This is a genomic window from Streptomyces sp. NPDC039609 (assembly GCF_055596705.1).
The window spans coordinates 281,310-327,030 of sequence record NZ_JBVIUJ010000010.1 but is presented as its reverse complement, the minus strand read 5'-3'; the positions used below and the strand labels follow the sequence as shown (position 1 = coordinate 327,030).

General features: G+C 72.2%; 43 protein-coding genes and 1 pseudogene (1 of these 44 running past the window's edge). 29 read left to right on the top strand and 15 right to left on the bottom strand.

Translation table 11 applies throughout. The features are described from left to right. Nucleotides 1-2,550 (top strand): DNA polymerase III subunit alpha (gene dnaE, locus ACZ561_RS29165; protein ID WP_471000367.1); only part of this gene is annotated, 2,550 nt, incomplete at its 5' end. Between the two features lie 96 nt (nt 2,551-2,646). Here dnaE and ACZ561_RS29160 read toward each other — a convergent pair. Continuing rightward, nucleotides 2,647-2,820, bottom strand: a complete 174-nt coding sequence (locus ACZ561_RS29160; protein WP_376443835.1) for a hypothetical protein — start codon at nt 2,818-2,820, stop codon at nt 2,647-2,649. A gap of 215 nt (nt 2,821-3,035) precedes the next feature. On the opposite strand from ACZ561_RS29160, the gene ACZ561_RS29155 reads away from it, so the two are divergent. The 4 genes from ACZ561_RS29155 to ACZ561_RS29140 are packed head-to-tail and all read left to right on the top strand — an operon-like array spanning nt 3,036 to nt 6,839. After that, nucleotides 3,036-4,310 (top strand): NYN domain-containing protein, encoded by a 1,275-nt coding sequence (locus ACZ561_RS29155; protein WP_471000364.1) that lies wholly within the window; start codon nt 3,036-3,038, stop codon nt 4,308-4,310. Between the two features lie 28 nt (nt 4,311-4,338). Next, complete coding sequence (locus ACZ561_RS29150) at nt 4,339-5,328, top strand: ABC transporter ATP-binding protein (RefSeq protein ID WP_471000361.1); 990 nt, start codon at nt 4,339-4,341, stop codon at nt 5,326-5,328. Nucleotides 5,329-5,341: 13 nt separating this feature from the next. Then, the gene (locus ACZ561_RS29145) at nt 5,342-6,160 is read left to right on the top strand and encodes an ABC transporter permease (protein WP_471000358.1); all 819 of its coding nucleotides are present in this window, start codon (nt 5,342-5,344) and stop codon (nt 6,158-6,160) included. 34 nt (nt 6,161-6,194) lie between these two features. After that, the gene (locus ACZ561_RS29140; RefSeq protein ID WP_471000355.1) at nt 6,195-6,839 is read left to right on the top strand and encodes a DUF2567 domain-containing protein; all 645 of its coding nucleotides are present in this window, start codon (nt 6,195-6,197) and stop codon (nt 6,837-6,839) included. A gap of 354 nt (nt 6,840-7,193) precedes the next feature. Here ACZ561_RS29140 and ybaK read toward each other — a convergent pair whose 3' ends face one another. From ybaK to ACZ561_RS29120, 4 genes are all read right to left on the bottom strand, one after another. Continuing rightward, a complete protein-coding gene (gene ybaK / locus ACZ561_RS29135; protein ID WP_471000352.1) occupies nt 7,194-7,691 on the bottom strand; it encodes a Cys-tRNA(Pro) deacylase in 498 nt (165 codons plus the stop codon). Nucleotides 7,692-7,704: 13 nt separating this feature from the next. Beyond that, nucleotides 7,705-8,442, bottom strand: coding sequence for an LON peptidase substrate-binding domain-containing protein (locus ACZ561_RS29130; protein WP_329121642.1), 738 nt, complete (start codon nt 8,440-8,442; stop codon nt 7,705-7,707). A 5-nt stretch (nt 8,443-8,447) separates the two neighbouring features. Next, entirely contained in the window at nt 8,448-9,485 is a 1,038-nt protein-coding gene (locus tag ACZ561_RS29125; protein WP_471000349.1) for a hypothetical protein, read from the bottom strand. 138 nt (nt 9,486-9,623) lie between these two features. Next, nucleotides 9,624-11,225, bottom strand: a complete 1,602-nt coding sequence (locus tag ACZ561_RS29120; RefSeq protein WP_471000346.1) for an oxidoreductase — start codon at nt 11,223-11,225, stop codon at nt 9,624-9,626. Between the two features lie 174 nt (nt 11,226-11,399). On the opposite strand from ACZ561_RS29120, the gene hisD reads away from it, so the two are divergent. From hisD to ACZ561_RS29070, 10 genes and pseudogenes are all read left to right on the top strand, one after another. Beyond that, nucleotides 11,400-12,743 carry a histidinol dehydrogenase gene (gene hisD / locus ACZ561_RS29115; RefSeq protein WP_471000343.1) on the top strand — a complete coding sequence of 448 codons (1,344 nt, stop codon included), beginning with the start codon at nt 11,400-11,402 and terminating at the stop codon, nt 12,741-12,743. Further along, complete coding sequence (locus ACZ561_RS29110) at nt 12,740-13,870, top strand: histidinol-phosphate transaminase (protein WP_471000340.1); 1,131 nt, start codon at nt 12,740-12,742, stop codon at nt 13,868-13,870. The genes hisD and ACZ561_RS29110 overlap by 4 nt, the downstream gene beginning before the upstream one ends. Further along, nucleotides 13,867-14,460: an imidazoleglycerol-phosphate dehydratase HisB gene (hisB, locus tag ACZ561_RS29105; RefSeq protein ID WP_158986436.1), complete on the top strand. Its 594-nt coding sequence runs from the start codon at nt 13,867-13,869 to the stop codon at nt 14,458-14,460. The genes ACZ561_RS29110 and hisB overlap by 4 nt, the downstream gene beginning before the upstream one ends. 4 nt (nt 14,461-14,464) lie before the next feature. Then, on the top strand, nt 14,465-14,632 hold the full coding sequence (locus ACZ561_RS29100; protein ID WP_260228758.1) for a hypothetical protein: 168 nt from the start codon (nt 14,465-14,467) through the stop codon (nt 14,630-14,632). Nucleotides 14,633-14,637: 5 nt separating this feature from the next. Next, nucleotides 14,638-15,288, top strand: coding sequence for an imidazole glycerol phosphate synthase subunit HisH (gene hisH, locus ACZ561_RS29095; RefSeq protein ID WP_471000336.1), 651 nt, complete (start codon nt 14,638-14,640; stop codon nt 15,286-15,288). A 2-nt stretch (nt 15,289-15,290) separates the two neighbouring features. Continuing rightward, a complete protein-coding gene (priA, locus tag ACZ561_RS29090) occupies nt 15,291-16,022 on the top strand; it encodes a bifunctional 1-(5-phosphoribosyl)-5-((5-phosphoribosylamino)methylideneamino)imidazole-4-carboxamide isomerase/phosphoribosylanthranilate isomerase PriA (protein WP_471000333.1) in 732 nt (243 codons plus the stop codon). Next, nucleotides 16,019-16,417 carry a RidA family protein gene (locus tag ACZ561_RS29085; protein WP_376443798.1) on the top strand — a complete coding sequence of 133 codons (399 nt, stop codon included), beginning with the start codon at nt 16,019-16,021 and terminating at the stop codon, nt 16,415-16,417. Before priA ends, ACZ561_RS29085 begins: the two co-directional genes overlap by 4 nt. After that, a complete protein-coding gene (gene hisF, locus ACZ561_RS29080; RefSeq protein ID WP_376443795.1) occupies nt 16,414-17,169 on the top strand; it encodes an imidazole glycerol phosphate synthase subunit HisF in 756 nt (251 codons plus the stop codon). Before ACZ561_RS29085 ends, hisF begins: the two co-directional genes overlap by 4 nt. A 111-nt stretch (nt 17,170-17,280) precedes the next feature. After that, nucleotides 17,281-17,868 carry an ArsR/SmtB family transcription factor gene (locus ACZ561_RS29075; protein WP_471000329.1) on the top strand — a complete coding sequence of 196 codons (588 nt, stop codon included), beginning with the start codon at nt 17,281-17,283 and terminating at the stop codon, nt 17,866-17,868. Next, a pseudogene (locus ACZ561_RS29070) lies at nt 17,865-18,768 on the top strand (MFS transporter). The gene ACZ561_RS29075 and the pseudogene ACZ561_RS29070 overlap by 4 nt, the downstream one beginning before the upstream one ends. A gap of 42 nt (nt 18,769-18,810) precedes the next feature. On the opposite strand, the gene ACZ561_RS29065 reads toward ACZ561_RS29070, so the two are convergent. Then, complete coding sequence (locus ACZ561_RS29065; protein ID WP_471000326.1) at nt 18,811-19,446, bottom strand: TIGR03085 family metal-binding protein; 636 nt, start codon at nt 19,444-19,446, stop codon at nt 18,811-18,813. 83 nt (nt 19,447-19,529) lie between these two features. On the opposite strand from ACZ561_RS29065, the gene hisI reads away from it, so the two are divergent. The 11 genes from hisI (at nt 19,530) to lgt (ending at nt 28,790) form a co-directional block, all read left to right on the top strand. After that, entirely contained in the window at nt 19,530-19,880 is a 351-nt protein-coding gene (gene hisI, locus ACZ561_RS29060) for a phosphoribosyl-AMP cyclohydrolase (RefSeq protein ID WP_329121673.1), read from the top strand. An 11-nt stretch (nt 19,881-19,891) separates the two neighbouring features. Next, entirely contained in the window at nt 19,892-21,382 is a 1,491-nt protein-coding gene (locus ACZ561_RS29055) for an anthranilate synthase component I (RefSeq protein ID WP_376446642.1), read from the top strand. Between the two features lie 14 nt (nt 21,383-21,396). After that, nucleotides 21,397-22,062 carry a TIGR02234 family membrane protein gene (locus ACZ561_RS29050; protein ID WP_471000321.1) on the top strand — a complete coding sequence of 222 codons (666 nt, stop codon included), beginning with the start codon at nt 21,397-21,399 and terminating at the stop codon, nt 22,060-22,062. Between the two features lie 174 nt (nt 22,063-22,236). After that, entirely contained in the window at nt 22,237-22,485 is a 249-nt protein-coding gene (locus ACZ561_RS29045; protein WP_471000318.1) for an HGxxPAAW family protein, read from the top strand. A gap of 200 nt (nt 22,486-22,685) precedes the next feature. Continuing rightward, nucleotides 22,686-23,138, top strand: a complete 453-nt coding sequence (locus tag ACZ561_RS29040; protein WP_471000413.1) for a DUF2752 domain-containing protein — start codon at nt 22,686-22,688, stop codon at nt 23,136-23,138. 142 nt (nt 23,139-23,280) lie between these two features. Next, entirely contained in the window at nt 23,281-24,090 is an 810-nt protein-coding gene (gene trpC, locus ACZ561_RS29035) for an indole-3-glycerol phosphate synthase TrpC (RefSeq protein WP_376446451.1), read from the top strand. 109 nt (nt 24,091-24,199) lie between these two features. After that, complete coding sequence (gene trpM / locus ACZ561_RS29030) at nt 24,200-24,403, top strand: tryptophan biosynthesis modulator TrpM (RefSeq protein ID WP_329125725.1); 204 nt, start codon at nt 24,200-24,202, stop codon at nt 24,401-24,403. Between the two features lie 336 nt (nt 24,404-24,739). Continuing rightward, a complete protein-coding gene (trpB, locus tag ACZ561_RS29025; RefSeq protein ID WP_471000316.1) occupies nt 24,740-26,035 on the top strand; it encodes a tryptophan synthase subunit beta in 1,296 nt (431 codons plus the stop codon). Then, nucleotides 26,032-26,847 carry a tryptophan synthase subunit alpha gene (trpA, locus tag ACZ561_RS29020; RefSeq protein WP_471000313.1) on the top strand — a complete coding sequence of 272 codons (816 nt, stop codon included), beginning with the start codon at nt 26,032-26,034 and terminating at the stop codon, nt 26,845-26,847. The genes trpB and trpA overlap by 4 nt, the downstream gene beginning before the upstream one ends. A gap of 64 nt (nt 26,848-26,911) precedes the next feature. Continuing rightward, entirely contained in the window at nt 26,912-27,730 is an 819-nt protein-coding gene (locus ACZ561_RS29015; RefSeq protein WP_471000310.1) for a DsbA family protein, read from the top strand. A 97-nt stretch (nt 27,731-27,827) separates the two neighbouring features. Next, nucleotides 27,828-28,790, top strand: a complete 963-nt coding sequence (gene lgt, locus ACZ561_RS29010) for a prolipoprotein diacylglyceryl transferase (protein ID WP_471000307.1) — start codon at nt 27,828-27,830, stop codon at nt 28,788-28,790. An 81-nt stretch (nt 28,791-28,871) separates the two neighbouring features. Here the strand turns inward: lgt and ACZ561_RS29005 are convergent, their stop codons facing one another. The 7 genes from ACZ561_RS29005 to ACZ561_RS28975 are packed head-to-tail and all read right to left on the bottom strand — an operon-like array spanning nt 28,872 to nt 36,763. After that, nucleotides 28,872-29,675, bottom strand: a complete 804-nt coding sequence (locus ACZ561_RS29005) for an HpcH/HpaI aldolase/citrate lyase family protein (protein ID WP_376441824.1) — start codon at nt 29,673-29,675, stop codon at nt 28,872-28,874. After that, the gene (locus ACZ561_RS29000) at nt 29,672-30,874 is read right to left on the bottom strand and encodes a CaiB/BaiF CoA transferase family protein (protein ID WP_471000303.1); all 1,203 of its coding nucleotides are present in this window, start codon (nt 30,872-30,874) and stop codon (nt 29,672-29,674) included. The genes ACZ561_RS29005 and ACZ561_RS29000 overlap by 4 nt, the downstream gene beginning before the upstream one ends. Continuing rightward, nucleotides 30,871-31,791, bottom strand: a complete 921-nt coding sequence (gene rbsK, locus ACZ561_RS28995) for a ribokinase (RefSeq protein WP_471000300.1) — start codon at nt 31,789-31,791, stop codon at nt 30,871-30,873. The genes ACZ561_RS29000 and rbsK overlap by 4 nt, the downstream gene beginning before the upstream one ends. After that, the gene (locus tag ACZ561_RS28990; RefSeq protein WP_471000297.1) at nt 31,788-33,167 is read right to left on the bottom strand and encodes an ADP-ribosylglycohydrolase family protein; all 1,380 of its coding nucleotides are present in this window, start codon (nt 33,165-33,167) and stop codon (nt 31,788-31,790) included. Before ACZ561_RS28990 ends, rbsK begins: the two co-directional genes overlap by 4 nt. Beyond that, nucleotides 33,164-34,315, bottom strand: coding sequence for an ADP-ribosylglycohydrolase family protein (locus ACZ561_RS28985; protein ID WP_471000294.1), 1,152 nt, complete (start codon nt 34,313-34,315; stop codon nt 33,164-33,166). Before ACZ561_RS28985 ends, ACZ561_RS28990 begins: the two co-directional genes overlap by 4 nt. Beyond that, nucleotides 34,296-35,756 carry an ADP-ribosylglycohydrolase family protein gene (locus ACZ561_RS28980; protein WP_471000291.1) on the bottom strand — a complete coding sequence of 487 codons (1,461 nt, stop codon included), beginning with the start codon at nt 35,754-35,756 and terminating at the stop codon, nt 34,296-34,298. Before ACZ561_RS28980 ends, ACZ561_RS28985 begins: the two co-directional genes overlap by 20 nt. Further along, nucleotides 35,753-36,763 carry an ADP-ribosylglycohydrolase family protein gene (locus ACZ561_RS28975; RefSeq protein WP_471000288.1) on the bottom strand — a complete coding sequence of 337 codons (1,011 nt, stop codon included), beginning with the start codon at nt 36,761-36,763 and terminating at the stop codon, nt 35,753-35,755. Before ACZ561_RS28975 ends, ACZ561_RS28980 begins: the two co-directional genes overlap by 4 nt. Before the next feature lie 228 nt (nt 36,764-36,991). On the opposite strand from ACZ561_RS28975, the gene ACZ561_RS28970 reads away from it, so the two are divergent. From ACZ561_RS28970 to ACZ561_RS28960, 3 genes are all read left to right on the top strand, one after another. After that, a complete protein-coding gene (locus ACZ561_RS28970; protein ID WP_471000285.1) occupies nt 36,992-37,720 on the top strand; it encodes a VIT1/CCC1 transporter family protein in 729 nt (242 codons plus the stop codon). 604 nt (nt 37,721-38,324) lie between these two features. Beyond that, complete coding sequence (gene gltB, locus ACZ561_RS28965; protein ID WP_471000282.1) at nt 38,325-42,884, top strand: glutamate synthase large subunit; 4,560 nt, start codon at nt 38,325-38,327, stop codon at nt 42,882-42,884. Beyond that, the gene (locus ACZ561_RS28960; RefSeq protein WP_471000279.1) at nt 42,877-44,337 is read left to right on the top strand and encodes a glutamate synthase subunit beta; all 1,461 of its coding nucleotides are present in this window, start codon (nt 42,877-42,879) and stop codon (nt 44,335-44,337) included. Before gltB ends, ACZ561_RS28960 begins: the two co-directional genes overlap by 8 nt. A 397-nt stretch (nt 44,338-44,734) precedes the next feature. Here ACZ561_RS28960 and ACZ561_RS28955 read toward each other — a convergent pair whose 3' ends face one another. Both ACZ561_RS28955 and ACZ561_RS28950 read right to left on the bottom strand, forming a co-directional pair. Continuing rightward, nucleotides 44,735-45,511, bottom strand: a complete 777-nt coding sequence (locus ACZ561_RS28955) for a hypothetical protein (protein WP_471000276.1) — start codon at nt 45,509-45,511, stop codon at nt 44,735-44,737. Continuing rightward, nucleotides 45,511-45,721, bottom strand: the 3' portion of a protein-coding gene (locus ACZ561_RS28950; RefSeq protein ID WP_471000273.1) for a hypothetical protein. The gene runs 194 nt beyond the window's last position; the window shows 211 of its 405 coding nt (coding positions 195-405); its start codon lies beyond the right edge, outside the window; its stop codon occupies nt 45,511-45,513. Before ACZ561_RS28950 ends, ACZ561_RS28955 begins: the two co-directional genes overlap by 1 nt.

Here is a 45,721-nt window from a genome sequence, read left to right as displayed (position 1 = left end):
GGAGGCATCCCGGACGACCGGCTGAAGCAGGCCGAGTACGAGATGGACACCATCATCTCGATGGGCTTCCCCGGCTACTTCCTCGTCGTCGCCGAGTTCATCATGTGGGCCAAGAAGCAGGGCATCGCCGTCGGCCCCGGCCGAGGCTCCGCGGCCGGTTCGATCGTCGCGTACGCCATGGGCATCACCGACCTCGACCCGATCCCGCACGGACTGATCTTCGAGCGCTTCCTCAACCCCGAGCGCATCTCGATGCCCGATGTCGACATCGACTTCGACGAGCGTCGGCGCGTCGAGGTGATCCGGTACGTGACCGAGAAGTACGGCGCCGACAAGGTCGCCATGATCGGCACCTACGGCAAGATCAAGGCGAAGAACGCGATCAAGGACTCGGCCCGCGTCCTCGGCTACCCGTACGCCATGGGTGACCGGCTCACCAAGGCGATGCCCGCCGACGTCCTCGGCAAGGGCATCGACCTCAACGGCATCACCGACCCCTCGCACCCGCGCTACAGCGAGGCCGGCGAGATCCGGGCGATGTACGAGAACGAGCCGGACGTGAAGAAGGTCATCGACACCGCCAAGGGTGTGGAGGGCCTCGTCCGGCAGATGGGTGTGCACGCGGCCGGCGTGATCATGTCCAGCGAGCCCATCGTCGACCACGCGCCGATCTGGGTGCGGCACACCGACGGTGTGACCATCACGCAGTGGGACTACCCCCAGTGCGAGTCGCTCGGCCTGCTGAAGATGGACTTCCTCGGCCTGCGAAACCTGACCATCATGGACGACGCCGTCAAGATGGTGAAGGCCAACAAGGGCATCGACCTCGACCTGCTGGCCCTGCCGCTGGACGACCCGAAGACCTTCGAACTGCTCCAGCGCGGTGACACCCTCGGTGTCTTCCAGTTCGACGGCGGACCCATGCGTTCGCTGCTGCGGCTGATGAAGCCCGACAACTTCGAAGACATCTCCGCCGTGTCCGCCCTGTACCGGCCGGGCCCGATGGGCATGAACTCGCACACGAACTACGCCCTGCGCAAGAACGCGCAGCAGGAGATCACCCCGATCCACCCCGAGCTGGAGAAGCCGCTCGAAGAGGTGCTCGCGGTCACCTACGGCCTGATCGTCTACCAGGAGCAGGTACAGAAGGCCGCCCAGATCATCGCCGGGTACTCCCTCGGCGAGGCCGACATCCTCCGCCGCGTGATGGGCAAGAAGAAGCCCGAGGAGCTGGCGAAGAACTTCACCATCTTCCAGGCCGGTGCCCGGAAGAACGACTACAGCGACGAGGCCATCCAGGCCCTGTGGGACGTCCTGGTCCCCTTCGCCGGCTACGCCTTCAACAAGGCGCACTCCGCCGCGTACGGCCTGGTGTCCTACTGGACCGCGTACCTCAAGGCCAACTACCCGGCCGAGTACATGGCCGGTCTGCTGACCTCGGTCAAGGACGACAAGGACAAGTCCGCGGTCTATCTCAACGAGTGCCGCCGCATGGGCATCAAGGTCCTGCCGCCCAACGTCAACGAGTCCGAGTCGAACTTCGCCGCGCAGGGCGACGACGTGATCCTCTTCGGCCTCTCCGCGGTCCGCAACGTCGGCACCAACGTCGTCGAGTCGATCATCAAGTCCCGCAAGGCGAAGGGGAAGTACTCCACCTTCCCCGACTTCCTCGACAAGGTCGAGGCGGTCGTCTGCAACAAGCGGACCATCGAATCGCTGATCAAGGCCGGCGCCTTCGACGAGATGGGCCACACCCGTAAGGGCCTGGTCGCCCACCACGAGCCGATGATCGACAACGTGGTGGCGGTCAAGCGCAAGGAGGCCGAGGGACAGTTCGACCTCTTCGGCGGCATGGGAGACGAGGCGACCGACGAGCCCGGCTTCGGCCTGGACGTGGAGTTCTCCGACGTCGAGTGGGAGAAGTCCTACCTGCTCGCCCAGGAGCGCGAGATGCTCGGCCTCTACGTCTCCGACCACCCGCTCTTCGGAATCGAGCACGTCCTCTCCGACAAGACGGACGCCGCGATCTCCCAGCTCACGGGAGGCGAGCACTCCGACGGCGCGGTCGTCACCATCGGCGGCATCATCTCCGGCCTCCAGCGCAAGATGACCAAGCAGGGCAACGCCTGGGCCATCGCCACCGTCGAGGACCTCGCCGGCTCCATCGAGTGCATGTTCTTCCCTGCCACGTACCAGCTGGTCTCCACCCAGCTCGTCGAGGACACGGTCGTCTTCGTGAAGGGCCGTCTCGACAAGCGCGAGGACGTGCCCCGGCTGGTCGCCATGGAGCTGATGGTCCCGGACCTGTCGAACGCCGGGACCAACGCGCCCGTCGTCCTGACCATCCCGACCGTCAAGGTCACCCCGCCGATGATCAGCCGGCTCGGCGAGATCCTGGGGCACCACAAGGGCAACACCGAGGTACGGATCAAGCTCCAGGGCCCGCGCACGACGACCGTCCTGCGGCTCGACCGGCACCGGGTCCAGCCCGATCCCGCGCTCTTCGGCGATCTGAAGGTTCTGCTCGGCCCGTCCTGTCTGGCCGGATAGGGCCGGACAGGGGTCCCCGGGCGGAAGCCCGGGCCCACACGCGCGGAAGGGGCGCGCCCGTCGTCACGGGTGCGCCCCTTCCGGGGTTACGCGCGATCAGTTGTGACCGAAGCGCTTCTGCCGGCCCTTGCGAGCCATGTCACCGGGGGTCACCTGCGAGGCGCGCTGCTCGGCCTGGGACTCCATCGACGACTGCTGCGCCTGCTGGGCGCCGCGCTCGGCCTGCGAGGACTGCTGCTGACTGCGGTTCTGCTTCCGATTCTTGGCCATGGTGATGCCTCCTCAAAGGGATCTCGGGGCCAGGGCCGCTGTCAGCCTCACATATGGGGTGAACCGCCGCATTTTGGATCATTACCGACAGTGAGCGGGTTGCGGAGTGACATTCGCCACGCCGATGATCCAGTTCCGGCCGTCTACCTCTCCACGGTCGGGCAGACTCTGGGGAAATCCGAAGCAACTTCCGATCCCGAGGTTCCCGAAAGAAGGTGGAACACGTGGACCGCTGCGTCGTTCTCGTGGACGCCGGCTATCTGCTGGGCGCCGCCGCGAGCCTCCTCGCCGGGGAACCGGCCCGCTCCCGGATCACCGTCGACCACGCCGCGCTCATCCAGGGGCTGCGCGAACGCGCCGAGGCCGACACCGAACAGCCCCTGCTGCGGATCTACTGGTTCGACGGCGCCCCCGACCGAGTGCCCCAGCCCGAACACCGGAGGCTCCGTGTGATGCCCCGGGTCACCGTGCGGCTCGGCGCGCTGACCCGCAGCGACGGCCGCTGGGCCCAGAAGGGCGTCGACGCGGCCATGCACGCCGAGCTCACCGAACTGGCCAGAAACCGTGCCTGCTCCGATGTCGTGCTCGTGACCGGCGACGGCGATCTGCTGCCCGGCCTGATGTCCGCCAAGGAACACGGCGTCGCCGTCCACCTCTGGGCCGTGCAGGCCGCCGACGGCGACTACAACCAGTCCGAGGACCTCGTCGCCGAGGCCGACGAACGCCGGGTCCTCGACCGGGCCTGGATCACCCGGGCCGTCCGCGCCAAGGACCTCACGGGCATCTGCGCGCCCCCGCCGGCCCCACGCCCCGAGATCGCCGCGATCCTCTCCGCCCCGCTGCCGGAATCGGCGCTCGCCGCCTCCGCCGAACGGGCAGCCGAGGCCGCGGCCGCGGCAGCCGCCTCCGTACACAACGGCGCGGCGGCCCCCGAGGCGCCCGCGCCCACCGAGGACGGTGCGGCGACCGATACGCGCTCACCGGCCACCGGCAAGGTCGTCCCCACCCCCAAGGACCTCGCGGGACTGCGCGGCCCCGGTGCCCCGGCTCACCCGCCGGCCACCAACGCCACCCTGCGCTGGTCCTCCGACAAGGGCTGGATCGAACGCCCCGGCGGCGCACTCGGCGAGCCCCCCGAGACGGCCTCCCTGCCCACCCTCGCCCAGCTCACCAGCGCCGAGCAGCGCTGGGCCGACCGCGAGGAGGACATCACCACCGTCGGCGGCGACCCCTTCGAGGTCGGACAGGTCTTCGCCCGTCGCTGGATGGAGCGGCTCCCCGAGCAGAGCCATGTCCAGAAGCTGTCCGTGATGTACCCGCGCATCCCGCACCGCATCGACGGCGAACTGCTCAGGTACGCGGCCAGGTTCGGCCTGCTCGCCCACAAGGACGACCAGATCGACGAACACGACCGGTACGCGATCCGGGCCGGCTTCTGGCGCGAGATCGACGTACGGGCCGCCGCGGAACGCGCCCCCGCGGGGGAGTAGGCCGAAGGACCCCGTAGGCTCTTCCTCCGTGAGTACGGTGTGCGTGGTGCGGGATCTGGTCAAGACGTACCCCGCCGCGCGCGCCCGGCGGGGGACGCCCGCGACCCCTGAGATCCGCGCCACCGACGGGATCAGCCTCGATGTGCGCGGCGGCGAGATCTTCGGCCTGCTCGGCCCCAACGGAGCCGGCAAGTCCACCCTCGTACGCCAGCTGACCGGGCTGATGCGCCCCGACTCCGGCACGGTCGAGCTGCTCGGCCACGATCTCGTACGCCACCCGGAACGTGCCGCGCGCCTGCTCGCCTACCTCGGCCAGGAGTCCACCGCGCTCGACGAACTGACGGTCGCGCTGGCCGCCGAGACCACCGGGCGGCTGCGCGGGCTGACCGCACGGGACGCGCGGGCCGCGAAGGACGCCGTCCTGGAGGAGCTGGGTCTGACCGAGCTCGCCGGTCGGCCGCTGAAGAAGCTCTCGGGCGGACAGCGACGGCTCGCCTGCGTCGCGGCCGCCCTGGTCGGCGAACGGCCGGTCCTGGTCCTCGACGAGCCCACCACCGGGATGGACCCGATCGCCCGGCGGGCCGTCTGGTCCGCCGTCGACCGACGGCGCGCCGAGCACGGCACGACCGTGCTGCTCGTCACCCACAACGTGATCGAGGCCGAGACCGTACTGGACCGGGTCGCCGTCCTGGAGCGGGGCCGGGTCATCGCCTGCGACACCCCGGGCGGGCTGAAGGAACGCGTCGCGGGAGAGGTCCGGGTCGATCTGGTCTGGCGCGAGCGTGCCCCGCTGGAGGTCCCCGAGGTCGCCGCCCTGCGCGAAGTCGCGCAGGAGTCGGGACGGCGCTGGACCCTCCGGCTGGCCCCGGACGAGGCGCGGGCGACGGTCGCGGCGGTGACGGGCGGGGCGGCGTTCGCCGCCCTGGACGACTTCACGCTGGCCACGCCGAGCCTGGAGGACGTGTATCTGGCGCTGGGCGGCGAGATCCAAGGAGCCACGGGACTGGTGAAGGCATGAGGAGCTGTACGGAGTGAGCATCGTGCCCGCCGAGGCCGCCCCGGCCCGGGCTCCCGACGCACCGGCCGCCGGTACCGCCGCGCCGCTGGCGCCGCGCGCCCGGCTGCTGCCGGCTCTCGCCGCCGTCTACCGCGCGCAGCTCTCGCGGGCCCGGGTCTCGCGTATCCCCCTGCTGTTCGTGGCGACGTTCCAGTCCGTCGGGATCATGGTCCTGATGCGGGGCGTCGTCGACGGCGGGGCGGAGGCGCGGGCGGTCGTGGCGGGCTCGTCGGTCCTCGTCGTCGCCTTCGTGGCGCTGAATCTTCTCGCCCAGTACTTCGGGCAGCTGCGGGCCACCGGAGGGCTCGACCACTACGCGACGCTGCCGGTGCCGCCTGCCGCGGTGGTGCTGGGGGCGGCCGGGGCGTACGCGTCCTTCACCGTGCCGGGGACCGTCGTGACGGCGGTCATCGGGTCGCTGCTCTTCGGGCTGCCGCTCGGGCAGCTGTGGATCCTCGCGGCGGTCGTGCCGCTGGCCGGGGCCGCGCTCGCCGGGCTCGGCGCGGCGCTCGGGCTGCTCGCCCCGCGGCAGGAACTCGCGACGCTGCTCGGGCAGCTCGGCATGTCGGCGGCGTTGCTGCTCGGGGTGCTGCCGGCTGAGCGGCTGCCGGAGCCGATCGACTGGGCGCGGGACCTCTTGCCGTCGACGTACGGGGTGGAGGCGCTGGCCCGTACCTTCGATCCGCACCCGGACTGGGCGGCGGTGGGGCTCGACCTCGCGGTGTGCGGGGCCGTGGGGGTCGTGTCGCTGGCCGCGGCGACGTGGGCGTATCGGCGGGCGGCGGTCCGCTGAGGCGGGTCGTATCCGTACCTGGCACGATGGCGGGGTGACCGCACCTCTGACACCGCCTCACCAGCCTCCGAACGACTCCGTGCCGCCGGACGGGTGGCCCGCGCCCTATCCTCCGATGCCGGGCGACGACGGCGTACCGAGCGCGGTGACGGAGCTGCGGCAGGCGGCCGTGATCACCGTCGTCTCCGCCGTCGCCGGGGCGGCGCTGGGGCTGCTGTGGTTCTGGCTCGCGCCGCGGGTCTCGCTGATCTCCGACGGCAAGGCGGTCTTCCTGCGGCACAGCGAGGGTGAGGCGGCGATCGGGGCGGACGGAACGTTCGTGCTGCTCGCGCTCGCCTTCGGGGCGGTGGCCGCGGCCCTGGTCTTCCTCTTCCACCGGCACGGGGGCGTGGCCCTGGTGATGGGTCTCGCGGTGGGCGGCGTGCTGGGATCACTCCTCGGCTGGGGCGTGGGCACGCTGCTGGGACCGACGCACGACGTGGTGGCCCGTGCGAAGGAGGTGGGGCCGAACGTCGTGTTCGACGCGCCGCTGAAGCTGGAGATGTGGGCCGGGGCGATGCTGGCGTGGCCGATCGTGGCGATGATCGTCCACCTGGCCCTGACGGCCCTCTTCGGCCCGAGGGACCCGGAGCCGGAATGGCCACCGACGGACGCCCCGGGCAAGGCTCCGCAGGCCTGACGACTCTCGGGCGGGGCGGGGTTCCCCCGCTCCACCCTCCCCCAAGACTTCGTCCGGGGGGACCCCACCCCGGAACCCGACGAGACGGAGCCCCCGGTGCGGCAGCTTCGCGCCGCGGGCACGGGAGGGTCGGCTACGGGAGTTGTCGGGCCCCGCTGCCCGGGGCGCGGCAGCTTCGCGCCGCTAGCACGTGCTGGGGCCGTACGCCGGGCCCTTCCGGGCCTGTCGGGGCGGCAGCCGCGCGCCGCGAGCGGTGCCGGGTCCTTCCGGGCCTGTCGGGGCGGCAGCCGCGAGCGCGTGCCGGCCGTATGCCGGGCCTTCCGGGGCCCAGGGGTCTTGCCCCCGTCCCCGACGCTAGCCGCGGCCGATGGGGGCCAGGACCGCGGAGGTCAGGGTCGCCAGGGACGTCGGGGCCAGTTCTACTTCCAGGCCCCGGCGGCCCGCCGAGATGCAGATCGTTTCGTGGGTCGTGGCCGAGGTGTCCAGGACCGTGCGGAGGCGTTTGCGCTGGCCCAGGGGGGAGATGCCGCCGCGGACGTAGCCCGTCGTGCGTTCGGCCGCCGCCGGGTCCGCCATCGTCGCGCGTTTGCCACCGACCGCCGAGGCCAGGGCCTTCAGGTCCAGCTGGCCCGCGACCGGGACGACCGCCACCGTCAGTTCGCCGTCGACGTCCGCGACCAGCGTCTTGAAGACCCGGTCCGGGGAGACGCCGAGCGCCTCCGCCGCCTCCTCGCCGTAGGACGCGGACGCCGGGTCGTGGTCGTAGGAGTGGAGTGTGAACGGAGTCCCGGACGCCGTCAGCGCCACCGTCGCCGGGGTGCCGCCCGCCTGCTTCTTCTGCTTCTTCGCCACGTCGAATCCCTCGTCAGTTCGGGCTCGTCGGCGCCCGCGTCAGGTCCACCGCCGGCAGCGACGGCAGATGCCGCAGCATCGCCGTCTCCGTACGCAGCAGCGTCAGCTCCTCCCGCAGCCGCGTCGCGGTGTCCGGCGCCTGCAGCAACCGCTGCTTCGCCGGCGTGTCGAGCACCGCCGCCGCCGCGACCAGGTACGACACCACCGACGGATCGTCCGGCAGATCACTCGTCGTCAGCGACCGCTCCCGCGCCCCCGCCAGCCGCTTCTGGTACGTGCGGAACGCCCGCAGCACACCCTCGGCCAGCGTGCCCGCCTCGTCGCCCTGCTCCTCCGGGATCTCCTCGATCTCGGCCACCAGGAACGGACCGCTCGCGTCCACCGACAACAGCTTCACCCGGGTCGTGCCCGTGGCCATCACCTCGAAGCTGCCGTCCGAGCGCTCCCGGATCGTCGCCGCGTCGGCGATGCAGCCGACCCGGTGGAAGGCCTGGATGGGGTCCGGGCCGAAGCCCGCGGCGGGCCCCTTCTCCCGCTGCGCCGTCGGGTCCGGCATCCCCGGCTCCGTCGGCGCGACCTCGCGGCCGTCGCGGATCGCGACCACGGCGAAGCGACGGGGCTCCGAGTCATCGGTCTTGAGCAGCTCGCGCATCATGGCGCGATAGCGCTCCTCGAACACGTTCAGGGGCAGCACAAGGCCCGGGAACAGCACCGCGTTGAGCGGGAAGAGTGGCAGGCTGGCGGTGGTCACAGCGGTCAAGCGTAATGGCCGTCGGGCGCGCCTCGTCCGGCCCGTCCATGTCCGGCTCCGCGCAGCGGGATCGTGCGGGCCACCGCGACCCGCACCGTGTCCCGCGCCTCCAGAAAACTGCCGAGCGGATCGTCCCCGACGAGCGCCCACGGAAACGACGTGGCGTACCGGCCGATCCGGCGGAACTCCTCCAGCGCCTCCTCCTGGCGTCCCCGCCTGAGCAGCACGTACACCAGCAGATTCCGGACCTCCGCGAGCCAGGGATCGCCCGCCGCGTACTCCGCCGACAGCGCGATGCCCCGGTCCGCCGCCGCGTCGATGCGGTCCTCCTGGACGGGGCCCGCGCCGACCAGCAGCTGGGCGAAGGCGGCGTTCACCGGCAGCGCCCGGGCCAGCGAGCCTGGCGGCGCGTCCTCGGCGGCCTGCTCGGCGAAGTCGAAGCACTCGCGGTGCGAGCCGTACCACTGGGCCGACAGATAGCGGAGCGCGGCGACGTGGCAGCCGTAGTGGTGCGGGGAGCGGCGAACGGCCTGCTCCCAGAGCGACTCGAACACCGCATTGCCCGCATGCGTGCCCCGCGCGTGGTCCAGGGCGAGCCGCCACGGCACCGGGTCGCCGGGCGAGGCCTCGGCGGCCGCGTCGATCAGCGGCCCGAGCTCGCGCAGCCGCTCGGAGCGGGCCGGCGAGCCCCAGGCCCTGCGCACCGCGAGCTCCGCCTTGACGAGCAGCGCGTCCGGGTCGCGCGGCGAGACGGCCAGCCAGTGGACCAGCCACTCGTCACGGCTGTACGCGAAGGTGGCGAGCCGTGCCACGTACCGGTCCCGCTTCTCCCACTCGGCGGCGTCCCGGGTCGTCGCGAGCAGTTTCGCGGCGGGCTCGGGGTCGGCGAGGGCGGCCGCCACCAGCGCCGGGGCGAGCCGGTCGTCCGGCGCGTCGAGCAGCACGTCGTCGTCCGGCGGCAGCGCGGCGGCGAGCCGCGGGCTGTGCCGGACCATACGGGCGGTGCCGATCAGGGCGCGGAGCAATGACATGGTGCGGACCATTGAAAACCGCAGGTGAGGGCTGCGCCAGTGGGGGACTGTGAAGCTTTGGTAGCGGCGGGAAAGTTGTCCTGCACGAGGTCAAGACAGGGTAAAGAAAGGGGTGAGGGGCGGCAGAATCCGCCCCTCACGTCACAGTCGTCACCCCCGTCGCAGCGTCCGCGAGGCCCCCGCCGCCACCGTCGTCGCCAGCACCCACCCCAGCAGGATGAGCGCCGTCGCGGCCCACTGCCAGAAGCCCTCCAGGCGCCAATAGCCGTCCTGGCCCAGGTTGATCACCGGCAGCAGCAGGTCCAGCGCGTACAGCGTGGCGCTCCAGTTCGGCGACTCCTCCGGCTTCAGCGGTTGCGGGTCGTACCGGGAGAAGGCGAGCGCCCCCGCGGCCCACAGCACCGCCATCCACAGCGCGGCCCGTCCCGGCCGATAGCCGTACGCCACCGTCCAGTCCTGGAGGTAGCCCCAGAGCTTCCCGGCCACCGGCAGCGTCTCCCGGCGCCGCCGCTGCTTGGCGAGCAGCACCTCCCGGGCGTCCGCGTCCTCTCCGCTGTTGCGCAGCACCGTCGCCAGGCGTTCGTACGGCTCAGGGGCGTACTCCGGCGTCGCCGCCGCCACCCACTCGAGCCGCCGGGCCAGCGGGAAGTGCCCGTACGGCACCAGGTTCTCGTAGACGAAGCCGTTCATCGACAGACCGCCGGGACCGGGCCAGCTGGTGGAGAGGTCGATCAGCGTCACGACCTTCGCGCCGTTGAGCACCACCCGCCCCTCCTCCGGCGGCTCCCCGTTGAACCGCAGCTCCGGGGTGACGATCCGGCGCAGCGACACCTGCTCCCTCCGCGCCCCGTCCAGGACGAACCGCGCGTAGTGCAGGTCCACCGCGTCGCCGAACCGGCCGTCGTCCAGCCGCACCCCGCCATGGCACTCGACCGGCTTGCGCCGCGCCCCCTGCACCGGCGTGTACCCGATGCCGTACGGGGGAGTGGCCGTGGCGTTCCCCGAGCCCTCGTACACCCACGCCGCGTTCAGATAGAGCGAGCGCTCCACCGTCAGCTGCGGCGCGTTGAGCGCGCGGCGCTGCTGCGCGCCGCGCAGCACACTGCCGCGCAGGCTCAGCGACACGCCCACCTTCGCCCCGCGCAGGCTCAGCTCGCCGTACGTCTCGATCAGCTCGGCCTGGAGGTCCTGCGCCACCACCAGGCCGTCCGCCGTGATCGCCCGGCCGCGCCGGTCCGGCCACACCCGGATCTGGTTGATCAGCAGATCCGTGCCGATCTGCGCGTCCGTGAGCCGGATGCCGCGCTCCACCCGGCAGCGCGGCAGATGCAGATCGCCCTGGGTGTGGAGCCGCGCCGCCTCCAGGCGGGGGATCGTGCACTCCACCATCCGCACCGTCCCGAAGTGGGCCTCCGGCAGCACGATCTCCTGCTCGAACCTGCAGCGGTTCAGCTCCACGTACGGGCGTATCTCACCGCCGGCGAGATTGAGCACGCCCGTGATCCGTACTCCGCGCAGCTTGAGCGCCGCCACCCGCCCCGACCTCGGCGGCGGCCCGTCGAGCAGCAGCAGAGCCACCACGTCGGCGCGCACGCTGCGCGTGTCCTCCCACGCATGCGGGCCGAAGGGATCGTCCCGGGCCGCCTCCCCCTCGCTCAGATCGCAGGTCCTGCCGATCCGGAAAGCCCGCCACATGACCCGCTCCGGGCCCGTGAGGCCGTCCGGCATTCCGTCTTCGTGCGGCTCGGTCACTGCCGCCCCCTCGCTTTCCACGAACCCGCTTCCCTGGATTCGTACAGCCGTTCTTCCCGCTGAGTGACGGACTGAACGCTAACGGTCAGCTGTGGCGACAAGACGCCAATGTGGCTCGTATCAGCCAGTGATACGGACGTCCGGCGCTTGTGGGGCGTCTGCGAGAATTGACCCGTGATCTCTCGTATCGACCTGCGCGGCGACGCCCTCCCCGAGGGTGGCGCACTGCGCGACCTGCTGCCCCGTGCCGAGTTCGACGTGGAAGCCGCCCTGGAGAAGGTGCGGCCCATCTGCGAGGACGTACGGCATCATGGCGCAGCGGCGGTGATCGACTACGGCGAGAAGTTCGACGGCGTCCGCGTCGCCGACCTGCGCGTCCCCGCCGAGACGATCGCCCGCGCCCTCGACGAGCTGGACCCGGCCGTCCGGGCCGCCCTGGAGGAGTCCATCCGCCGGGCCAGGATCGTCCACCGCGAGCAGCGCCGCACCACCCACACCACCCAGGTCGTGCCCGGCGGCACGGTCACCGAGAAGTGGATCCCGGTCGAGCGCGTGGGGCTCTACGTCCCCGGCGGCCGCTCCGTCTACCCCTCGTCCGTCGTCATGAACGTCGTCCCCGCCCAGGAGGCCGGGGTCGAGGGCGTCGCGATCGCGTCGCCGCCGCAGAAGGAGTTCGGCGGCCTGCCCCACCCGACGATCCTTGCCGCCTGCGCGCTCCTCGGCGTCGACGAGGTGTACGCCGCCGGCGGCGCCCAGGCCATCGCCATGTTCGCGTACGGCACCGAGGGCACCGACGACACGCCCGGCTGCGCCCCCGTCAACCTGGTCACCGGGCCCGGCAACATCTACGTCGCCGCCGCCAAGCGCCTCCTCAAGGGCCGTATCGGCATCGACGCCGAGGCCGGTCCGACGGAGATCGCGATCCTCGCGGACTCCACCGCCGACCCGGTGCACGTCGCCGCCGACCTGATCAGCCAGGCCGAGCACGACCCGATGGCCGCCGCCGTCCTCGTCACCGACTCCGAGGAGCTGGCCGAGGCCACCGAGGCCGAGCTGAAGACCCAGGTCGCCGCCAGCAAGCACATCGACGACCGGATCGTCCCGGCCCTGTCCGGCAAGCAGTCCGCGATTGTCCTCGTCAGCGACCTGGAGGACGGCCTCAAGGTCGTCGACGCGTACGGCGCCGAGCACCTGGAGATCCAGACCGCCGACGCCGCCGCCCGCGCCGACCGTGTCCGCAACGCGGGCGCGATCTTCGTCGGCCCCTGGGCGCCCGTCTCCCTGGGCGACTACTGCGCCGGCTCCAACCACGTGCTGCCCACCGGCGGGTGCGCCTGCCACTCCTCGGGCCTGTCCGTGCAGTCCTTCCTGCGCGGCGTCCACATCGTGGACTACACCCGGGACGCCCTCGCCGAGGTCACCCACCACGTGGTCACCCTCGCCGAGGCCGAGGACCTGCCCGCGCACGGTGCCGCGCTCAAGGCCCGGTTCGGTTGGAAGGTGCCAGAAAGCCAGTGACCGCGAACGACACCATCCGGATCGACGACCTTCCGATCCGCGACGAGCTGAAGGGCAAGACGCCCTACGGCGCGCCCCAGCTCGACGTGCCCGTCCAGCTGAACACCAACGAGAACCCGTACCCGCTGCCGGAGCCCCTGGTGGCCCGGATCGCGGAGCGGGTCGCCGAGGCCGCCCGCGGCCTCAACCGCTACCCGGACCGGGACGCGATCGAGCTCCGTACCGAGCTCGCCCGCTACCTCACTCGTACCGGAAAGCACCCGGTCGCCCTCGAGAACGTCTGGGCGGCCAACGGCTCCAACGAGGTCCTCCAGCAGCTGCTGCAGACCTTCGGCGGCCCGGGACGTACGGCCATCGGCTTCGAGCCCTCGTACTCGATGCACGCGCTCATCGCGCGAGGCACCGGCACCGGCTGGATCTCCGGCCCGCGCGACGAGGACTTCACGATCGACGTCGAGGCGGCCGAGAAGGCCATCGCCGAGAACCGCCCGGACGTCGTCTTCATCACCTCGCCCAACAACCCCACGGGCACCGCGGTGGAGGCCGAGACCGTCCTCGCGCTGTACGAGGCCGCCCAGGCCGCCAAGCCGTCCGTCGTCGTCGTCGACGAGGCATACGTCGAGTTCAGCCACCGGGACTCCCTCCTGCCGCTGATCGAGGGCCGGCCGAACCTGGTCGTCTCCCGCACCATGTCCAAGGCCTTCGGCGCGGCCGGTCTGCGCCTGGGCTACCTCGCCGCGCACCCGGCCGTGGTCGACGCCGTGCAGCTCGTACGGCTGCCGTACCACCTCTCCGCCGTCACCCAGGCCACCGCCCTCGCCGCCCTGGAGCACACCGATACGCTCCTCGGGTACGTCGAGCAGCTCAAGACCGAGCGGGACCGCCTGGTCACCGAGCTGCGCGCGATCGGCTACGAGGTCACCGAGTCCGACGCCAACTTCGTCCAGTTCGGCCGCTTCGACGGAGCCGAAGGCTCCCACGCGGCCTGGCAGAAGATCCTCGACCGGGGCGTCCTGGTCCGGGACAACGGCGTACCGGGCCGGCTGCGGGTCACCGCCGGCACCCCCGAAGAGAATGACGCGTTCCTCGATGCGGTTCGCGCACTGAAGAAGGAGCAGAGCTCATGAGCCGCGTTGGCAGAGTCGAGCGCACCACCAAGGAGACCTCCGTCGTCGTCGAGATAGACCTCGACGGCACCGGAAAGGTCGATGTCGCCACCGGCGTCGGTTTCTACGACCACATGCTCGACCAGCTCGGCCGCCACGGTCTGTTCGACCTCACCGTCAAGACCGACGGCGACCTGCACATCGACTCGCACCACACCATCGAGGACACCGCCCTCGCCCTCGGCGCCGCCTTCAAGCAGGCGCTCGGCGACAAGGTCGGCATCTACCGCTTCGGCAACTGCACCGTCCCGCTGGACGAGTCGCTCGCCCAGGTGACCGTCGACCTCTCCGGCCGCCCCTACCTGGTGCACACCGAGCCCGAGAACATGGCGCCGATGATCGGCTCCTACGACACGACGATGACCCGCCACATCTTCGAGTCCTTCGTCGCGCAGGCGCAGATCGCGCTGCACATCCACGTGCCGTACGGGCGCAACGCCCACCACATCGTGGAGTGCCAGTTCAAGGCGCTGGCCCGAGCCCTGCGCTACGCCTCCGAGCGCGACCCGCGCGCGGCCGGCATCCTGCCTTCCACGAAGGGCGCGCTCTAACCTCATGACCGGCCTCTCCACCATCCTCATCGTCGTCGGGCTCTTCCTCGCCGGCGGTGTGTACTCCTTCTCCAAGCAGAAGCTGCCCAAGGGCGTGATCGTCGTCCTCGCCATCGCCTCCGTGATGTGCCTGGTCGCGGGCGTCCTTCGGATTCAGGGAATCTGGGAATGACCGGCATGAGCAGTGCGCGTACTCCCAAGAAGGTCGTCGTCTTCGACTACGGCTTCGGCAACGTCCGCTCCGCCGAGCGGGCCCTCGCCCATGTCGGCGCCGAGGTCGAGATCACCCGCGACTACGACAAGGCCATGAACGCCGACGGGCTCCTCGTCCCCGGCGTCGGCGCCTTCTCCGCCTGCATGAAGGGCCTCAAGGAGGCCCGCGGCGAGTGGATCATCGACCGCCGGCTCTCCGGCGGCCGCCCCGTCATGGGCATCTGCGTCGGCATGCAGATCCTCTTCGCCCGTGGCATCGAGCACGGCGTGGAGACCGAGGGTCTCGACGAATGGCCCGGTACGGTCGAGCCGCTGAAGGCCCCGGTCGTGCCCCACATGGGCTGGAACACCGTCGACGCGCCCGAGGGCAGCGAGCTGTTCGCGGGCCTCGACGCCGACGCCCGGTTCTACTTCGTGCACTCCTACGCGGTGCGCGAGTGGAGCCTGGAGGTCGGCAACCCCAACATGCGTGCCCCCAAGGTCACCTGGGCCACCCACGGCGAGCCGTTCGTCGCGGCCGTCGAGAACGGTGCCCTGTGGGCGACCCAGTTCCACCCCGAGAAGTCCGGCGACGCCGGAGCACAGCTGCTCACCAACTGGATCGAGACCCTCTGATCATGGCTCAGAAGCTTGAACTCCTCCCCGCCGTCGACGTCCGCGACGGCCAGGCCGTCCGCCTTGTGCACGGCGAGTCCGGTACGGAGACCTCCTACGGCTCCCCGCTCGAGGCGGCTCTCGCCTGGCAGCGCTCCGGCGCCGAGTGGCTGCACCTGGTCGACCTCGACGCCGCCTTCGGCACCGGCGACAACCGTGAGCTGATCGCCGAGGTCGCCAGGGCCATGGACATCAAGGTCGAGCTCTCCGGCGGCATCCGCGACGACGCCTCGCTCGCCGCCGCCCTCGCCACCGGCTGCACCCGCGTCAACCTGGGCACCGCCGCCCTGGAGACCCCCGAGTGGGTCGCCAAGGTCATCGCGGAGCACGGCGACAAGATCGCGGTCGGCCTCGACGTCCGTGGCACCACGCTCCGCGGCCGCGGCTGGACCCGCGACGGCGGCGACCTCTACGAGACGCTCGCGCGCCTCGACTCCGAGGGCTGCTCGCGCTATGTCGTCACCGACATCGCCAAGGACGGCACGCTCCAGGGCCCGAACCTGGAGCTCCTGAGGAACGTCTGCGCCGCGACCGACAAGCCCGTCGTCGCCTCCGGCGGCGTGTCGTCCCTGGACGACCTGCGCGCCCTGTCCGGCCTGGTGCCGCTGGGTGTCGAGGGCGCGATCGTCGGCAAGGCGCTGTACGCCGAGGCGTTCACCCTGGAAGAGGCCCTGGAGGCGGTGGCTTCCGTATGACCGACGCCGTCCGCAAGGTGGTGACCGGCGCTCCCTGGGAGGAGCAGTTCGGCTACTCCCGCGCGGTGGAGCTGCCGAACGGTCTGGTCCTCGTCTCCGGCTGCACGTCGGTGATCGGCGGCCAGATCGCCGGCGGCGGCCCGTACGAGCAGGCGATCAACTCCTTCAACGTGGCCTTCGACGCGCTCAAGAAGCTCGACCTGGGCCCGGAGGACGTCGTACGGACCCGGATGTACATCACCCACGCGCGGGACGTGGACGAGGTCGGCCGCGCCCACAAGGAGCTGTTCGACGCCGTCCGCCCGGCGGCTTCGATGATCATCGTGTCCGGCTTCGTCGACCCGAGCCTGGTCGTCGAGGTCGAGGTCGAGGCCTACAGGAGTGGTGCGGAATGAGCCTCGCCGTACGGGTGATCCCCTGCCTGGACGTGGACAACGGCCGGGTCGTCAAGGGCGTCAACTTCCAGAACCTTCGCGACGCCGGCGACCCCGTCGAGATGGCGAAGCTGTACGACGCCGAGGGCGCCGACGAGCTGACCTTCCTCGACATCACCGCCTCCTCCGGCAACCGCGAGACGACCTACGACGTGGTGCGCCGCACCGCCGAGCAGGTCTTCATCCCGCTGACGGTGGGCGGCGGTGTACGCGCGGCGGAGGACGTCGACAAGCTGCTGCGTGCCGGGGCCGACAAGGTGGGCGTGAACACGGCCGCCATCGCCCGGCCCGAGCTGATCCGTGAGATCGCGGAGCGCTTCGGCCGCCAGGTGCTGGTGCTCTCGGTCGACGCCCGGCGTACGGCCTCCGGCTCCTTCGAGGTGACGACGCACGGCGGCCGCAAGGGCACCGGCATCGATGCCGTCGAGTGGGCGCACCGGGCCGCCGAGCTGGGCGCGGGCGAGATCCTGCTCAACTCGATGGACGCGGACGGCACGAAGGACGGCTACGACACCGAGATGATCGCGGCCGTGCGCAAGCACGTGACCGTGCCGGTGATCGCGAGCGGGGGAGCGGGCAGGCTCTCCGACTTCCCGCCGGCGATCGAGGCGGGTGCCGACGCGGTGCTCGCGGCCTCGGTCTTCCACTTCGGCGACCTGCGGATCTCGCAGGTCAAGGACGCGCTGAGGGAGGCGGGCCACCCGGTCCGCTGAGCCAGGCTCCAGAAAGGCCCCCGGAAGGGGGCCTTTCCCTTGGCCCGATGAGCAGGATTATTTGTGCAAATCCTGTTGTGCAAGATTTCTTTTGTATCTACGGTCGTGGACATGACCTCGCAGGAGAACCGTCGGATCACCGACCTCGGCACCCTCAAAGCCATCTCGCACCCCTTGCGGATGCGCCTCTACCGCGCCCTCTTCGTGGCCCGTACCGCCACCGCCTCCCAACTCGCCGACCAGGTCGACGAGGCGGTCTCCCTCGTCAGCTACCACCTGCGCAAACTGGCCGAGCACGGCCTCATCGAGGAGGCCGAGGGGCACTCCGCCGACGGCCGTGAACGCTGGTGGCAGCCCAGCTCCTACGGCGTCAGCATCCGCGACGAGGACGTCCGGGGCACCCCCGAACTGGCCGCCGCGAGCGACGCCCTCGGCCGCACCATCTACGAACAGCGGGCCGAACTCCACCGCCGCTTCCTCGACGAGCGGCTGACCTGGTCCGACGAGTGGCGCTCCGCCTCGATCAGCTCCGAGTGGCTGCCGCGGCTGACCGCCGCCGAACTCGCCGCGCTCGGCGAGGAGCTCGACGCGGTACTGCAGAAGTACGACGCCCGGGCCCGGGCCGCCGAGCAGGCCGGCGACACCGAAGGCCGCGAGAACGTCGCCGTCCACCTCCACGGCTTCCCCTACCACTCATGACGGCCACCACGACCCTCCCCGCCGCCCGCCCCGCCCACCGCGATGCCAACGTCCTGCGCTGGCTCGGCGCCTACACCGCCTCCACGCTCGGCGACAGCGTCTACCACCTCGCCCTCTCCTGGTCCGCCGTCCGCGGTGGCACCCCCGCGGAAGCCGGGCTCGTCATGGCCGTCAGCGCCGTACCGCGCGCCCGGACTCCTCTTCGCGTTCTCCCTGCCGCTGCTCCTGAAGCTCCGGATCGCCCCGCTGCCCGGTGACGAGCCCTCCCGCGACGGCACCGCGCTGCGCGACCTCGCCGACGGACTGCGCTACATCCGCCGCCACCGGGTCCTCGGCCCGTTGATGATCGTCATCGCGCTCAGCGACCTCGGCTTCGTCGGCCCCCTCAACGTCGGCCTCGCGCTCCTCGCCGACCAGCGCGGCTGGGGCGCCGCCGGCATCGGCTGGGTCCTCGCCGGATTCGGTACCGGAGCGGCCGCCGCCTCCCTGCTGCTGACCGTACGGGGCCGGATACCGCGCGCCGGGGCCGTCATGGCCTGGACGATCACCCTCGGCGCCTGCTCGATCGCCGCCCTCGCCTACGTACCGCAGCTGCCCGTCGCCGTGGCCGTGTCCGTCTCCGTCGGCCTGCTCGCCGGCCTCAGCGGCGCCCTGTGCGGCGCGCTCACCCAGACGGAGTGCGACCCCGCGTACCTCGGCCGGGTGACGGCCGTGTCCAGCCTCTTCAGCCTGGGCATCGCCCCACTGAGCTACCCCCTCACCGGCGCGGCGGTGGGCCTGTGGGGACTCGCCCCGGTGTACACCGCCAGCGCCGCGGTCTGCGTGCTGGGCGGCGTGTACGCCCTCTCCGTACGAGCCCTGCGCCGCGCGGAACTGCCGGGGGCTGCGCGGCGGGGCTGATCGCTCGCAGAGGGCGCCACCGGGCCCTCCGCGCCGGCGGCCCTAGATCCCCAGCTGCTTCGCTTCGTGCAGGCGGTCGATCGCGTCCTGTTCCCCGTCCAGCTCCACCTTCGCCACGTCCTGGCGGCCGAAGACGAACATCGTCAGCTCACCCGGCTCGCCGGAGACCGTCACCACCGGCGTGCCGCGGTGCGCCACCGCCGTCTGCCCGTTCGGGCGGCGCAGCACCAGTCCCACCGGCGCCTTCCGGCCGAGGAGCCGCGCACCCTTCTCCAGGCGGGACCAGAGCGCGTCCGAGAAGACCGGGTCCAGCTCGCGCGGCGACCAGTCCGGCTGGGCCCGCCGGACGTCCTCCGCGTGGACGTAGAACTCGACGATGTTCGCTCCCTCGTCCACCTGCTTGATGGTGAACGGCGACATTCGCGGGGGACCCGTACGGATGAGCTGGATCAGCTCCTCGTACGGCTTCTCCGCGAACTCGGCCTGCACCCGGTCCAGACGATCCTTCAGCGCCGGTACGAGCGTCCCGGCGGCCGCGTCCGGGCGGCGCTCGCGCACCACCACATGGGCCGCGAGGTCCTGGGTCCGCCAGCCCTCGCAGAGCGTCGCGGCATCCGGCCCGGCCGCCTCCAACAGATCGGCGAGCAACAGGCGTTCACGCTTGGCATGGGTCGACATGCTTGCCAGCGTACGACCGGCGCCGCCGGTCCGCCCAGTGGACGTCCGCCGGACACACCCGCCGGCCACGGCACAATGGCCGCATGAGCAGCAATCTCGACCCGGCCATCGCCGCCCGCCTCAAGCGCAGCCCGGACGGACTCGTCCCGGCCATCGCCCAGCAGTACGACACCGGCGAGGTGCTCATGCTCGGCTGGATGGACGACGAGGCCCTCCACCGCACCCTCACCACCGGCCGCTGCACCTACTGGTCGCGCAGCCGCCAGGAGTACTGGGTCAAGGGTGACACCTCCGGCCACGTCCAGCACGTCAAGTCCGTCGCCCTCGACTGCGACGCCGACACCGTGCTCGTCAAGGTCGACCAGGTCGGCGCCGCCTGCCACACCGGCGCGCGCACCTGCTTCGACGCCGACGTGCTCCCGCTCTCCCAGTAAGGTCAGCCGCCATGGACCTCGAGACCTTCCGCAAGCTGGCGGCCGACCGCCGCGTGATCCCTGTCAGCCGCCGGCTCCTCGCGGACGGCGACACCCCGGTCGGGCTCTACCGCAAGCTCGCCGCCGAACGCCCCGGCACCTTCCTCCTCGAGTCCGCGGAGAACGGCCGTTCCTGGTCGCGCTACTCCTTCATCGGCGTCCGCAGCGACGCCACCCTCACCGTCCGGGGCGGCCAGGCGCACTGGCTCGGCACCCCGCCCGTCGGCGTTCCCACCGACGGCGACCCCCTGCAGGCCCTGCGCGCCACCGTCGAAGCCCTCCACACCCCCCGTGACCTGGCGTCCGGGATGCCGCCCTTCACCGGCGGCATGGTCGGCTACCTCGGGTACGACATCGTCCGCCGCCTCGAGCGCATCGGCGACTCCACCCGGGACGACCTGGAGCTCCCCGAGCTGACCATGCTGCTCACCAGCGACCTCGCCGTCCTGGACCACTGGGACGGCACGGTCCTGCTGATCGCCAACGCGATCAACCACAACGACCTGGAGACCGGCGTCGACGAGGCGTACGCCGACGCCGTCGCCCGGCTCGACACGATGGAGGCCGACCTGGCCCGCCCGGTGGCCAACCCGCCCGCCGCGCTGCCGGCCTCCGAGCTGCCGGAGTTCTCGGCCCTGTGGGGCGGTCCGGCCTACCAGGAGGCCGTCGAGGACATCAAGGAGCGGATCCGGGCCGGCGAGGCCTTCCAGGTGGTCCCCTCGCAGCGTTTCGAGACCCCGTGCCGTGCCTCCGCGCTCGACGTGTACCGGGTGCTGCGGGCCACCAACCCGTCGCCGTACATGTACCTCTTCCGTTTCGAGAACGGCTTCGACGTCGTGGGCTCGTCCCCCGAGGCGCTGGTCAAGGTCGAGGACGGGCACGCGATGCTCCACCCGATCGCCGGCACCCGGCACCGCGGCGCCACCCCGCAGGAGGACCATGACCTCGCGGAGGAGCTGCTCGCCGACCCCAAGGAGCGGGCCGAACATCTGATGCTCGTCGACCTCGGCCGCAACGACCTCGGCCGGGTCTGCGAGCCAGGCTCGGTGGAGGTCGTCGACTTCATGTCGATCGAGCGGTACTCGCACGTCATGCACATCGTGTCGACCGTGACCGGGCGGGTCGCGCAGGGGAGGACCGCCTTCGACGTCCTCACCGCCTGCTTCCCGGCCGGCACGCTGTCGGGCGCGCCGAAGCCGCGCGCCATGCAGATCATCGAGGAGCTGGAACCGTCCCGGCGCGGACTGTACGGCGGGTGTGTCGGCTACCTCGACTTCGCCGGCGACTCCGACACCGCGATCGCCATCCGTACCGCGCTGCTCCGCGACGGCACCGCGTATGTGCAGGCCGGAGCCGGTGTCGTCGCCGACTCCGACCCGGTCGGCGAGGACAACGAGTGCCGCAACAAGGCGGCCGCCGTCCTCCGCGCCGTCCACACCGCCAACCGGATGAACGGCGCATGAGGGCGTAAGGGATAGTGGGGTACGTGAGTGCTGTTCCCGTACCCCAGCCCCGAGCCGCGCGCGCGGGCGCCGCGGCCGCCTCGTCCGGTGGCCGCCGCAGCCTGGCCGTGGCCCTCCTGCTCGGCGCCCTCGGTGCCACCGTCGTGCTGCTGTCCGCGGGCCAGATCTGGGCCGAGGGCACGGCGTCGGTGGGCGGCGGCACCGTGCCGGTCGAGGCCGACGGCGGCGCCGTCACCGGTGTGCCGACCGCCCTCGCCATAGTCGGTCTGGCCGCGCTCGTCGCCGTCTTCGCCGTCCGCCGCGCCGGGCGCACCCTGGTCTCCGGCCTGCTCGCGCTCAGCGGCGCGGGCGCGGCGCTCGCCGCGTTCCTCGGCGCGTCCGACACCGACGCGCTGGACGCGGAGGCCGCGCGCATCACCGGCGACACGGCCGCCTCGGTGTCCGGCCTGACCCACACCGCCTGGCCGTACGTCGCCGCCGCCGGGGCGCTGCTCATCCTCGCCGCGGGCCTGCTCGCCCTGCGGTACGGGAAGAGCTGGCCGGCGATGGGCGGACGCTACGAGCGCTCCGGCACGCCGCGCACCGCGCGCAAGGCGCCCGCGTCCGGAGCCGCGTCCGACCGGCCGGAGGACCTGTGGAAGGCCCTCGACCGCGGCGAGGACCCGACGCACGACGGCTGATCGCGGAGAGGTGGCGCGACGCGTGATCGTCCGCCCACCCCCGATTCATCCCCGCGCCCCGGTGTGCGGGACAATGTGGCGGGGGTACCCCCGGACGAAGTCTGGGGGAGAGTGTCCTCGCACGCGAGACCTCACCCGAGCCACCACCGAGCAACAGCAAACGAGGAGCAACTCATGGCGGGCAGCGCCCACGGACACACCCCGGCCGCCTGGACCGGTGTCATCATCTCCTTCATCGGCTTCTGCATCGCCGGAGTCTTCATGGTGGCGGCCAACCAGGTCGGCTTCTGGGCCGGCATGGGGGTCGTCCTCCTCGGCGGTGTCATCGGCCTCGCCATGAAGGTCGCCGGCCTCGGTATGCCGAAGGAGTCGGAGGCCGTGGCCTCCGCCCGCGCCGCGGCCACCGCGAAGCTGCGCGCCTGAGGCGCGCGACGCCCGACACATGTGAAGGCGCAGCACGGCGATGCCGTGCTGCGCCTTCACGCGTCAGGAGCGACAATCACCGCGTGCACCCGAAGCCGCGGACTCCCGCCGTGACCGAAGACCCAGCCACCCCGCCCGCCGAGGCCGCCCCCGAGCCCGACGCGACGACGGGGGCCGCGGCAGAGTCCGCCCAGCCCGTCGTGGGCCATTGGTCGGCCCAGGCAGGCCCACCCTCCACCCCCGCCCCCGCGTCGCGGCCGCTCGCTCGGCGGCTCGTCGCGCCGGTCGGCGTGCTCGTCGGGGTCGGAGCCGCATTCGCCTACGTCGGGAGCGTCGACCCCAACGAGCCCGGGCACTATCCGGTCTGCCCGCTGCTGCGCTTCACCGGGATCTACTGCCCCGGCTGCGGCGGCCTCCGCAGCGCCCACGCCTTCGTGCACGGTGAGCTCGGCGCCGCCCTCGGGGCCAACGCGCTCGCCGTCGTCGGCTACGGGATCTTCGCCGCCGTCATGGTCCTCTGGCTGATTCGCGCCGTACGCGGCGTGCCCATGAGAGGGGCGCTCGCCCCCGTCTGGTGGTGGGGGATCGGCGCCGTCCTCGCCGTTTTCACCGTGGTGCGGAACCTGCCGTTCGGCTCCGCGCTCGCCCCGTGAGGGCTCACGAGAAGTCCCAGCAGGTGGGACGCACGTCGGCCGGATGCGAGTCCCGCGCCCTCCTGCGGATACCATCGACATGGCTGAACCTGGTTCATCTTCACGAACATCACCATCACCGTCCCGGAAGGGGGCCTCTCGCGTGAGTGTGCTCGACGAGATCATCGAAGGCGTGCGCGCCGACCTCGCAGAGCGGCAGGCGCGGGTCTCCCTCGACGAGCTCAAGGAGCGCGCCGCCAAGGCGCCGCAGGCCAAGGACGGCGTCGCCGCACTGCGCGGCGAGGGCGTCACGGTGATCTGCGAGGTCAAGCGCTCCAGCCCGTCCAAGGGCGCACTCGCCGCCATCGCCGATCCGGCCGGCCTCGCCGCCGACTACGAGGCGGGCGGCGCCGCCGTCATCTCCGTGCTCACGGAGGAGCGCCGCTTCGGCGGTTCGCTGGCCGACCTGGAGGCCGTCCGGGCCCGGGTCGACATCCCGGTCCTCCGCAAGGACTTCATCGTCACGGCGTACCAGCTGTGGGAGGCCCGTGCCTACGGCGCCGACCTCGCGCTCCTGATCGTCGCCGCCCTCGAGCAGGAGGCCCTGGTCTCCCTCATCGAGCGCGCCGAGTCCATCGGCCTCACGCCGCTGGTCGAGGTCCACGACGAGGACGAGGTCGAGCGCGCGGTCGACGCCGGCGCCCGGATCATCGGCGTCAACGCCCGGAACCTGAAGACCCTCAAGGTGGACCGCACGACCTTCGAGCGGGTCGCCCCGGAGATCCCGGCCGGCATCGTCAAGGTCGCCGAATCCGGCGTCCGCGGGCCGCACGACCTCATCGCTTACGCCAACGCGGGCGCCGACGCGGTCCTGGTCGGCGAGTCCCTCGTGACCGGCCGCGACCCGAAGGCCGCCGTCGCCGACCTCGTCGCCGCCGGTGCCCACCCCGCCCTCCGTCACGGTCGGAGCTGACCCCGCCGTGACTCCGCGCCGCGCCACGTCGACCGTCCCGGGCCATGCCGCCCGGGGCGCCGTCGGTGTGGCCGCGGTGACGGTCACCGACCCGGCCGCCGGACGTGCGATGCGCACCCGGCTCCGTACCGCCGCGGCTCCCGCGCACGCCCCGCTGGCCCGGGGCTGCCGGCCGCGCGGCTGCCGGGCACCCGCCCGGCGCGTCCACGGCCGTCGCGTCCGGTACGTGATCGGCAGCGAGCCCGGCCAGGTCAACGGCATGCGATGGCGCCGGCGCCCTGCGCGCACCTTCACGACGACCGCCGCCGCCTGACGGCCCCGGCCCGGGCCCCGTGTGGGCAATCGTCCCGCTGGGCTGGGGGCACCGCCCAGAGGCAGCTCTGGGGGAGGGTGGGCACACGGGACGGCGCCCTTGCGGGCGCGTCCGCTCCCTGTGCCCCGCCACCACGAGGGCGCCGCGCCCGTACGCACCGGGAGCCTGGGCCCGGCAAGGGCGCCGTCCGTTGTGCCCACCCGTTCCGCCCCGGCGGAACAGTTGCCCACAACGGAAGGGCCGGCGACGGCGTTGCCGTACGTGAGCGAGTCGCGCGCATACCGTGACCACCATCAGCACGTGACCGGGGCATCCCGCCCCGCGAGGAGCAACCGCATGTCCAGCGAGTTCTTCATTCCGGACCCCGAGGGTCAGGTCCCCACCACCGAGGGTTACTTCGGTGCCTACGGAGGCAAGTTCATCCCGGAGGCCCTCGTCGCCGCCGTGGACGAGGTCGCCGTCGAGTACGACAAGGCCAAGACCGACCCCGAGTTCGCCCGCGAGCTCAACGACCTCATGGTCAACTACACCGGCCGCCCGAGCGCCCTCACCGAGGTCCCCCGGTTCGCCGAGCACGCCGGCGGCGCCCGGGTCTTCCTCAAGCGCGAGGACCTCAACCACACCGGCTCGCACAAGATCAACAACGTCCTCGGTCAGGCCCTGCTCACCAAGCGCATGGGCAAGACCCGGGTCATCGCCGAGACCGGCGCCGGCCAGCACGGTGTCGCCACCGCCACCGCCTGCGCCCTCTTCGGGCTCGAGTGCACCATCTACATGGGCGAGATCGACACCCAGCGCCAGGCGCTGAACGTCGCCCGGATGCGCATGCTCGGCGCCGAGGTCGTCCCGGTGAAGTCCGGCAGTCGCACCCTCAAGGACGCCATCAACGAGGCGTTCCGCGACTGGGTCGCCAACGTCGACCGGACGCACTACCTCTTCGGAACCGTCGCAGGACCGCACCCCTTCCCCGCCATGGTCCGCGACTTCCACCGCGTCATCGGCGTCGAGGCCCGCCGCCAGATCCTGGAGCGCGCCGGACGCCTGCCCGACGCGGCGATCGCCTGTGTCGGCGGCGGATCCAACGCCATCGGCCTCTTCCACGCCTTCCTCCCCGACACCGACGTCCGCCTCATCGGCTGCGAGCCGGCCGGGCACGGCGTCGAGACCGGCGAGCACGCGGCCACCCTGACCGCCGGCGAGCCCGGCATCCTGCACGGCTCGCGGTCGTACGTCCTCCAGGACGACGAGGGCCAGATCACCGAGCCGTACTCCATCTCGGCCGGCCTGGACTACCCGGGCATCGGCCCGGAGCACGCGTACCTCAAGGACACCGGCCGCGGCGAGTACCGCGCCGTCACCGACGACGCGGCCATGCAGGCCCTGCGGCTGCTCTCCCGTACCGAGGGCATCATCCCGGCCATCGAGTCGGCGCACGCCCTCGCGGGCGCGCTGGAGGTGGGCAAGGAGCTGGGCCCCGAGGGGCTGCTCGTCGTCAACCTCTCCGGGCGCGGCGACAAGGACATGGACACGGCCGCCCGCTACTTCGGGCTGTACGACACCGTCGCGGCCCCCGTCGAGGCCGACGCCGCCGCCGAGGACGGCGCGGGCGAGATCCGGAGGGACACCAAGTGAGCGGCAACATCCAGCTCCTCAGCGACACCCTGGCCAAGGCCAAGGCCGACAACCGCGCCGCTCTCGTCGCCTACCTCCCGGCCGGATTCCCGACCGTGGACGGCGGCATCGAGGCGATCAAGGCCGTCTTCGACGGCGGCGCCGACATCGTCGAGGTCGGGCTCCCGCACAGCGACCCGGTCCTGGACGGCCCCGTCATCCAGACGGCCGACGACATCGCCCTGCGCGGCGGCGTCCGGATCGCCGACGTCATGCGCACGGTCCGCGAGGCCTTCGCCGCCACCGGCAAGCCGGTCCTGGTCATGACGTACTGGAACCCGATCGACCGCTACGGCATCGAGCGGTTCACCGAGGAGCTGGCCGCGGCCGGCGGCGCGGGCTGCATCCTGCCCGACCTGCCGGTCCAGGAGTCCGCGGTCTGGCGCGAGCACGCGGAGAAGCACGGTCTCGCCACCGTCTTCGTCGTCGCGCCGAGCAGCAAGGACGAGCGGCTCGCCACCATCACGGCCGCCGGCTCCGGCTTCGTCTACGCCGCCTCCCTGATGGGCGTCACCGGCACCCGCGAGTCGGTCGGTGCCGAGGCCGCCGATCTCGTCCGCCGCACCCGCGCCACCTCCGGCCTCCCGGTCTGCGTCGGACTCGGCGTCTCCAACGCCGAGCAGGCCAAGGAGGTCGCGACCTTCGCCGACGGCGTCATCGTCGGCTCCGCGTTCGTCAAGCGGATGCTGGACGCCGACGACGAGGCGGCAGGACTCGCCGCCGTAAGGGAACTGGCGGGCGAACTCGCCGAGGGCGTGCGCCGCGTTTCGTAACCCGAATGGGTGGATCTGTGACCGGGGAGGCGCGTACGCGCCTCCCCGGTTCGTTGCTGAGGGCGTGAGCCAGAAGAACAGTGACGGGAAAGGGAGCGCGCGGGAGCGCCTCCAGCAGCAGCGCGAGCGAGAGAAGGCCCGGGAGAAGCAGCGGCGCGTCCTGATCGTGTCGGCCGCGGTCGTCGGCGTCCTCGGCCTGGCCGCGGTCGTGGGAGTGATCGCCGCCAACAGCGGGGACGAGGACAGCGGCTCGGACAAGGCGGGCCCGGTCGTCGCCCCGACCGGCGCGACCGAGGGTGACAAGCCGGCCATCCCGACCGGGAAGACGGACGCCCCGTCGACCCTGGCGATCTGGGAGGACTTCCGCTGCCCGGCCTGCGCGTCCTTCGAGAACGCCTTCCGGGACACCATCCACGAGCTCGAGGCCTCCGGCGCGCTCAAGACGGAGTACCACCTCGCCACCCTCATCGACGGGAACATGGGCGGCAGCGGCTCCCTGCGCGCGGCGAACGCCGCCGCGTGCGCCCAGGACGCGGGAAAGTTCACCGCGTACCACGACGTGCTGTACATCAACCAGCCGCAGGAGACCGACGACGCCTTCGGCAGGAACGAGAAGCTGATCGAGCTCGCGGCGAAGGTGCCGGGGCTCGACACGCCGGCCTTCCGCAGCTGTGTCGAGGACGGCACGCACGACAGCTGGGTGGGGAAGTCGAACGACGCGTTCCGCAGCAGCGACTTCCGGGGCACGCCCTCCGTGCTGCTCAACGGAGAATCGATCTTCCCGAACAAGGGGGGCGAGCAGATCTCCCCGGAGAACCTGAAGAAGTGGGTCGCCGAGGCGAACAAGGGCAAGGCGCCGGGCACGGCCTCGCCCACGAGCTGACGCCCCCCCGGCGTTCCTCCGTCGGTGCCTTAGTTACGCAGACGTTGTCGGGTGGGCTGCCGCGTCACCCGCCCGGCAAGGTAGCGTCGGTTCTGCCATGGACCTTGCCTACATTCCCAGCCCGTCGACCGGAGTCCTGAACCTCGGACCGGTTCCGCTGCGCGGCTATGCCTTCTGCATCATCATCGGTGTCTTCGTCGCCGTCTGGTACGGCAACAAGCGCTGGATCGCCCGGGGCGGCAAAGCCGGCACCGTGGCCGACATCGCCGTCTGGGCGGTGCCCTTCGGCCTCGTCGGTGGTCGGCTCTACCACGTGATCACCGACTACCAGCTGTACTTCAGCGAGGGTGAGAACTGGGTCGACGCCTTCAAGATCTGGGAGGGCGGCCTCGGTATCTGGGGCGCCATCGCGCTCGGCGCGGTGGGTGCCTGGATCGGCTGCCGCCGGCGCGGCATCCCGCTGCCGGCGTACGCGGACGCCATCGCGCCCGGTATCGCCTTCGCCCAGGCCATCGGCCGCTGGGGCAACTGGTTCAACCAGGAGCTGTACGGCAAGCCGACCACCGTGCCGTGGGGGCTGGAGATCTCCGCCGGCGCGAACCGCGAGGAAGGGATCTACCACCCGACCTTCCTGTACGAGTCGCTGTGGTGCATCGGTGTCGCGCTCCTGGTCATCTGGGCGGACCGCCGCTTCAAGATGGGCCACGGGCGGGCCTTCGCGCTGTACGTCGCCGCGTACTGCACGGGCCGGGCGTGGATCGAGTACATGCGGGTCGACGAGGCGCACCACGTCCTCGGCCTGCGGCTGAACGTCTGGACGGCGATCGTCGTCTTCGTCCTGGCCGTCGCCTACATCGTGATCTCGTCGCGGGTCCGCCCGGGACGGGAGGAGATCGTGGAGCCGGATCGGGACAAGCCCGCGGTCGACAAGGGCGCGACCGACGAGGACGGCGAGGCCTCCGAGGCCGATGCCTCCGTGGAGGAGCCCGAGGACGCGCCGGGGACGCTCAGCGAGGAGTCGACCGACGAGCCGGCCGGCAACGGCGCGGGCAAGGGCTGACCGACCCGTCGGGCAACGCATGCAGGGGCCGCCCCGGACCGAGAGGTCCGGGGCGGCCCCGTGTCGTGCCGTACCCGACCCTCAGGCCCTCGCCGCCAGGGTCAGGATGCGACGGGCGCCCTCCACGACCGCCGCGTCGATGAAGCGGCCGTCCGGGAGAGCGAGGGCACCCTCCGTCGTCTGCGCGGCCTTGACGACCTCCTCGGCCGCGGCGACCTCGTCGGGGTTCGGGAGATACGCCTGCTCGATGACCGGGAGCTGGCGGGGGTGGATCGCCGCCCGGCCCAGGAAGCCCAGGGCACGGCCCCGCGCACAGCTCGCCGCCAGGCTGTCCAGGTCGCGGATGTCGGGGTGGACCGACTGGGCCGGGGGCGGGAGGGCCGCTGCGCGGGCGGCGACCACGAGACGGCTGCGCGGCCAGTCCAGTCCGCATTCGTCCCGCACGCCCAGATCGGCGCGGAGATCCGCCTCCCCGAGGGCGATGCCGTGGACGGCGGGGTCGGCCGACGCGATGGCATAGGCGTGCTCGAGCGCCAGGGCGTTCTCCAGGAGCGGGAACAGCGGGATACCGGGGACCGCTCCGGCGATCCGGTGGATGTCGGTGGCGTGTGTCACCTTGGGAACACGGAAGCCGCTGAGCCCGGGGAGGGGCGCCAGAGGGGGGATGTCGTGTGGTGCGTGGATGCGGACATGGACCGGGACGGGGTGCGGGTCCGTCAGCAGGTCGACGGTGGCGGCCAGGGCGTACGCCTTGCGCTCCGGCGCCACCGCGTCCTCCAGATCGACGATCACCACGTCCGCGCCCGAGACCAGGGCCTTCTGGACGACGGCGGGACGGTCTCCGGGGGCGTACAGCCAGGTGAGGGGGAAGGGCGTACCGCTCATACGGCTCCTTCGCTTCGCAGGGCGCCGATCTCGGCCGGGGAGAGACCGAGCTCGGCGAGGACCTCGGCCGTGTCCGCGCCGTGCGGCCGGCCGGCCCAGCGGATCCCGCCGGGCGTCTCGGAGAGCCGGAAGAGGACGTTCTGCATACGGATCGGGCCCAGCTCGGGGTCCGGGACCTCGGTGACGGTGTCCAGCGCGCGGTACTGCGGATCGGCCATCACGTCCCGGATGTCGTAGACGGGCGCGATCGCCGCCTCCGCCTTCTCGAAGGCGGCCATGGCCTCGTCGCGGGTGCGGCGGGCGATCCAGGAGCCGACCGCCTCGTCGAGGACGTCCGCGTGGGCGGCCCGGCTCGCCCCGTCGGCGAACCAGGGCTCGTCGATCAGCTCGGGGCGGCCGACGAGCCGCATCACTCGCTCGGCGATCGACTGGGCGGAGGTGGAGACGGCGACCCAGGAGTCGTCCGCGGTGCGGTACGTGTTGCGCGGGGCGTTGTTGCGGGAGCGGTTGCCGGTGCGGGGCTGGACGTAGCCGAGCTGGTCGTACCAGAGGGGGTGGGGTCCGATGACGGCGAGCATCGGTTCGATGATCGCCATGTCGACGACCTGGCCGCGGCCGGTCGTGGTCCTGGCGGTGAGCGCGGTCATCACCGCGTACGCCGTCGCCAGGGCGGCGATCGAGTCGGCCAGACCGAAGGGGGGAAGGGTGGGCGGGCCGTCCGGCTCGCCGGTGATCGAGGCGAAGCCGCTCATCGCCTCGGCGAGGGTGCCGAAGCCGGGGCGGTGGGAGTACGGGCCGAACTGGCCGAAGCCGGTGACCCGGGCCAGGACCAACTCCGGGTTGACGGTGGACAGTTCCTCCCAGCCCAGACCCCAGCGTTCGAGCGTGCCGGGGCGGAAGTTCTCGACGATCACATCGGCGTCGGCGGCCAGCTTGAGGAGGGTGTCGCGGCCGCCCGGGGTGGAGAGATCGAGGGTGATGGTCCGCTTGTTGCGGCCGAGGACCTTCCACCACAGACCGACACCGCCCTTGGCCGGGCCGTGGCCACGGGAGGGGTCGGGCTTGCGGGGGTGCTCGATCTTGATGACGTCCGCGCCGAAGTCGCCGAGCATCATCGCCGCGAGAGGCCCGGCGAAGAGCGTCGCGAGATCGAGGACCCGCAGGCCCTGGAGAGGGGAAGGGGTGGCGGAGCGGGTCATACGGCGTCGACCTCCTGGCCGGTGAGAGAGCCGTCCGCCGCATCGATCTCCGAGCGGTACGGCATCGAGGACGAGGCGCCTTCGCGCTGGACGGAGAGCGCGGCGGCGGTCGAGGCCCAGGCCAGGGCCTCGCGCACCGCGCGGCCCTCGCCGAGGGCGACCGCGAGCGCGCCGACGAAGGTGTCCCCGGCGGCGGTCGTGTCCACGGCCCGGACCCGGTGGGCGGGCACGGTGAAGGGTTCGCTGTCGCGGGCGGCGTGCAGGCTGCCGGCCGCGCCCAGGGTGATGACCACCTCGGGGACGAGGGTGAGTAGCGCGGCGGCGGCCGCGTGCGGATCCGCGATGCCGGTGAGCGCGGCGGCCTCGTGCTCGTTGGGGACCAACAGATCGGTGGCGGCCAGGAGTTCGGGGGGCAGCGGCTGGGCGGGGGCGGGAGTGAGGACGGTACGGACGCCGAGCCGACGGGCTGTGGTGGCACCCTCCGTCACGACGGAGAGGGGGAGCTCGAGCTGGAGGAGCAGGGCGTCGGCGGTCGCGATCAGCGCCTCGTCGCCGTGGTCGAGGGAGGTGACGGTGCCGTTGGCGCCGGGGACGACGACGATCGCGTTGCCGCCCTCGTCGTCGACGACGATGTGCGCGGTGCCGGAGGGGCCCTCGGCGGTGCGCAACAGATCGGTGTCGACCCCGGACCCCTCCAGCGCGGCCCGGAGCCGTACACCGAAGTCGTCGGCACCGACCGCGCCGATCATCGACACGTCGGCGCCGGCCCGGGCGGCGGCGACGGCCTGGTTGGCGCCCTTGCCGCCGGGGATCGTACGGAACTCCCGGCCGGTGACGGTCTCTCCGCGGGCGGGGGCCTTCGGCACGAAGGCGACGAGGTCCATGTTGGTGCTGCCGAGCACCACGATGCTGGTCATGGGCGTACTGCCTCCAGATACGTCAGTTCGGCCAGGGTGTCGAAGCCGATGCCGTCGAAGGACGGGATCGAGGTCGACAGCCGGTTCTTGAGGGGGGAGGTCCAGCGCTCGGGCAGCCGGTCGGGGTGGCCGGCGAGCAGACCGGTGACGGAACCGGCGGTGGCGCCGTTGGAGTCGGTGTCCCAGCCGCCGGAGACCGCAGCGCAGATGGAGCGCGAGAAGTCGCCGTCGGCGTGGGTGAGCGCGGCGGCGAGGACGGCGGCGTTGGGGACGGCATGGACCCAGTGATACCCGCCGAGGGCGGTGTGGAGCCGGTCCACCACGGCGTCGAAGTCAGGGGTGGTGCGAGCGGATTCGATGCCGAGACGGACGGCGGCGGCGAGCCGGGAGCGGGGCGGGACGACGGACAGCCCGTCGGCGAGGGCCCGGTGGACGTCGGCCGTGCCTGTGGCGGCGGTGGCGATCGTCGCGGCGACGAACATCGCGCCGTAGATCCCGTTGGCGGTGTGGGTGAGCGCCGCGTCCCGGTATGCCTGCGCGGCGGCGCCGACCGGGTCGCCGGGGTGGGTCCAGCCGTGGACGTCGGCCCGGATCTGGGCGCCGATCCACTCGCGGAAGGGGTTGCGGTGGGCGGCGGTCAGCGGGGGTTCGACGCCGTCGAGGAGGTTGCGGTAGGCGACGCGCTCGGCCGTGAAGGTGCGGCCGGCGGGGAGTTCGTCGAGCCAGAGACGGGCGACGTCGGCGGTGGTGAAGTCGCGGCCGTGGCGCTGGAGGAGGAGCAGGTCGAGGAGGGGGTAGTTGAGGTCGTCGTCCTCGGGCATCCCGTCGATGTTCTCGGCGAGGGAGGTGGGGGCGGACCGACGGTTCCAGGGGTGGGCGGCGAGGAGGTCGCGGGGGACGCCGACTTCGGTGAACCAGGCGGTGAGGGGCCAGTTGCCGGCGGCGCGGGCGAGGGCGCGGATGGCGGGGAGGGGGAGCTTCTCGACGGGTTTGCCGAGCAGACACCCGGCGGCCCGACCGAGCCAGGAGGCGTGGAGCCGGTCGCGTAGGGGGTTCTCCCCCGGGGGTGGCGGCGCTTCGTGGGCGGGAGGCACCGGGCGGGAGGTCGTCGATGCCCGGATGGCCGGGAGGGCAGTGGGTTCGTGCGGGGTCAGGGGGCTCGGGAGCGTCGACAGCTCGTCCAGGAGGCGTTCCGCCAGCGGGCGCAGGTCCGGGCGCGGGGTCGGGGACGCGCCCGCCGTCGACGGGGCGGGCCGGCCGCCGGCCGCGTGCCAGCGGGCGGCGATCGCGGAGGCGTCGCGGCCGTCCTCCGCGGCCTGGCGGAGTTCGTGGCCGACGAGGTCCTCCGGTTGGACCCAGGTGACGCGCAGGTTCATCGGGCCGTGCTCGTCAGCGTTGCGTACGCCGACTCGTGTGCCCGGCGGCGGGCCGTGTCGCGGGCGAAGACCTCGCGCGCGACCGCCGTCAGCGCCTGCGCCGGGGCGTGCAGGTCCAGCCGGCTCGCCTCCGCCACCTGCTTCGACCAGTCGGACGGGACGGCGGACTCTCCCCGGAGCGCACCGACGATCGCCCCCGCCATGGTCGCGATCGAGTCGCAGTCGCGGCCGTAGTTGACCGAGCCCAGGACCGTACGCCGGTAGTCGCCCTCCCCGACCAGCAGCATCCCCAGTGCGATCGGGAGCTCCTCGATCGCGTGGAGCCGCGACGGGCGGCGCGCGCCCAGTGAGGGCGCGCGGTAGTCCGGGCCCACCGTGTCGAACGGCGCCACCGCCTTGCGGAGGGGGATCAGGGCGGTCTCGAAGTCCGTGTGCCGGGAGGCGACTTCGCAGACCGACTCGATCGCCGCGCGGGTGCCGTCCTTCGCCAGGGAGAGAGCGGTGGTCACCACCGACTCCGGGGTCGCGCCCGGCACGCACGCCGCCGCCACCGCGGCCGCGAACACGCCCGCCGCCTCCCGCCCGTACGACGACTGGTGCGGCGCCGAGACGTCGAGCGCCTCCGTGTACGCGCCCGTCGGGTTCGCCGCGTTGACCAGGCCGACCGGCGCCATGTACATCGCCGCACCGCAGTTGACGATGTTTCCGCTGCCCGCCTCGCGCGGGTCGACATGGCCGTAGTGGAGCCGCGCCACGAGCCACTTCTCGGCGAGGAAGATCCGCTGGAGCGGGAGGGCTTCGGCCTCCAGCTCAGGGATCCAGCGCGGGGTGGAGAGGAGATCGGGGACGAGGTGCTCCGCCACGGCGTACGCGTCGAGGTGGTCGCGGACCTTCTCGTACACCCTGATCAGGGCGTGGGTCATCAAGGTGTCGTCGGTGACGTGCCCGTCGCCCTTGTGGTACGGCGCGATGGGGCGCGCCGTGCGCCAGGCGTCGCCGGTCCAGGGGCCGACGATGCCGGTGACCCGGCCGCCGTGGCGCTCCAGGATCTGTTCGGGGGTGTAGCCCTCGACGGGGCCGCCGAGGGCGTCGCCGACCGCGGCCCCGAGGAGACTGCCGGTGATCCGGTCATCCAGTGTGGGTGTCATGTCGGAATTGTCCACCCGGGGTGGCCAGTTCCGTGTCTCCCAGCAGCCCGGCGAGTTCGACGAGATCCGTGCCGGCGAGACGGGGGAGCGCGCAGCCGGCGAGCGTGCGGCAGGCGTCGCGCCACGTGGCGGGGAGCGAGTCGGCTCCACCGAGCGCGCCGGTGAGCGCGCCCACGAGCGCCGGGGCGGAGTCCGCGACACGTGAGAGGCAGGCGGCGGCGGGGATCGCCGCGGACGCCTCGCCGCGGGCGGCGGTGGTGAGGGCGAGGGCGACCGGGACGGTCTCGGCGGCGGCGATGCCGTAGCTGTAGACGTGGTCGACGATCTGGTGCTCCAGGAGGGGGACGAGTGCGAAGGCGCTCGTCGCGTCCTGCGCCATCTTCACGGCCTGCTGGGCGTTGCGGCCGATCTCGGTGGAGGGCGGGAGTTGGGCGAGGGCCGCCTCCACGGTCTCGTCCACCGCCGCCCCGCCGAGGGCCGCGGCGATCGCCGCCGCCATCGCGCGAGCCCCGTGGACGCCGTCGCCGTCCTGTGTGTACCGGGCGTCGAACTCGGCGAGTTCGGCGGCGGCGGACGGATCTCCGGGGTGGACGAGGGCGAGCACGGCGGCGCGGACGCAGGCGGCGTCGTCGAAGTAGTGCGGGTTGTCGTGGCCGGTGGCGGGCGGGCGCAGACCGGTGGCGAGGTTGCCGAGGCCGGCGCGGACCGAGATCCGGGCGCGGAGGGGCAGTACGGCGGACTCGACCTCGGGGGCGCGGTCGGCCGCGGCGGCGACCTGGCTCGCGAGGGAGTTCCAGGCGAGGTCGACGGCGGCGCGGAGGCGGCGTTCCGGGGGGAGGGTGGTGAAGAGGGGGCCGTTGGCGGCGAGGACCGCCTCGGCGGTGAAGACCGCCCACTCGGCGTCGTCGGAGGGGCCGAGGCGGAGGGGCTCGGGGGGCTGGTTGAGGGCGATGGGGACGGGGAGGGTGGTGGTGGCGTTCTGTTCGGCGAAGGTGTCGAGCTCCCGGGTGAGGCGGCGGGTCCATTCGGGCATGCGGGCGGCGCGGTGCCTGGCCGCGGGCCAGCCCGCGGCGTCGCCTGCGGCGAGGCCGAGGAGGAGGCCCTCGATCCTGGCGCGGGCGGCGACCCCGGGGGCCGACCGGGCCTCGTGGGCGCCGCCCTTGTCGGGGGTGCCCGGTCTCGTGGGCTGTGCCCACGCGCCCCCGGGGCTGCCTCCGGGAGGTGCCCCCGGCCCGGCGGAACGATCGCCCACGGCGGTGGTGACAACCGTGTCCACAGCGGAGGAGGCGGGGCGATCGCCCACCGCGGTGGTGTCGGCGGTGCCCACGGCCGTGGTGGCGGACGCGCGCACAGCCACCCCCGCCGCGGTGCCCGCGGCGGGGGTGGCGAGGGCGGCCGGCGCAGCGGCGCCCGAGCCGTACGCGTGGTGGGTTTCGGTCATGCCGCCTCCTCCTCGTCCGCTGTCAGGAGGTCCGCGATGTCCAGGACGTGGTAGCCGCGCATCGAGGGAAGGCAGCTCCCTGTCACCGGGGCGATCGCCGTCGCCCACTCCTCCGGGATCGCCGAGATGCCCGAGGCGGCGCCCGCCAGCGCGCCGGCGACCGCTGCCGTGGTGTCGGCGTCGCGGCCCATGTTGACCGCGGTCAGGACCGCCGTACGGAAGTCGCCGCGGGCCGCCGCGAAGGCGCCGAAGGCGAGGCCCACCGCCTCGGGGGCCAGGTCCGTCCAGGGGTAGCCGCCGATGACGACCGCCGAGCGGACCGTCCGTTCGCGGGCCAGCGGGTCCGGCTCGAGACGCTGTGCGGCGACCACCGCACGGCGCATCGAGCGGGCCGTCCAGGAGTCCATCGGGACGACCGAGAGCGCCGCCGCGATGACCGAGGTCACCGACGCGCCGGCCATCGCCGCCGCGACGCCCGCCGCGACCGCCTGGCCGCCGTAGATGCCCTCGCCGTCGTGGCTGACGGTGCCGTCGATGGCCACCAGCCGGGCGGCCTCCGCCGGCCGGCCCGCCGCGAAGACGCCGAACGGGGCGGCCCGCATGGCCAGTCCGTCCGACCACGCGTGGCGGTGCTGGGCCGAGATCGGGGCCGCCAGGCCGCGGCGGAGGTTCTCCAGCGTGCCCCGCTCACTGAACCCCGCGCCGCGGAAGGGCCCTTCGTCGAGGTCGGCGATCCAGTGGTGCCAGGCCCGTTCCACATGCCGGACGGTCAGCGCCGAGCCGTGCCGGGCGAGCAACAGGCCCGAGAAGATCGCGTACTCCGTGTCGTCCGTGCCGGCCGGACTGTCCGTCACGAAGCCCTCGATCCGGCCCCAGCGGCGGCGGATCTCCGAGGGGCGCAGGTTCTCGGCGGGTGCGCCGAGCGCGTCGCCCACCGCGAGGCCGAGCAGCGCACCCCTGGCGCGCTCGCGCGTATCGCATCCCGTCGTTCTCGTCCGGCTCACCATCTCGCACCCCTTTCACGGTTCCTGAATCTGTGCCACGTGGGGGAGGCGATGACGTCGCAGAAACGTCTCTGTCACCCGGCTGACAGCACCGAGGAGCGCAGGCGAAATGGTGAGGTGGGCCTTAGTAAGTACGGCCTGCCTTGCTGGCGAGCCCCTTACATCGCGCGTATTTTCGAGGTGTTGGGGGCGGCGGGTGCAACCCGGCCCGCCGAAGAACAGGGGAGAAGCATGTCCATCATCGAAGTCAACGCACCACTGCACGAGGCCCACCGCGACAACCACACCCACCGCGATGTGAACGGCGGCTGGCTGCGCCCCGCGGTCTTCGGCGCGATGGACGGACTGGTCTCCAACCTCGCCCTGATGACCGGTGTCGCGGGCGGCGCGGTCTCGCAGCAGACCATCGTCATCACCGGCCTCGCCGGGCTCGCGGCCGGCGCCTTCTCCATGGCGGCCGGCGAATACACCTCCGTCGCCTCGCAGCGCGAACTCGTCCAGGCGGAACTGGACGTCGAGCGCCGTCAGTTGCGCAAGCACCCCATCGACGAGATGGAGGAGCTCGCCGCGCTGTACGTCTCCCGGGGTGTCGAGCCCGCGCTCGCCCGCGAGGTCGCCATGCAGCTCTCCCGCGACCCGGAGCAGGCGCTGGAGATCCACGCCCGCGAGGAGCTGGGCATCGACCCCGACGACCTCCCGTCGCCGACGATCGCCGCGGTGTCCTCGTTCGCTTCGTTCGCGCTCGGCGCGCTGCTTCCCGTACTGCCGTATCTGCTCGGTGCGACCGCGCTGTGGCCCGCCGTGCTGCTCGCGCTCGTCGGGCTCTTCGCCTGCGGTGCGCTGGTGGCCCGGGTGACGGCCCGCAGCTGGTGGTTCAGCGGGCTGCGCCAGCTCGTGCTCGGCGGCGCGGCCGCGGCCGTCACGTACGGACTCGGCATGCTCTTCGGAGCGGCGCTCTGACCTCGTGGCCGGACCCGGAAGGCTCTCGCCCTGCGGCGGACGGCCTCGCGCTCTGACCTCGTGGCCGGACCCGGAAGGCTCTCGCCCTGCGGCGGACGGCCTCGCGCTCTGACCTCGTAGCCGGACCCGGAAGGCTCTCGCCCTGCGGCGGACCGCCTCGCGCTCCGACCTCGTGGCCCCACTCGGAAGGCTCTCGCCCTGCGGCGAGGGCCTTCTCCGTGCATGCTGGCTGTGACGTATATCCCCTGGGCGGACGGCCGCTCCGATGAGACACTATGCACAGCGCGACATACCTAGCCGTTACCCGGCGGTTTCGAATCCATGACCACCGGGCATGAGGCGTAAGCGCCGCGGGCAATGAGGCCCGCTCTGCGACGGGTCGCCGGAGACCCCCGGAACATCGATCCGTCCCCCTGGGGCACCCGCTGTCCCCATGTCACACAGGTGAACCAACGCCACCGCTCCGTGTCAGCGGTGTCCGCATGTTGGAATGCGCTATCCGCTTCGCGAGAAGCCAGCCATCATGTAACCTGCACGAAATTTCGCGGAGGGCCAACGTCGTCCCTCGGCTGCTGCATATGCCACGACGACGACGGGAGAGCCGATGCGTTCCGACGCCTGGTCGCCCATGGACGGTCGCCCCGCTCCGCAGGGGATGTACGACCCCCGTAACGAACACGACGCCTGTGGTGTCGGGTTCGTGGCCACCCTCACCGGTGTAGCCAGCCATGCGCTGGTCGAGCAGGCGCTGACCGTACTGCGCAATCTCGAGCACCGAGGCGCCACCGGCTCCGAGCCCGACTCCGGAGACGGCGCCGGCATCCTGTTCCAGGTCCCGGACGCCTTCCTGCGCGAGGTCACCGAGTTCGAGCTGCCCGCCGCCGGCGCCTACGCCGTCGGTATCGCCTTCCTCCCTGCCGACGGCTCCGCACAGGCCGTCTCGCAGATCGAGACGATCGCGTCCGAGGAGGGTCTGAACGTCCTCGGCTGGCGCGAGGTCCCTGTCGCTCCCGAGCTGCTCGGCGCCTCCGCCCGCTCCACCATGCCGGTCTTCCGTCAGCTCTTCGTCGCCGACGGCAGCAGCGAGAGCATCGCGCTGGACCGCAAGGCGTTCGTGCTGCGCAAGCGCGCCGAGCGCGAGGCCGGGACGTACTTCCCGTCGCTCTCCGCCCGCACCATCGTCTACAAGGGCATGCTGACCACCGGCCAGCTCGAGCCCTTCTTCCCGGACCTGTCGGACCGCCGCTGCGCCAGCGCCGTGGCCCTGGTCCACTCCCGGTTCTCCACCAACACCTTCCCGAGCTGGCCGCTCGCCCACCCGTACCGCTTCGTCGCCCACAACGGCGAGATCAACACGGTCAAGGGCAACCGCAACTGGATGGTGGCCCGCGAGTCCCAGCTCGCCTCCGACCTCTTCGGCGAGGGCAAGCTCGACCGCATCTTCCCGGTCTGTACCCCGGACGCCTCCGACTCCGCCTCCTTCGACGAGGTCCTGGAGCTGCTCCACCTCGGCGGGCGTTCGCTGCCGCACGCGGTCCTGATGATGGTCCCCGAGGCGTGGGAGAACCACGACTCCATGGACCCGGCCCGGCGCGCCTTCTACCAGTACCACTCCACGATGATGGAGCCCTGGGACGGCCCGGCCTGTGTCACCTTCACCGACGGCGTCCAGGTCGGCGCGGTCCTCGACCGCAACGGTCTGCGTCCCGGCCGCTACTGGGTCACCGACGAGGGCCTCGTCGTCCTCTCCTCCGAGGTCGGCGTCCTCGACATCGACCCCGCCAAGGTCGTCCGCAAGGGCCGCCTCCAGCCGGGCAAGATGTTCCTCGTCGACACCGCCGAGCACCGCATCATCGAGGACGACGAGATCAAGGCCGGCCTCGCCGCCGAGAACCCGTACGCCGAATGGCTGGAGACCGGCGAGATCACGCTCGAGGACCTCCCCGAGCGCGAGCACATCGTCCACACCCACGCCTCGGTCACCCGCCGCCAGCAGACCTTCGGCTACACCGAGGAAGAGCTCCGCGTCATCCTCGCCCCGATGGCCCGCACCGGCGGCGAGCCGCTCGGCTCCATGGGCACGGACTCCCCGATCGCGGCCCTGTCCGAGCGCCCCCGGCTGCTCTTCGACTACTTCACCCAGCTCTTCGCGCAGGTCACCAACCCGCCGCTGGACGCCATCCGCGAGGAGCTCGTCACCTCGCTGCACTCGTCGCTGGGCCCGCAGGGCAACCTGCTCGACCCGACCGCTGCCTCCTGCCGCTCGGTCACCCTGCCCTTCCCGGTGATCGACAACGACGAGCTGGCCAAGCTCATCCACATCAACGCCGACGGCGACATGCCCGGCATGAAGGCCGCGACCCTGTCCGGCCTGTACCGGGTCTCCGGCGGCGGCGACACGCTCGCCGCCCGCATCGAGGAGATCTGCGCCGAGGCCGACGCGGCGATCGAGGGCGGCGCCCGTCTGATCGTCCTCTCCGACCGGCACTCCGACGCCGAGCACGCGCCGATCCCGTCGCTGCTGCTCACCGCGGCCGTCCACCACCACCTCATCCGTACCAAGCAGCGCACGCAGGTGGGTCTGCTGGTCGAGGCCGGCGACGTCCGCGAGGTCCACCACGTGGCCCTCCTCATCGGCTACGGCGCCGCCGCCGTCAACCCGTACCTGGCGATGGAGTCGGTCGAGGACCTGGTCCGCGCCGGCACGTTCATCGAGGGTCTGGAGCCCGAGCAGGCCATCCGGAACCTGATCTACGCCCTGGGCAAGGGCGTCCTCAAGGTCATGTCCAAGATGGGCATCTCGACCGTCGCCTCCTACCGCGGCGCCCAGGTCTTCGAGGCCGTCGGCCTCGACACCGCCTTCGTCGAGAAGTACTTCAACGGCACGGCCACCAAGATCGGCGGCGCCGGCCTCGACGTCGTCGCCAAGGAGGTCGCCGCCCGCCACGCCAAGGCGTACCCCGCCTCCGGCGTCCCCTCCGCGCACCGCGCGCTGGAGATCGGCGGCGAGTACCAGTGGCGCCGCGAAGGCGAGCCGCACCTGTTCGACCCGGAGACCGTCTTCCGTCTCCAGCACGCCACGCGCAACAAGCGGTACGACATCTTCAAGAAGTACACGGACCGGGTGAACGAGCAGTCCGAGCGCCTGATGACGCTCCGCGGCCTGTTCGGCTTCACCTCGGACCGCGAGCCCCTCTCGATCGACGAGGTCGAGTCGGTCTCCGAGATCGTCAAGCGGTTCTCGACCGGCGCCATGTCGTACGGCTCCATCTCCCGCGAGGCGCACGAGACCCTCGCCATCGCCATGAACCAGCTGGGCGGCAAGTCCAACACCGGTGAGGGCGGCGAGGACCCGGAGCGCCTGTACGACCCGGCGCGCCGCTCCTCCATCAAGCAGGTCGCCTCCGGCCGCTTCGGTGTGACGAGCGAGTACCTGGTCAACGCGGACGACATCCAGATCAAGATGGCCCAGGGCGCCAAGCCCGGCGAGGGCGGCCAGCTGCCCGGCCACAAGGTCTACCCGTGGGTCGCCAAGACCCGGCACTCCACCCCGGGTGTCGGTCTGATCTCCCCGCCGCCGCACCACGACATCTACTCCATCGAGGACCTGGCTCAGCTGATCCACGACCTCAAGAACGCCAACCCGGCCGCGCGTATCCACGTGAAGCTGGTGTCGGAGGTCGGTGTCGGCACGGTCGCCGCCGGTGTCTCCAAGGCGCACGCGGACGTCGTCCTCATCTCCGGCCACGACGGCGGTACGGGCGCCTCCCCGCTCACCTCGCTGAAGCACGCGGGCGGTCCCTGGGAGCTCGGCCTCGCCGAGACCCAGCAGACGCTGCTGCTCAACGGCCTGCGCGACCGGATCGTCGTCCAGACCGACGGCCAGCTCAAGACCGGCCGTGACGTCGTCATCGCCGCGCTGCTCGGCGCCGAGGAGTTCGGTTTCGCGACCGCGCCGCTCGTCGTCTCCGGCTGCGTCATGATGCGCGTCTGCCACCTGGACACCTGCCCGGTCGGCATCGCCACCCAGAACCCGGTCCTGCGCGACCGCTTCTCCGGCAAGCCCGAGTTCGTCGTCAACTTCTTCGAGTTCATCGCCGAGGAGGTCCGCGAGATCCTCGCCGAGCTGGGCTTCCGTACCCTCGAAGAGGCCGTCGGCCACGCCGAGCTGCTCGACACCAGCCGCGCCGTGACGCACTGGAAGGCGCAGGGCCTGGACCTGGCCCCGCTCTTCCACGTGCCCGAGCTGCCCGAGGGCGCGGTCCGCCACGCCCTGATCGAGCAGGACCACGGTCTGGAGAAGGCCCTCGACAACGAGCTGATCGAGCTCGCCGCCGAGGCGCTGGGCGCCGCGACCGCCGAGGAGGCGCAGCCGGTCCGCGCCCAGGTCGCGATCCGCAACATCAACCGGACGGTCGGCACCATGCTCGGCCACGAGGTGACGAAGAGGTTCGGTGGCGCGGGTCTGCCCGCCGACACCATCGACATCACCTTCACCGGCTCCGCCGGCCAGTCCTTCGGCGCCTTCCTCCCGAGCGGTGTCACGCTCCGCCTGGAGGGCGACGCCAACGACTACGTCGGCAAGGGCCTCTCCGGCGGCCGGGTCGTCGTCCGCCCGGACCGCGGCGCCGACCACCTGGCCGAGTACTCGACCATCGCGGGCAACACCATCGCCTACGGCGCGACCGGCGGCGAGCTGTTCCTGCGCGGCCGCACCGGTGAGCGCTTCTGCGTCCGCAACTCCGGCGCGCTGGTCGTCTCGGAGGGCGTGGGCGACCACGGCTGCGAGTACATGACCGGCGGTACGGCCGTCGTCCTCGGCGAGACGGGCCGCAACTTCGCGGCCGGCATGTCGGGCGGCGTCGCGTACGTCGTCGACCTCGACCGGGACAACGTCAACTCCGGCAACCTGTCCGCCGTCGAGGCGCTGACGGACTCCGACAAGCAGTGGCTGCACGACGTCGTGCGCCGCCACCACGAGGAGACCGGCTCGACGGTCGCGGAGAAGCTTCTCGCTGACTGGGCCGTGAACGCGGACCGCTTCAGCAAGATCATCCCGACCACGTACAAGGCTGTGCTCGCCGCCAAGGACGCCGCTGAGCTCGCCGGTCTCTCCGAGGCCGAGACCACCGAGAAGATGATGGAGGCGGCGACCAATGGCTGACCCCAAGGGCTTCCTGACCACCGGGCGCGAAGTCGCCAAGACCCGTCCGGTGGGCGAGCGCGTCAAGGACTTCAACGAGGTCTACGTGCCCGGCTCCCTGCTGCCGATCATCAGCAAGCAGGCCGGCCGCTGCATGGACTGCGGCATCCCGTTCTGCCACAACGGCTGCCCGCTCGGGAACCTGATCCCCGAGTGGAACGACTACGCCTACCGCGAGGACTGGTCGCAGGCGTCCGAGCGGCTGCACGCCACCAACAACTTCCCGGAGTTCACCGGCCGTCTGTGCCCGGCTCCGTGCGAGGCGGCGTGTGTGCTCGGCATCAACCAGCCGGCCGTCACCATCAAGAACGTCGAAGTCTCCATCATCGACAAGGCGTGGGACAGCAACGACGTCAAGCCGCAGGCGCCCGAGCGTCTGTCCGGCAAGACCGTCGCCGTCATCGGCTCGGGTCCGGCGGGTCTCGCCGCCGCCCAGCAGCTGACGCGGGCCGGCCACACGGTCGCCGTCTTCGAGCGCGCCGACCGGATCGGCGGACTGCTGCGGTACGGCATCCCCGAGTTCAAGATGGAGAAGCGGCACATCAACCGTCGCATCGAGCAGATGCGCGCGGAGGGCACCAAGTTCCGTACGGGTGTCGAGATCGGCCGCGACATCACGGCGACGGACCTGCGCAAGCGGTACGACGCCGTGGTCATCGCCGCGGGCGCCACGACCGCCCGTGACCTGCCCGTCCCGGGCCGGGAACTGTCCGGCATCCACCAGGCGATGGAGTACCTGCCGCTCGCCAACAAGGTCGTCGAGGGTGACTTCGTGGCCCCGCCGATCACGGCCGAGGGCAAGCACGTGGTCGTCATCGGCGGCGGCGACACGGGCGCGGACTGCGTGGGCACCGCCCACCGTCAGGGCGCGGCCTCGGTCACGCAGCTGGAGATCATGCCGCGTCCGGGCGAGGAGCGGGCGGCCGGCCAGCCGTGGCCGACGTTCCCGATGCTGTACAAGGTCACCTCGGCGCACGAGGAGGGCGGCGAGCGGGTCTACTCCGTCTCCACCACCCACTTCGAGGGCGACGAGGACGGCAACGTCCAGTTCCTGCACCTGGTCGAGGTCGAGTTCGTCGAGGGCAAGCTGACGCAGAAGCCCGGCACGGAGCGGAAGATCCCGGCGCAGCTGGTCACGCTCGCGATGGGCTTCACCGGTACGGACGTCGAGAACGGCCTGGTCGGTCAGTTTGGTCTAGACCTCGATGAGCGGGGTAACATCGCCCGTGACGCGGACTTCGCCACCAACGTCGGTGGTGTGTTCGTGGCCGGTGACGCCGGCCGCGGCCAGTCGCTGATCGTCTGGGCGATCGCCGAGGGCCGCTCGGCCGCCCGCGGAGTCGACCGCTTCCTGACGGGCGCGAGCGACCTCCCGGCCCCGATCCGCCCGACGGACCGAGCCCTGACGGTCTGACCGTCCCGTCCCCAAGACGTCCCGTACAACGACGTACGGAACTGAGCGCGGCGCCCCCCGAATGTCCCCGACCGGACGACTGGGAGGGCGCCGCGGCGCGTCTGCCTCGCGGGGCGGCCGGGGTGCCGCGGTGCGTCCGCGTGCTACCGGCTGCTCATCCGGTGGGGGTGGGAGGGGTCCGCCGGGCAGACGAAGGCGCCTCGTCCGCCGGCCACAGCGCAGCCCGCCCACCGAGCTGTCCGTCACCGTCGGCGTGCGCCGACGCGGCCGCAGCAGGGTCGCCGTGCGGGCGTACGCGGTCAGTTCGGGGAACGGGATCGTGATGTCCAGAGGGCGGTACGGCGTGGTCGGTCTCACGCCGCACAGGCCAGCGAGCCACACGTGCGACGGCCTGGCCTCAACGCCCCTTGTTGATCAGCTCGTTGATCAGCGTCCCGTCCGCCGGAAGCACCCGCCCGTGCCGCAGCGGCACCCCGAGCACCTCCGCCAGACCCCGCAGGCCCGTGTCCACCGCCGACTCGACCGCCTCGACGAGGCCCACCACGGCCGACCGCCCTTCGCGCCATCCCGTGACGGCGAGCCCCGCCGCGATCACCGCCGCAGGCCACCAGCCCGCCGTCGCGGCGAGCACGGCGTACGGCACTGTCCACGCGGCCCGGAGCGTGGCAGCCGCGTAGCGGTCCCAGGCGGCGTTCACCTCCTGCCGGCTGCCCTCCGGCGCCAGTTGCCACAGGCGCGGCCACACCAGGGACATGTGGACGCCGTGCTGGACCCGTATCCGCTCCTCGACCGCCCCGAGACGGCTCCCGATCCAGGTCGCCCGTGCCGGGACGGCCGTGCCGCCGCGCAGCCGTCGCGCCACCCGGCGCATCCAGCGGTCCCGCCCCGCCCACAGCCGGGCGACGACCGACGCCAGCCACTCCGCGCACAGCGCCGGGCCCGCGACCGCGAGAAGCAGGATCACCAGCGCCGCCGCCGTCCCGGACGGTGACGCGTACCGACCGGTGCGCAGTCGCTCCAGCCAGTCGATCGTCGCCGTCACATCGACCGGCCCCGAGCGGCCGGGCGCCAGGGCCACGGTGCAGGCGACCACGAACAGCAGACCGGGCAGGACGATCCGGGTCAGCCAGCGTTCGGTGATCTTCTTGCCGACCTCCGAGAGGAACCCGTCCATCAGCCCGGGTTCCCTTCAAGAGGCAGCGCCGCCGGCTTCAGCGGCACGCCGTGCGGATCGTCCGGGTCCAGATAGCACATCGGCCAGCCGCCGTCCGCGTCCCGCGATCTGCGGGCCGTGCAGCGGCCAACGGCACGCGGACACCGGAACGCACTCTTCACCTCGGTCTCCGCGCTCCACAGCCCGGCCGACCCCACGCCGTCCTTGCGC

Excerpts from the sequence above, each read along its gene's own strand:
- ACZ561_RS29160 (WP_376443835.1), bottom strand. The coding sequence starts at position 2,820 with ATGGCCAAGAATCGGAAGCAGAACCGCAGTCAGCAGCAGTCCTCGCAG.
- ACZ561_RS29125 (WP_471000349.1), bottom strand. The coding sequence starts at position 9,485 with ATGGTCCGCACCATGTCATTGCTCCGCGCCCTGATCGGCACCGCCCGT.
- hisB (WP_158986436.1), top strand. The coding sequence starts at position 13,867 with ATGAGCCGCGTTGGCAGAGTCGAGCGCACCACCAAGGAGACCTCCGTC.
- ACZ561_RS29100 (WP_260228758.1), top strand. The coding sequence starts at position 14,465 with ATGACCGGCCTCTCCACCATCCTCATCGTCGTCGGGCTCTTCCTCGCC.
- hisH (WP_471000336.1), top strand. The coding sequence starts at position 14,638 with ATGAGCAGTGCGCGTACTCCCAAGAAGGTCGTCGTCTTCGACTACGGC.
- priA (WP_471000333.1), top strand. The coding sequence starts at position 15,291 with ATGGCTCAGAAGCTTGAACTCCTCCCCGCCGTCGACGTCCGCGACGGC.
- ACZ561_RS29085 (WP_376443798.1), top strand. The coding sequence starts at position 16,019 with ATGACCGACGCCGTCCGCAAGGTGGTGACCGGCGCTCCCTGGGAGGAG.
- hisF (WP_376443795.1), top strand. The coding sequence starts at position 16,414 with ATGAGCCTCGCCGTACGGGTGATCCCCTGCCTGGACGTGGACAACGGC.
- ACZ561_RS29075 (WP_471000329.1), top strand. The coding sequence starts at position 17,281 with ATGACCTCGCAGGAGAACCGTCGGATCACCGACCTCGGCACCCTCAAA.
- ACZ561_RS29065 (WP_471000326.1), bottom strand. The coding sequence starts at position 19,446 with ATGTCGACCCATGCCAAGCGTGAACGCCTGTTGCTCGCCGATCTGTTG.
- hisI (WP_329121673.1), top strand. The coding sequence starts at position 19,530 with ATGAGCAGCAATCTCGACCCGGCCATCGCCGCCCGCCTCAAGCGCAGC.
- ACZ561_RS29055 (WP_376446642.1), top strand. The coding sequence starts at position 19,892 with ATGGACCTCGAGACCTTCCGCAAGCTGGCGGCCGACCGCCGCGTGATC.
- ACZ561_RS29045 (WP_471000318.1), top strand. The coding sequence starts at position 22,237 with ATGGCGGGCAGCGCCCACGGACACACCCCGGCCGCCTGGACCGGTGTC.
- trpM (WP_329125725.1), top strand. The coding sequence starts at position 24,200 with ATGCGCACCCGGCTCCGTACCGCCGCGGCTCCCGCGCACGCCCCGCTG.
- trpB (WP_471000316.1), top strand. The coding sequence starts at position 24,740 with ATGTCCAGCGAGTTCTTCATTCCGGACCCCGAGGGTCAGGTCCCCACC.
- lgt (WP_471000307.1), top strand. The coding sequence starts at position 27,828 with ATGGACCTTGCCTACATTCCCAGCCCGTCGACCGGAGTCCTGAACCTC.
- ACZ561_RS29005 (WP_376441824.1), bottom strand. The coding sequence starts at position 29,675 with ATGAGCGGTACGCCCTTCCCCCTCACCTGGCTGTACGCCCCCGGAGAC.
- ACZ561_RS29000 (WP_471000303.1), bottom strand. The coding sequence starts at position 30,874 with ATGACCCGCTCCGCCACCCCTTCCCCTCTCCAGGGCCTGCGGGTCCTC.
- rbsK (WP_471000300.1), bottom strand. The coding sequence starts at position 31,791 with ATGACCAGCATCGTGGTGCTCGGCAGCACCAACATGGACCTCGTCGCC.
- ACZ561_RS28990 (WP_471000297.1), bottom strand. The coding sequence starts at position 33,167 with ATGAACCTGCGCGTCACCTGGGTCCAACCGGAGGACCTCGTCGGCCAC.
- ACZ561_RS28985 (WP_471000294.1), bottom strand. The coding sequence starts at position 34,315 with ATGACACCCACACTGGATGACCGGATCACCGGCAGTCTCCTCGGGGCC.
- ACZ561_RS28980 (WP_471000291.1), bottom strand. The coding sequence starts at position 35,756 with ATGACCGAAACCCACCACGCGTACGGCTCGGGCGCCGCTGCGCCGGCC.
- ACZ561_RS28975 (WP_471000288.1), bottom strand. The coding sequence starts at position 36,763 with ATGGTGAGCCGGACGAGAACGACGGGATGCGATACGCGCGAGCGCGCC.
- ACZ561_RS28970 (WP_471000285.1), top strand. The coding sequence starts at position 36,992 with ATGTCCATCATCGAAGTCAACGCACCACTGCACGAGGCCCACCGCGAC.
- gltB (WP_471000282.1), top strand. The coding sequence starts at position 38,325 with ATGCGTTCCGACGCCTGGTCGCCCATGGACGGTCGCCCCGCTCCGCAG.
- ACZ561_RS28960 (WP_471000279.1), top strand. The coding sequence starts at position 42,877 with ATGGCTGACCCCAAGGGCTTCCTGACCACCGGGCGCGAAGTCGCCAAG.
- ACZ561_RS28955 (WP_471000276.1), bottom strand. The coding sequence starts at position 45,511 with ATGGACGGGTTCCTCTCGGAGGTCGGCAAGAAGATCACCGAACGCTGG.